The 51,517-nt window shown below is 71.4% G+C and carries 35 protein-coding genes and 2 pseudogenes; 14 read left to right on the top strand and 23 right to left on the bottom strand.

Going from position 1 to position 51,517, the window contains the following annotated elements; all coding sequences use genetic code 11:
- The 3 genes and pseudogenes from VFZ92_RS18525 to VFZ92_RS18535 all read right to left on the bottom strand — a co-directional run.
- Positions 1 to 2,133, bottom strand: a pseudogene (locus VFZ92_RS18525) (hypothetical protein); the annotation flags it as partial.
- A 10-nt stretch (positions 2,134 to 2,143) separates the two neighbouring features.
- Complete coding sequence (locus VFZ92_RS18530; RefSeq protein WP_330877208.1) at positions 2,144 to 2,455, bottom strand: WXG100 family type VII secretion target; 312 nt, start codon at positions 2,453 to 2,455, stop codon at positions 2,144 to 2,146.
- Positions 2,452 to 2,964, bottom strand: coding sequence for a YbaB/EbfC family nucleoid-associated protein (locus tag VFZ92_RS18535; RefSeq protein ID WP_330877209.1), 513 nt, complete (start codon positions 2,962 to 2,964; stop codon positions 2,452 to 2,454). The genes VFZ92_RS18530 and VFZ92_RS18535 overlap by 4 nt, the downstream gene beginning before the upstream one ends.
- Before the next feature lie 117 nt (positions 2,965 to 3,081).
- Here VFZ92_RS18535 and VFZ92_RS18540 point away from each other — a divergent pair, with 117 nt between their 5' ends.
- Genes VFZ92_RS18540 through VFZ92_RS18555 form a run of 4 tightly spaced genes read left to right on the top strand, consistent with a single transcriptional unit; the run spans position 3,082 to position 6,065 of the window.
- Positions 3,082 to 4,305, top strand: a complete 1,224-nt coding sequence (locus VFZ92_RS18540) for an MFS transporter (protein WP_330877210.1) — start codon at positions 3,082 to 3,084, stop codon at positions 4,303 to 4,305.
- A 16-nt stretch (positions 4,306 to 4,321) separates the two neighbouring features.
- Positions 4,322 to 5,179, top strand: coding sequence for a bifunctional methylenetetrahydrofolate dehydrogenase/methenyltetrahydrofolate cyclohydrolase (locus VFZ92_RS18545; protein WP_330877211.1), 858 nt, complete (start codon positions 4,322 to 4,324; stop codon positions 5,177 to 5,179).
- A 19-nt stretch (positions 5,180 to 5,198) separates the two neighbouring features.
- Complete coding sequence (locus VFZ92_RS18550; RefSeq protein ID WP_330877238.1) at positions 5,199 to 5,492, top strand: DUF3017 domain-containing protein; 294 nt, start codon at positions 5,199 to 5,201, stop codon at positions 5,490 to 5,492.
- Positions 5,493 to 5,498: 6 nt separating this feature from the next.
- On the top strand, positions 5,499 to 6,065 hold the full coding sequence (locus VFZ92_RS18555) for a dihydrofolate reductase family protein (RefSeq protein WP_330877212.1): 567 nt from the start codon (positions 5,499 to 5,501) through the stop codon (positions 6,063 to 6,065).
- On the opposite strand, the gene VFZ92_RS18560 is transcribed toward VFZ92_RS18555, so the two are convergent.
- Positions 6,044 to 6,949, bottom strand: a complete 906-nt coding sequence (locus VFZ92_RS18560) for a TetR/AcrR family transcriptional regulator C-terminal domain-containing protein (RefSeq protein ID WP_330877213.1) — start codon at positions 6,947 to 6,949, stop codon at positions 6,044 to 6,046. The genes VFZ92_RS18555 and VFZ92_RS18560 overlap by 22 nt on opposite strands.
- Positions 6,950 to 7,047: 98 nt before the next feature.
- On the opposite strand from VFZ92_RS18560, the gene VFZ92_RS18565 reads away from it, so the two are divergent.
- From VFZ92_RS18565 to VFZ92_RS18580, 4 genes are all read left to right on the top strand, one after another.
- A complete protein-coding gene (locus VFZ92_RS18565) occupies positions 7,048 to 8,151 on the top strand; it encodes an FAD-dependent monooxygenase (RefSeq protein ID WP_330877214.1) in 1,104 nt (367 codons plus the stop codon).
- 15 nt (positions 8,152 to 8,166) lie between these two features.
- Positions 8,167 to 9,852 (top strand): ABC transporter ATP-binding protein, encoded by a 1,686-nt coding sequence (locus tag VFZ92_RS18570; RefSeq protein WP_330877215.1) that lies wholly within the window; start codon positions 8,167 to 8,169, stop codon positions 9,850 to 9,852.
- Positions 9,849 to 11,567, top strand: coding sequence for an ABC transporter ATP-binding protein (locus tag VFZ92_RS18575; protein ID WP_330877216.1), 1,719 nt, complete (start codon positions 9,849 to 9,851; stop codon positions 11,565 to 11,567). The genes VFZ92_RS18570 and VFZ92_RS18575 overlap by 4 nt, the downstream gene beginning before the upstream one ends.
- A 123-nt stretch (positions 11,568 to 11,690) precedes the next feature.
- Entirely contained in the window at positions 11,691 to 11,993 is a 303-nt protein-coding gene (locus VFZ92_RS18580; protein ID WP_330877239.1) for a hypothetical protein, read from the top strand.
- A 490-nt stretch (positions 11,994 to 12,483) separates the two neighbouring features.
- On the opposite strand, the gene VFZ92_RS18585 is transcribed toward VFZ92_RS18580, so the two are convergent.
- Positions 12,484 to 15,717 (bottom strand): AfsR/SARP family transcriptional regulator, encoded by a 3,234-nt coding sequence (locus tag VFZ92_RS18585; RefSeq protein WP_330877217.1) that lies wholly within the window; start codon positions 15,715 to 15,717, stop codon positions 12,484 to 12,486.
- Between the two features lie 216 nt (positions 15,718 to 15,933).
- Here VFZ92_RS18585 and VFZ92_RS18590 point away from each other — a divergent pair, with 216 nt between their 5' ends.
- From VFZ92_RS18590 to VFZ92_RS18600, 3 genes and pseudogenes are all read left to right on the top strand, one after another.
- Entirely contained in the window at positions 15,934 to 16,449 is a 516-nt protein-coding gene (locus VFZ92_RS18590) for a hypothetical protein (protein WP_330877218.1), read from the top strand.
- A 618-nt stretch (positions 16,450 to 17,067) separates the two neighbouring features.
- Positions 17,068 to 19,656, top strand: coding sequence for an FxSxx-COOH system tetratricopeptide repeat protein (fxsT, locus tag VFZ92_RS18595; protein ID WP_330877219.1), 2,589 nt, complete (start codon positions 17,068 to 17,070; stop codon positions 19,654 to 19,656).
- Between the two features lie 940 nt (positions 19,657 to 20,596).
- Positions 20,597 to 20,940: pseudogene (locus VFZ92_RS18600) on the top strand (transposase); the annotation flags it as partial.
- On the opposite strand, the gene VFZ92_RS18605 reads toward VFZ92_RS18600, so the two are convergent.
- The 9 genes from VFZ92_RS18605 to VFZ92_RS18645 all read right to left on the bottom strand — a co-directional run bounded on the left by VFZ92_RS18605 (position 20,934) and on the right by VFZ92_RS18645 (position 35,868).
- Positions 20,934 to 22,496 (bottom strand): hypothetical protein, encoded by a 1,563-nt coding sequence (locus VFZ92_RS18605; protein ID WP_330877220.1) that lies wholly within the window; start codon positions 22,494 to 22,496, stop codon positions 20,934 to 20,936. The pseudogene VFZ92_RS18600 and the gene VFZ92_RS18605 sit on opposite strands and share 7 nt — an antisense overlap.
- A 151-nt stretch (positions 22,497 to 22,647) precedes the next feature.
- On the bottom strand, positions 22,648 to 25,278 hold the full coding sequence (locus VFZ92_RS18610; protein WP_330877221.1) for a TniQ family protein: 2,631 nt from the start codon (positions 25,276 to 25,278) through the stop codon (positions 22,648 to 22,650).
- Positions 25,275 to 26,189: an AAA family ATPase gene (locus VFZ92_RS18615; RefSeq protein WP_330877222.1), complete on the bottom strand. Its 915-nt coding sequence runs from the start codon at positions 26,187 to 26,189 to the stop codon at positions 25,275 to 25,277. The genes VFZ92_RS18610 and VFZ92_RS18615 overlap by 4 nt, the downstream gene beginning before the upstream one ends.
- A 203-nt stretch (positions 26,190 to 26,392) precedes the next feature.
- Positions 26,393 to 28,531, bottom strand: a complete 2,139-nt coding sequence (locus VFZ92_RS18620) for a helix-turn-helix domain-containing protein (protein ID WP_330877223.1) — start codon at positions 28,529 to 28,531, stop codon at positions 26,393 to 26,395.
- Entirely contained in the window at positions 28,528 to 29,331 is an 804-nt protein-coding gene (locus VFZ92_RS18625; protein WP_330877224.1) for a TnsA-like heteromeric transposase endonuclease subunit, read from the bottom strand. Before VFZ92_RS18625 ends, VFZ92_RS18620 begins: the two co-directional genes overlap by 4 nt.
- A 137-nt stretch (positions 29,332 to 29,468) precedes the next feature.
- The gene (locus VFZ92_RS18630) at positions 29,469 to 32,771 is read right to left on the bottom strand and encodes an error-prone DNA polymerase (protein WP_330877225.1); all 3,303 of its coding nucleotides are present in this window, start codon (positions 32,769 to 32,771) and stop codon (positions 29,469 to 29,471) included.
- Positions 32,771 to 32,935, bottom strand: a complete 165-nt coding sequence (locus VFZ92_RS18635) for a hypothetical protein (RefSeq protein WP_330877226.1) — start codon at positions 32,933 to 32,935, stop codon at positions 32,771 to 32,773. Before VFZ92_RS18635 ends, VFZ92_RS18630 begins: the two co-directional genes overlap by 1 nt.
- A complete protein-coding gene (locus VFZ92_RS18640; protein WP_414719939.1) occupies positions 32,935 to 34,521 on the bottom strand; it encodes a DNA polymerase Y family protein in 1,587 nt (528 codons plus the stop codon). The genes VFZ92_RS18635 and VFZ92_RS18640 overlap by 1 nt, the downstream gene beginning before the upstream one ends.
- 660 nt (positions 34,522 to 35,181) lie before the next feature.
- A complete protein-coding gene (locus VFZ92_RS18645; RefSeq protein ID WP_414719938.1) occupies positions 35,182 to 35,868 on the bottom strand; it encodes a hypothetical protein in 687 nt (228 codons plus the stop codon).
- A gap of 266 nt (positions 35,869 to 36,134) precedes the next feature.
- Here VFZ92_RS18645 and VFZ92_RS18650 point away from each other — a divergent pair, with 266 nt between their 5' ends.
- Positions 36,135 to 37,784, top strand: a complete 1,650-nt coding sequence (locus VFZ92_RS18650; protein ID WP_330877228.1) for a S8 family serine peptidase — start codon at positions 36,135 to 36,137, stop codon at positions 37,782 to 37,784.
- Positions 37,785 to 37,831: 47 nt separating this feature from the next.
- Here VFZ92_RS18650 and purH read toward each other — a convergent pair whose 3' ends face one another.
- From purH to VFZ92_RS18690, 8 genes are all read right to left on the bottom strand, one after another.
- On the bottom strand, positions 37,832 to 39,415 hold the full coding sequence (gene purH, locus VFZ92_RS18655) for a bifunctional phosphoribosylaminoimidazolecarboxamide formyltransferase/IMP cyclohydrolase (RefSeq protein ID WP_330877229.1): 1,584 nt from the start codon (positions 39,413 to 39,415) through the stop codon (positions 37,832 to 37,834).
- Positions 39,412 to 40,017 (bottom strand): phosphoribosylglycinamide formyltransferase, encoded by a 606-nt coding sequence (gene purN / locus VFZ92_RS18660; RefSeq protein ID WP_330877230.1) that lies wholly within the window; start codon positions 40,015 to 40,017, stop codon positions 39,412 to 39,414. The genes purH and purN overlap by 4 nt, the downstream gene beginning before the upstream one ends.
- 123 nt (positions 40,018 to 40,140) lie before the next feature.
- Positions 40,141 to 41,751 carry a DUF6350 family protein gene (locus VFZ92_RS18665; protein ID WP_330877231.1) on the bottom strand — a complete coding sequence of 537 codons (1,611 nt, stop codon included), beginning with the start codon at positions 41,749 to 41,751 and terminating at the stop codon, positions 40,141 to 40,143.
- Between the two features lie 113 nt (positions 41,752 to 41,864).
- The gene (locus tag VFZ92_RS18670) at positions 41,865 to 42,560 is read right to left on the bottom strand and encodes a DUF5336 domain-containing protein (RefSeq protein ID WP_330877232.1); all 696 of its coding nucleotides are present in this window, start codon (positions 42,558 to 42,560) and stop codon (positions 41,865 to 41,867) included.
- Positions 42,561 to 42,913: 353 nt separating this feature from the next.
- Positions 42,914 to 43,804: a succinate--CoA ligase subunit alpha gene (sucD, locus tag VFZ92_RS18675; protein WP_259627726.1), complete on the bottom strand. Its 891-nt coding sequence runs from the start codon at positions 43,802 to 43,804 to the stop codon at positions 42,914 to 42,916.
- Between the two features lie 3 nt (positions 43,805 to 43,807).
- Positions 43,808 to 44,977 (bottom strand): ADP-forming succinate--CoA ligase subunit beta, encoded by a 1,170-nt coding sequence (gene sucC / locus VFZ92_RS18680; protein ID WP_330877233.1) that lies wholly within the window; start codon positions 44,975 to 44,977, stop codon positions 43,808 to 43,810.
- A gap of 303 nt (positions 44,978 to 45,280) precedes the next feature.
- Complete coding sequence (locus tag VFZ92_RS18685; protein WP_330877234.1) at positions 45,281 to 45,682, bottom strand: cobalamin B12-binding domain-containing protein; 402 nt, start codon at positions 45,680 to 45,682, stop codon at positions 45,281 to 45,283.
- Positions 45,683 to 45,740: 58 nt separating this feature from the next.
- Positions 45,741 to 47,423, bottom strand: coding sequence for a hypothetical protein (locus tag VFZ92_RS18690; protein ID WP_330877235.1), 1,683 nt, complete (start codon positions 47,421 to 47,423; stop codon positions 45,741 to 45,743).
- Between the two features lie 839 nt (positions 47,424 to 48,262).
- Between VFZ92_RS18690 and VFZ92_RS18695 the strand changes: the two genes are divergently transcribed.
- Complete coding sequence (locus VFZ92_RS18695) at positions 48,263 to 49,288, top strand: esterase/lipase family protein (protein ID WP_330877236.1); 1,026 nt, start codon at positions 48,263 to 48,265, stop codon at positions 49,286 to 49,288.
- 270 nt (positions 49,289 to 49,558) lie between these two features.
- Positions 49,559 to 50,272 (top strand): M23 family metallopeptidase, encoded by a 714-nt coding sequence (locus tag VFZ92_RS18700; RefSeq protein WP_330877241.1) that lies wholly within the window; start codon positions 49,559 to 49,561, stop codon positions 50,270 to 50,272.
- A gap of 43 nt (positions 50,273 to 50,315) precedes the next feature.
- Here the strand turns inward: VFZ92_RS18700 and VFZ92_RS18705 are convergent, their stop codons facing one another.
- The gene (locus tag VFZ92_RS18705; protein WP_330877237.1) at positions 50,316 to 50,591 is read right to left on the bottom strand and encodes a hypothetical protein; all 276 of its coding nucleotides are present in this window, start codon (positions 50,589 to 50,591) and stop codon (positions 50,316 to 50,318) included.
- Positions 50,592 to 51,517: the final 926 nt, after the last annotated feature.

The raw sequence follows: 51,517 nt of genomic DNA on the forward strand, positions 1-51,517 counted from the left end.
TGCCGAGTGGGCACCACCACCGGGGGCGGGCGTGAACCCGCCCGGAGCCGGACCGGAGCCCACGGGAGCCGGACCGGAACCGATCGGAGCCGCGTGCGAGCCACCCGGAACCGGGCCGGAGCCGATCGGAGCGGCGTGCGAGCCACCCGGAACCGGGCCGGAGCCGATCGGGGCGGCGTGCGAGCCACCGGGAACGGGAGCGTGCGAACCGCCCGGAGCCGGACCGGAGCCGATCGGCGAGCCGCCGGGGACAGGGCCTGCCGGGGCGGCGTGCGAGCCACCGGGAGTGGGGCCTGCCGGAGCCGCGTGGAAGCCGCCGGGAGCGGGGCCGGTGCCGGCAGGGGAACCGCCGGGAGCCGGGCCGGTGCCTGCCGGGGAACCGCCGGGAGCGGGGCCGGTGCCTGCCGGGGAACCGCCGGGAGCTGGACCGGTGCTGCCGGGGGTCGGGCCGCTCGGAGCGGCGTGCGAGCCGCCCGGAGCAGGGCCACCGGGGGCAGGCGAACCACCAGGTGCGTGGGAACCGCCGGGCGTGGAGCCGCCGGGAGCGGGACCGCTGGCAGCGGGTGCGTGCGAACCGCCGGGAGCGGGGCCACCGGCACCGGGAGCGTGCGAGCCACCGGGAGTCGAGCCACCCGGAGCCGAGCCACCAGGGGTGGAGCCGCCACCGGACGTGGGCGAGCCGCCGGGAGTCGAGCCCGAGCCGGGGGTGTGCGAGCCGCCGGACGTCGAACCACCAGGGGTGGAGCCGCTGGGGGTCGAGCTGGGGCCGGGGGTGTGTGACGCGCCGGTGCTGGAGCCGCCCGGTGTGCCGCCGCCGAAGCCCGGTGCGGTCGGGGCGCCCAGCCTGCTGCTGACCGAGGACGGCGACGAGCCGCCCGCGGCCGACGGGGCCGGACCGCCCGCTGGAGCGCCGCCCGCCGGGGCGAAGGTCGGGGTCGGGTTGCCCGCGGGAGCGCGGTCGGGGCTGTTGCCGCCCGCCGTGCCGGGGGTCGGGGCGGGCACGGTCGGCGCGGGTGGTGCGGCGACCGTCGAGGCGTTGGTGGTGTCGGCGGTGGGGCGGGGCGCGGGAGGGGCGTCGGGGGAGCCGCCGCCCGTGGGGGCCGAGCCGGGGCCACCGGGAGGAGCGCCACCCGGCGCACCACCGGGAGAACCACCCGGCGCACCGCCAGGCGCGCCACCCGGCGGACCACCAGGAGCACCGGACGGGTTCGGACCGAGGTCGGGTTGGCCGCCGTTGGGACCGCCGGGGCTGGGCGGGCCGCCGTTGGGGCCGCCGGGGTTGACGTGCGGGGCGTCGACGGTGATGCCGTCCTTCGTGCCGCCGATGCCGCCGGACACCGCGCCGGACGTCGCACCGAGCAGCACGTCCTTCGCGCTGATGTCCTGGCCCATCGCCACGGACGTGCCGACGGTGCTGACCGCGCCCTCGACCGCGCCGCGGGTCGCGCCCACGGCGGCCTGGCCCGCCAGCCCGCCGCCCTCGAACTTCAGGCCGCCGGACACGCCGCCGACCAGACCCGAGACGGCACCGGACACGGCGGCCTCGCCGGTCTTGCCCCAGTCCCAGTCCTTGCGCTCGCCGGACAGCATCTGGATGCCCTGGATGGCCGCGTCGATGCCCACCGAGATCGCGACCTCCTTGAGGATCGCGATGATCAGCTGCCGGAACGTGAACTGCACGATGAGCCGCGTGGCCTGCTGGGCGATCGGGATGCCGGCGGAGGCCGTGCCGAAGGTGGCGAACGCGGCGGCGACGAGCGCGGCGATCTCGATGGCCAGCGCGATCAGCGAAGCGATGATCGACAGCTTCGTGTACTCGACCTCGAGCGCCGTGGCGTCGCAGCTCTCGCCCAGCTGCTCGCAGATCTTCTTCAGCTTGGGCAGGTAGGACTCGTCGCCGTCGGAGAACTTCTTCCAGTAGTCCTGGAAGGCGACGGCGGCCTCGCCGATCTGGCTGGCGACGACCGTGCTCGCGGCGCCGTTGCCCTGGTCGATCACGCCCTGCACGCCTTCGGCGGCGGTGCGGTACGCGTCGGCCATGCGACGCAGAGCGGTCTCGTCGCCTTCCGGCCAGCTCTGCCCGACCACGATCGGGAAGAGCCAGGTGACCTCGCTCGGGATCTCGATACCCACCAGGTGCCCCTCAGTACGTCTTGGAAATGCCCGCGGAGTTGCCCTGGTCAGAGCCCTCGTAGGTGTCGGCGGACTGGTCTACGCCCTTGCGGATGTCGCCGAGCGCCGTCGTCAGGTTCTTGAAGGCGTCGGCCGTGGCCTTGGCGTTCGGCACGTACTCCTTGGCGAACGCCTGGCCGGACTCGTCGCCGCCCCAGCAGTCGCCCTCGCCGCTCAGCGCCGAGTCCAGTGCCTTGAACACGCCGTCGAGCGCGTCGGCGGCCGAGCTGAACTGGGTACCGCCCCGGCGCATGCCCTGGACGTCCACCTCGAAGCCGGTCACCAGCTGCTCCTCTCCATCACGCTGCCGCCCTCGTCGTCGTCATCGCTCGGGCGCCTGCGCGGCGGCGGCGGGGTCGACGACGGCGGGGTGGGCACGGGTGGGGCGGGCGGGATCAGGTCGGCCAGCGACGGGACGCCCGGCAGCATCTCGGAGAGGTCGATGCTCGGCCCCTCCTGCGCGGTCGCGAGGACCTCGTTCAGCTCCGTGCGGGACTTCGCGATGGCCGCGATGACCGTCTCGGTGGCGACGCGCGCCAGCTTGTCCGGCGTGGTGCGCTCGAACGCGTTCGGCGAGAACTCCAGCGACGTCAGCGCGCCCGCCGAGTCGACGCTCGCCGTGACGCTGCCGTCCTTCGACGTGGCGGTCGCGGTGATGGCCAACGCCCTGGCCTGCGCCTCGCGCACCTCGGCGGTCTTGCGGTGCAGCTCCGACATGAGCGAGTCGACCTGCTCGCGCATGGCGGCGTTGCGCGCCTCCAGCTCAGCCCTACGTCCACCCGGTGCGGTCACGGCCGTCCCCTCGCTCAGGTCGTCTTTGGGTCCTGACGCTAAACGAGGGCTCCGGGTTCCCGTCCCGAGGTGGAAAATCGCGACCACTTCGCCGGGGGTCGGCGGCACAGTGGAGGGGTGCTGCGCCCCTACCGCCAACTCGCCGGTGTCCCCCACCTCGTCTCGCTGCTGCTGTGGTCGATGGTGGGGAGGGTGCACCTGACCGGCACACCGCTCGCGCTGTCGTTCCTGGTGGCGGGCTGGACGGGCTCGTACGCGCTGGCCGGTGTGGTCGGCGGGGCGCTCACGCTGGGGCTCGGGGTGGCGGGTCCGCTGCGCGGGCGGGCGGCGGACCGGGCACCGGCGAGCGGGTTGCTGCTGGTCACGGGCGGGTTGTACGCGACGGGCATCGGCGTGCTGGGGCTGCTGCCGTCGGTCCTGCCCGCGGGCGCGTGGCCGCTGGCCGTGCTGACGGCGTTCCTGACGGGCCTGTGCACGCCGCCGGTGACGCAGCTGACCAGGGCGAGCTACCCGCGGGTGGCGAAGGGCGCCGCGCAGCGGGCGCTGTACACGGTGGAGGCGTCGCTCCAGGAGTTCATGTACATCGTCGGGCCGATGCTGGCGGCCGTGCTGGTCGCGTTCGCGAGCCCGCGCACGGCGATCTGGGTGTGCGGGCTGCTCGCGCTGGCGGGCACGCTGGGGTTCCTGTTCGCGCTGCGCCGGGCGGGCCTGGACGAGCCGGTGCCGAGGTCGGTGGCGCCCGGCGGCCGGTCGCTGCTGGCGACCTCGGGCCTGGTGTCGGCGCTGGTCGTGGCGACGGCGTCGGTGATGTCGCTGGTCACCATCGACATGGTGATCATCGCCTGGGCGCGCGACCTCGGCCGTCCGGCCATGGCGGGCGTGCTGACGGCGGTCTGGGGCGTCGGGTCGGTGCTGGGCGGGCTGGTCGTGGGCGGGCTGCGCGGCGAACCCCGGTTCGCGCTGCGGGTCGGGCTGATGGCGGCGGGCGTGGCCGCGCTGGTCCCGGTGCTGCCGCCGGTCACGACGCCGTCGTCGCCGTGGCTGATCGGCGGGGTGCTGCTCGTCGGCGGGCTGGCCATCGCCCCGGCCATCGCGGCGAACAACGCCCGGATCGGCGGTCTGGCACCGGACGGCCGCAAGGCGGAGGCGTTCGGCTGGATGTCGATGGCGACGACGGCGGGCGCCGCGCTGGCGCTGCCCACGGCGGGGTGGCTGCTCGACCACGTCGGGCCCGCCGCGGCGGCCGGGTCGGCGGCCCTGGCGGGCGTGATCGGCACGGTCCTGGCCCTGCGCGTGCCCGCGGGCGCGTCCGAGGTCGCCGAGGCCGAGACCAGCGCGTGATGCGAGGATGGAGCCCGTGACGGCGACGATCCTCAATGGCAGGGCCACCCGAGACGCGATCTTCGAAGACCTGCGCGAGCGGGTCTCGGCGCTGGTCGAACGGGGTGTGACCCCCGGTCTGGCGACGGTTCTGGTCGGCGACGACCCCGGTTCGCACTCGTACGTGAAGGGCAAGCACACGGCGTGCGCGAAGGTCGGCGTCACGTCGATCCGCCGCGACCTGCCCGCCGGGACGACGCAGGCCGAGCTGGAGGCCGTCATCGACGAGCTGAACGCCGACCCGGCGTGCACCGCCTACATCGTGCAGCTGCCGCTGCCAGGGCACCTGGACGCGAACGCGATCCTGGCGCGGATCGACCCGGCCAAGGACGGCGACGGCCTGCACCCGACGAACCTGGGCAAGCTGGTGCTGGGCGAGGCCGCTCCCCTGCCCGCGACCCCGCGCGGCGTCGTGGAGCTGCTGCGCCGCTTCGACGTGCCGATCGCGGGCGCGAACGTGACCGTGGTCGGCCGCGGCGTCACCGTGGGCCGCCCGATCGGCCTGCTGCTGACCCGCCGCAGCGAGAACGCGACCGTGACCCTGTGCCACACGGGCACGAAGGACCTGGCCACCGAGGTGCGCCGCGCGGACATCGTGATCGCGGGCGCGGGCAGCCCCGGCCTCATCACGGCGGACATGGTCAAGCCCGGCGCGGCCGTGGTCGACGTCGGCATCACCCGCACCGAGGCCGGTCTGGTGGGCGACGTTCACCCGGACGTGGCCGAGATGGCGGGCTTCCTGGCCCCGATCCCCGGTGGCGCGGGCCCCATGACCATTGCGATGCTGCTCACCAACACGGTCGAAGCCGCCGAGCGCTCGCTCACGACGGCGTAGGGCGGGAGCGGTGGAACTGATGCCGGAGCAGCGCTGGCGGTCGGCGGCGGGTCAGCACCTGCCGTTCGCGCTGGTGCTGGGTGTGACGCTGCTGGGCCTGGTGCGGATCGCGCAGTACCACTGGCGGCAGGGCGTGGTGCTGATCGGCATCGCGCTGCTGCTCGCGGCGCTGCTGCGGGTGCTGGTGACCGATGAGCAGGCGGGCCTGATCGCGATCCGCGGCCGGGGTGTCGACGCGCTGCTCTACTCAGGACTGGGCGTGGCCGTGATCGTGGTGGCGATGACCATCACCGGTGGCCCCTTCAGCAGGTAGAGGACCATGAGGAACCTGACCTACTACGTGGCCACGACCCTGGACGGGTTCATCGCGGCCTCCGACGGCACGTTCGACGTCTTCCCCGTCGAGGGCGACCACATCGAGATGATCTTCAAGGAGTACCCGGACACGCTGCCCGGCGTGGGCAGGCGGATGCTCGGCATCGACCCGCCCAACACGAACTTCGACACGGTCCTCATGGGCAGGGCCACCTACGAGGTGCCGGGTGCTGGGCCCAGTCCGTACCCGCACCTCCGGCAGTACGTGGTGTCGAGCACCGTGCGGGACACGCCGCCGGACGTCGAGGTCGTCGCCGACGACGTGCTGGGGAAGGTCCGCGAGCTGAAGGCCGAGGACGGCCTGGGCATCTGGCTGTGCGGCGGCGGGAAGCTGGCCGCCTCGCTGCTGCCGGAGATCGACGAGCTGGTCTTGAAGGTCAACCCCGTCGTGCTGGGCCGCGGGATCCCGCTGTTCGACGGCGAGTTCCCGGCCGCGCGGTTCACGCTGGAGGGCACGCGGGTGTTCGAGAGCGGCGTGGCCGTGATGACCTACCGGAACAGCGCCGCGTAGCCGTCCAGCAGGCGCTGGAGGCCGAACTCGAACACGTCGTCGAGGTCGAAGTCGAACGGCCTGCTGACGACGCGGGCGAACGCCGGGAACGCGCCGGAGTCGATGGCGGGCCCGAACACCTGGTCGTTCTCGTCGACCCACTGGTCGGCGGACAGGCCCGTGTCGGCTTCGGCCTGCGCCTCCGGCTCGATGCTCAGCGCCGTGCCCCGCACGTAGCCGAACAGCGTGATGTGCGCGTGGAACACGACGGTCGGGCTCTGACCGTGGCCCTCCAGTGCGCGCATCACCCACTCGGCGTGGTGCAGCAGGTTCGGCATGGGCTGCGGGCGGGTCAGCGAGAGCAGCTTCGGCAGCCACGGGTGCGCGCGGTAGGCGGCCCACTGCGTCCGGGCCACCAGTTCCAGCTGCGCCCGCCAGGTCGGCGGCGGCACGGCGGGCAGCCGGTGCTGGGCGAACACCGCGTCGGCCATCAGCAGCGCCAACTCGTCGCGGCCTCGCACGTGCTTGTAGAGCGACATCGTCGGCACGCCCACCTCGGCGGCGACCGACCGCATCGACAACCCGTCGAAGCCCTGCTCGTCGGCGATGTCGATGGCCGCGTCCACCACCCGTGCGCGGGTCGGCCGGGCGGTCGAGTCGCGACGCGGGACCGAGCGCCTGCTCGGCGCGGGCGTGGCGACGACCGTGCCGACCCTCGGGACCGCGCGGACCAGGCCCTCGTCGCTCAACGCCGCCACGACCCTCGTGGCCGTGGCCATGGCGACGCCGAACTCGGCGGCGATGCCGCGCACCGACGGCACCCGGCTGCCCGGCGGCAGTTCCCCCTCCTGGATCCGGCGCTTCAGCTCGGCGGCGATCCTGAGGTACGGCGGATCCTCGGCCACGACTCCCCCTGCACTAGTGCAGAATCCCGGATTTCCCCGTGAGAACGGCATGTCTGCGACTTTGTACATCGTACTCAGCGAGCGACGTGGGGGTTTCGATGAAGGTGCTGATCTCGGGGGCGGGCATTGCGGGACCGGTGCTGGCCCACTGGCTGCGGCGCGGCGGCTCCACCCCGACCGTCGTGGAACGGGCGCCCGCGCCGCGCGTCGGCGGGCAGGCGATCGACGTGCGCGGTGTCGCGCTGGAGGTCGTGGACCGGATGGGGCTGCTGGACGACCTCCGCGCGGCGGCCACGGGCATGCGCGGCACGTCGTTCGTCGACGACGACGGCGTGGAGGTCGTGCGCAGCACCGAGGAGACGCTGACCGGCGGCGTGATCGACAGCCCCGACGTGGAGGTCCTGCGCGACGACCTGAGCGCACTCCTGTCGCGCGGCAACGAGGACAGCGTGGTGTTCGGCGAGTGGATCACCGCGCTGGACGAGCACGAGGACGGCGTGCGGGTCGCGTTCCGCAGCGGTCGCGTCGAGGACTTCGACCTCGTCGTCGGCGCGGACGGGCTGCACTCGTCGGTGCGGGCGCTGGTGTTCGGCGAGGAGTCCCGCCACCTGCACCACCTCGGCGTCTACCTGTCGGTGTTCACCACGCCGAACTTCCTCGACCTCGACCACTGGCAGGTGTTCCACCGCACCGAGGGCCGGATGTCCGGCGTCTACAGCGCGCGCGGCGGCACCGAGGCCCGTTCGATGCTCGGGTTCGAGTCGCCACCGCTGGACTTCGACCACCGCGACCTCGACCGGCAGCGGGAGCTGGTCGCCGAGCGGTACGAGGGCGTCGGCTGGGAGACGGAGCGGCTGCTGGCGTTCATGGACGAGGCGCCGGACTTCTACTTCGACTCGATGAGCCAGGTGCGGATGGAGCGCTGGTGGCACGGGCGGGTCGTGCTGGTCGGCGACGCGGGCTACTGCGGGTCACCGCTGTCCGGGCAGAGCACGAGCGCCGCGATCGTCGGCGCGTACGTGCTGGCGGCCGAGCTGAAGGCCGCGGGCGGCGACCACCGGACGGCGTTCCCGCGCTACCAGGAGGTGCTGCGGGAGTACGTGGCGCGCAACCAGGCGCTGGCCACGGACGCCCCCGGCGGGCAGGCGACGGCGGAGGCGCTGGCGTCCGCCGCGAACGCCCTGGTGCTGCCGGAGTGCTGACCTAGGCTGTGGATCATGCGTCCGCACCTGCCGCACGACGATCCGGGAACACCCGACGTGCGCGGGCCCGGCCGGTTCCTGTGGTGGCTGGTGGAGGCGCAGCGCGGACGGGTCGCGGTGGCGGTCGTGGTCAGCAGCACGTGGATGGCGCTGCTGACGCTGCCGCCGCTGATCATCTCGCGGGCCGTCGACGAGGGGCTCCAGCGCGGGGACGCGGGAACGGTGGCGCGGTGGGCGGTGGCGCTGCTGGGGATCGGGGCGGTCACGGCGGTGTGCGGGATGCTGCGGCACCGGCTGATGACGTTCATCCGGATCGACGCCCACTACCGGACCACGCAGCTCGTGCTGCGGCAGGTCGTGCGGCTGGGGGCGTCGCTGCCGCGCCGGGTGTCGGCGGGCGAGGTGGTGAACATCGGCAGCACGGACCTCCAGCAGATCACCCGCGTGATGACGATCAGCGGGCCCGGTGTCGGCTCGGTGGTCGCGTTCGCCCTGGTCGGCACGCTGCTGCTGCGGGTGTCGCCGCTGCTGGCGGCGGTGGTGCTGGTCGGGGTGCCGCTGCTGGTGGGGGTGCTCGTGCCGCTGCTGAACCGGTTGCAGGCCACCGAGACGGGCTACCGCGTCGAGCAGGCGGCGGTGACGGCCCGCGCGGGCGACATCGTGGCCGGGCTGCGGGTGCTGTGCGGGATCGGCGGCAAGGAGGTGTTCGCGGACCGGTACCGGACGGCGTCGCGGGCGTTGCAGGAGCAGGGGTACCGGGTCGGCGCGGTGACGAGCTGGATCCAGGGGCTGGGCGTCGGGTTGCCGTCGCTGTTCGTCGCGGGGGTCACGTGGCTCTCCGCGCGGATGGCCGCGGCCGGGACGATCACGGTCGGCGAGGTGGTCGCCGTGTACGGGTACGCGACGGCGCTGATCGTGCCGGTGTTCTTCATGATGGAGGGCTCCGAGGACCTCGTCCGAGGCCTGGTCGGCGCCCGGCGGGTGGTGCGGCTGCTGGCGCTGGAGCCGGAGGTCTCCGCCGACGGGCCGGGGGTTCCGGGGCCGGACGGGCCCGCCGACCTGCACGACCCGGATTCGGGGCTGGTGGTGCCGGGCGGGCGGATGCTGGCCGTGGCCGCGGCTCGGCCCGCCGACGCGGTGGAGGTGGTGGACCGGCTCGGCCGGTACGCCGACTCGGCCGCCACCTGGGGCGGGGTGCCGTTGACGGCGATGGCGATCGACGAGGTGCGCCGCCGGATCCTGGTGGCGGACAACGACTCCCACCTGTTCGCGGGTGCGCTGCGGGAAGCCGTCGCCGGTCGGGAGGCCCCCTCCGACGAGGCCATCACCGCCGCCGTGCGCACGGCCGTCGCCGCGGACGCCGTGCCGGACGGGCTGGAGTCCGTGGTGGAGGAGCAGGGGCGGACGCTGTCCGGCGGCCAGCGCCAGCGGCTGCGGCTCGTGCGCGCGCTGCTGGCCGACCCCGACGTGCTGCTGCTGGTCGAGCCGACGTCGGCCGTGGACGCGCACACCGAAGCCCTGGTCGCGGCCCGCGTGCACGAGGCCAGGCTGGGGCGGACGACCGTCGTGGCCAGCACGTCCCCACTGCTGCTCGACCAGGCCGACGAGGTGGCGTACGTCGTGGACGGCAGGGTCGTGGCGACCGGCGCGCACCCGGACCTGCTGGAGCACCCCGGCTACCACGCGCTGGTGTTCCGGTGAGCGCGCGGCTGCCGGTCGCGGACGCGGCCAGTACGCGCCGCGCGGTGTGGCGGCTGATCCGGGCCGACGGCCGGGCGATGACCGTCGTGCTGCTGCTGAACGGGCTCGCCGCCGCGGCCGGGCTCGGCGGGCCGTGGCTGCTCGGGGAGATCGTCAACGAGGTCCGCGACGGCGCGCCGGTGTCCACTGTGGACAATCTGGCGCTGGGGATCGTCGGTTTCGGCGTGGCGCAGGTGCTGCTGATCCGGTTCGCCCGCTGCGCGGGGCACCGGTTCGGCGAGCGCGCGCTGTCGTCGTTGCGGGAGCAGGTCGTCGACCGGGCGCTGGCGCTGCCGACGGCGGTGGTCGAGCGGGCGGGCACCGGCGACCTGATGACCCGCGGCACGGCGGACGTCGCCGCGGTCGGCACCACGGTCCGCGACGGCGCCCCCGAGGTGTTCATCTCCTTGGTGCAGACCGCTTTCCTGTTCGGCGCGGTGTTCTTCCTGCACCCGCTGCTCGGCCTGTGCGGACTGGTCGGCGCGCCGGTCCTGTGGCTGTCCACCCGCTGGTACCTGCGGCGCGCGCGGGACGCCTACCTCGCCGAGGCGCGGACCAACGCCGAGCTGGCCGAACACCTCTCCGCCACCTCGCTCGGCGCGCGGACCGTGGAGGCCCTGGGCCTGGAGCGCAGGCGGATCGAGGGCGGCGACGAGCGGATCACGGTCGGCTTCGCGGCCAAGCGGCGCACGCTGTGGCTGCGCAACGCGTGGTTCCCGACCCTGGAGTTCACGCACGCGCTGCCGGTCGCGGCGATGCTGGTCGTGGGCGGCTACCTGCACGGGTCGGACGTGGTCAGCCTGGGCGCCGTGATCACCGCGACGCTGTACGCGTGGCGGCTGACCGTGCCGCTGGACACGATCTTCCAGTGGGCCGACCAGCTCCAGACCGGCAGCGCCGCGCTGGCGCGGATCGAGGGCGTCGGCGAGGCCGTCGTCCCCATCCCGACCAGCGAGGACGTGCCGGTGGACGACCGGCTGGTCGTGTCCGGCGTGCACTACGCGTACCGCGAGGGCCACGACGTGCTGGTCGACGTCGACCTCACCGTGCGGCCCGGTGAACGCCTGGCGATCGTCGGGCCTTCCGGGGCGGGGAAGTCCACGCTCGGGAGGCTGCTGGCGGGTGTGGACCTCCCCCGGACGGGGCGGGTGACGGTCGGCGGGGTGCCGGTGGCGGAACTCCCGGCGGAGGAGCTCCGTCGTCGCGTCCTGCTCGTGACGCAGGAGCACCACGTCTTCATCGGAACCCTGCGGGACAACCTGGCGATGGCCGCGCCTGACGCGGACGACGGCGCCATGCTCGCCGCTCTGTCCACCGTGGATGCTCGCTGGGCGGTGGATCTGGATGTGGAACTCGACAACACCGCGCTCGATCCCGCCCAGGCCCAGCAGGTGGCGCTCGCGCGAGTCGTGCTCGCCGATCCGCACACCGTGGTGTTGGACGAGGCGACGGCGCTGCTGGATCCGACCACGGCTCGGCACGCCGAGCGGGCGATGGCGGCGGTTCTGGAAGGGCGCACGGTGATCGCCATCGCGCACCGGCTGCGGACGGCGCATGACGCCGATCGGGTGGCGGTGATCGACGGCGGTCGCATCATCGAACTGGGTGGTCATGAGGAACTCGTTGCGGCGCGGGGTGTTTATGCGTCGCTCTGGCGGTCGTGGCAGGGCGTTTAGGCCTGGGCGGTCAGGAAGAGGGCGAACGCGGCCACCGCTGCCGCGGTGCGGACCGTGTCGAGCCGTTCCCATGCGGTGATCACGGTGCGCCAGTCGGCGGGTGGGGTTTCGGGGTTCCATGCCGTGCGGGTGGCTGAGATCGCGTCGGCCTGCGGGGTGTCGGAGAAGACCGTCTTCGACTACTTCCCCACCGAGCAATCCCTGGTGCTGGATCTCGGGGAGGCGACGTCGGGGGCGTTGAGCGGGCTGGGGGTGGTGAGGTTTCGCCCGTGTCTGCGGCGGTGCGGATCCTGGGTGAGCACTTGGAGGCGATCACCGCCTGGCTGTCGGCGCAGGAGGACGCCGGGGAGGCCGTCGGGCGGTTCCGGTGGTTCGGGGCGCTGGTTGCGCAGGCGTCGGCGCTTCAGGCTCATCAGCGGGAGATGACTGATCGGTTGGTCGCGGTTGCGGCGGAGGTGTCGGCTGAGCGGTTCGGAGGGGGAGTGACACCGGCCATGCTTCTCAAGCCCTGTCTTCCTGCGGTTCGTGGTGGGCCGGCACTTCTTGCTCGTGGTGTTCGATGAGCGGATTTCGCAGGTGGCGTCGTCTTCTTCATGGCTGCAACCTGGACGTCTTCTCGATCACCGGGAGTCGGTTCGGAGGATGGTTGTAGGGTCTCACCGCTTGTGACATGTCGATGTCCGCAGACCTACAGGTATCTGGTCTGTCTCACGGTGATGTCACCATGATCAGTCTCATAGATCGTGGCACTTCCTCAATGCCCTGTCCTCCGAGGAGAACGCCGCGCCCGTTCAGCGCATCCGATAGGCGCTGGCGAGGCCGCCGAGAACAGCGTCGGTTGGGGCTGGCGCGGCTCGCCCGCGTTCTTTTACGACGTGTCGTGCCGTCTGATCGGCCGGTGGTGTTTCCCGCGCACTCAGCCGAAGTCCTCCAGCAGTCGCTCGGCGCGGCTCGTCTGGTGCTCGTCGCCCGCCTGGCGGGCGTGGCGCAGGCCTTCCTCGATGCGGACGCGAGCTGCGCTGCGGTCTCCTGCCGCTCGGAGCGCCTCTCCCAGATCCACCAGGACGATGCCGGTCATCGTCGGGTCGTCCACGCGCCGGCTGATCTCCAGCGAGGTCTCGAGCAGCGCGACGGCCGTCCGGTGGTCTCCCCGGTGACTGTAGACGGTCGCGATCTCCTGAAGCACCAAGCCTTCGTCGCTGTCGTCACCGCTTCGGCGGGCTGTGTCCAGCGCCGATTCGAGACAGCGCAGTGACGCCGTGAGATCACCCAGTTCTCTGTGTGCGATGCCCATGATCCGGGTCGCGTGCGTCTGGGCGCCGAGGTCGTTCGACTTCTGTGCGAGTGCCAGTGCCCGGGATCCGGTCGTGAGAGCGGCGTCGTGGCGACCCACCATGTTGTGCACCGCGGCGAGGTTGGCCACGACGATCGACTCGTTGCGTTCGTCGCCCACCGTGGCAAGGATCCGCTCTGCTGCCTCGTAGTGGTCGGCGGCCTCGGTGAGGGCGCCCATCCGGTGGTGGACGGTGCCAAGGTTCGCGAGCGCCACCGCCTCGCCGTGCGTGCTTCCGACGAGGCGGTGCAGTTCCAGCGCGCGTTCGTGGTGGACGATGGCCTCAGGCAGCCGCGCGGTGTTCGCGTATGCACTGGCGAGGTGGGTGTGCGTCTCGGCCTCGGCGACCGGATCGGCCAGCCGGATGGCGCAGGACAGCGCGGCTGTGCCGGTGGTGATCCAGTCGTCGATGTGGCGGGCCCGCAGGAAGTAGCGGTTGAGGGTGTGCGGCAGGTACCAGCCCTCCGGCAGGTCGCGAGCCGCGGCGTAGCGACACACCGCGACCAGGTTCGCGCGCTCGGTCTCGAGCCATGCCAGTGCCTCGTCCTGGGTGGTAGGGATGGGATAGCGCTCGGTGTTCCCGCCAGCGGGGGGTTCGGCCTTGCGGCGATGGGGGTCCACGAGGTTCATGCACGTGGTCGCGGTGGCGCAGTACCAGTCGACGGCACCTCGCACATCGGCGTCGCCTGCGAGCTCGGCGGCGTAGGAACGCAGCAGGTCGTGCAGTTGGTATCGGCCGGGGCGGTGTTCCTCGACGAGGTGGGCACGGACGAGCGTGTCCATTGTGCGGCGCGCCTCGCGGATCGATGTGCCCAGCAACGCCGCCGCGGTGCGGATGTCGGCGTCGGCGCCGGGACAGGCGCCGAGCAGCCGGAACGCCGACGCCGGGCCTGGTTCGAGCACGCGGTAGGACCAGGAGAACACGGCACGCACGGCGCTGTCGGGGTCGTCGCCGTCGAGCAGGTCCAGGGTTGTGTCGTCGAGCAACTCGTCCGGCGACCGCCTGGTCAGCCGCTCGGCGGCGACGCGGAGTGCGAGCGGCAGGTGCGCGCAGCGCCGCGAGAGCTCCTCGAACAGCGTCAGGTCCTCCTCTACCGTTTCCGTACCGAGGACCCTGCGGAAGAGTTCGATCGAGTGCTCGGGGATGAAGCGGCCGACGACGATCCTGCGCGCACCTTCGCGGGCGACCAGACCACCCAGGTCGTGCCGGCTCGTCACCACGACCAAGCCGCGCGGTGACCCTGGGAGCAACTGCCGGACCGCGGCGGGTTCTCGCACGTTGTCAAGCACGACCAGCACCTGCTTGTCCGCCAGCAGAGACCGGTACAGCGCCGAGGCCTCTTCGACGGAAGCCGGAACGCCGTCTGCCGGCACGCCCAGAGCGCGCATGAACCGGCCGAGCACCCCGATGACCGGTTCCGGTTCCTCGCGGCTGTAGCCGCGGAGGTTGGCGTACAGCACGCCGTCGGGGAAGTGATCGGCCAGCTCGTGGCTCCATCGCACCGCCAGCGCGGTCTTGCCGACCCCTGCCGACCCGGTGAGCAGGACCACGGCAGTCGCCGAGCGGCCGCGTGATCTCCATTCGTCGAGCACCGCCGCCAACTGCTTGCCTTCGGCGTCGCGGCCGACGAAGTCGGCGATGCCAGGTGGCAGCTGAGCGGGCACCGGAGGTCCGGCCTGCCGCTCGGACGCAAGCGCGGAGACCAGCCGCTCGAGCTCCGGCCCGCCTGTCACATCGGCGAACGGGCGTCCGCGCCACAGCCCAGGCTCCGCCGTGTCGCGGAACAGGTGCAGGTCGACGAGCTCGTGCGGCAGATCGAGGCGATAACCCGACGCGGTGGTGGTGATCGTGACGCCGGGCTCGTCGCGCAGCAGCTTGCGCAGTCGCGACACGTACACCTGCACGGTGCCGCGTACGTTCGACGGCGCCGCGTCGCCCCACAGGTACTCGACCAGCCGCTCGGTCGGCACGACGGTGCCCGCGTGCACAGCCAGCAGCCCGAGCAGGGCGCGCTGTTGCGGGCCGCCCGCCCGGTGCCCGCGCACCTCGACAGGTCCCAGGACCCGGATCAGCACGTCGCGGCGGGTGGTGGCGGGCGCGTCGAGGTCCGGATCCGCCGCCAGTACGGCACGATGCAGGTCCCGCAGCGCTGGCGTCACGTCCAGTCCCAGCTCGTCGCGGCGCACCCGGCGCGCGTCGTCGAAGACCCTCAGCGCCTCGGCCTGCCGGCCACAGCGGTGCAACGCGAGCACCAGCCGGTGCGGGAACCGGTCGTCCATCGGGTGCTCAGCTGTGAGCACCCGCAACTCCGGCAGTAGTTCCTCGTGATGTCCCAGGCGAAGTTCGGCGTCGATCCACGAGCACAGAGCCGACAGACGCCGTTCGATCAGACCGGGAACCACCGCGTCGCGGAGCTCGTCGGTAACCCCGCCCAGCACGGGGTCGGACCACAGGTCCAGTGCCGCGCGCAACTGTCTCGCCGCGTGCCCGTCGTCGCCCGTACCGGCCGAACGGACCCGTTCGTCGAACTCTGCCAAATCCAGTTCACCGGGCCCCACGTCGATCCGGTAGCCATGCGCTCCGCCCTGGACACCCGGTACGCACCCGCGCAGCGCGGACACGTGGTTGTGCAGCTGGGCACGGACGGATGCGGGCGGCCTCGGTCCCCACAACAGGTGCAGCAGGCGGTCGACGGGCACCAGCCGCCCCGGTGACAGCAGGAGCGCGGCGAGGAGGGTGCGCCGCTTGCGACCTGTGACTGGTATCAGGACGCCTGCGCGCCGCACCTCGACAGGACCCAGCAACCGGTATCGCACTCGCCCCCCTGAGCCACCGATGCTAGGACGCCCTCAGGGACGCGCCAATCGGCTGTTCGGGCACCGTTCAGGATCCGTTCAGCAGCGGATGTTCCCGCAGGTCAACAGAAGTAGCGAAGACAAGAGCGCCATGTTGGTGGCGTGGTGGAGATTTGACCTGTCTCAAAGCATTCATGGGGCCAGAGGGGAAATCCGCACACAACTGAGAGGGATCCGATGAGACGCACGATCGCCGCTGCGCTGGGGGCCGTCGCAGCACTGGTCATCAGCCTCGCCGGGGCGTCCGCCGCCTACGCCTACCCGGTCGACCACTGCGCCGCCGACCAGTCCAAGCAGTTCGCGCTGCCGAACAAGACCGACGTGATCGCAACGGTCATGATCTGCATCCAGACCGACTCGGACGGCACGGTGCGAAGCAGGTTCAACATGCATTGGCGGTACAACGGCCCGCCGCTCGGCGCGAACTACAAGTTCGACCGATGGGATGCCACGATCAGGACCGAGCGCCGTCAACCTCCGTCGACCACCGACTCGATCGTGAACAGCGCGACGTGCAGCTTCATGGACGACTTCAACGACGGCTACATCGACTACAACCTGGAGTGCTACACCGGTTGGGTGGTCCGCAGCAACGCCTACTACTACTCGGGTGACGCGACAGTGGTCTTCGACATCGATGGCGACGGCAAGGGTTCGTCCACGTGGAACCTGACGGGCTCGCCGCTCGTCTAGATCCGTTTCCGCACATGGGGTGTGAATGACCTGGTCAGGCGGCCCAACGGCTGCCTGACCAGGGGATTCCGCCAGGGTGTCCGGTCGTGGATCAACGGTGGGTGGCGTTCATCGGCACGGTGTTGATGTCGCCTCCCGCCGTCGCGGCAGGCGGACCTTCGGACTTCGCCGCGCAGACGCAGTCCGCTGGGTTGTCAGCAGACCAAGCCAAAGGTCGTCGAGACAACGTCGACGGGTATCCGGCGAAGCTCGACAGGTTGCACCGAACCTGATCAAGTTACGGCGGACGGTGCTCACCGTCGCCGACAAGCCAGATGTAGGTTCTTGCCCCTTTGGACATGTCGATCTTGGTCGACTTGTGGTTTCTCTGTTGTCTCACGGCGGTGTCACCAAGATCAGTCTCAGTTCCCGTGGCACTTCCTCGGGCCGGTTGAAGGCGTCGGCGTACGGGAGCGGTCCGGCGCTCGCAGGCCGAGAACCCCCCTTCCCCGCCCCCGCGGGAGCACCATCTGCCGGTGATGGGGGTGCGGTCCGCCATCGTGCGGTGTGCGCGAGTGTGCGGGACGCCAAGGTTGTTCTGGAGGGGTCCGAGATCCGGTCGAACTGGAGTGCGCGCACGTGACGACCGACGGTGACGGGCACAGGGTGGACCTGGACGCGACCGCGTCCGGATACGCCGTGGTCGTTCAAGCCGGTCGCGACGCGACGGTCGCGGTCCACCAGGGCGACCGCCCGCGGGTGGCATGGCCGGTACGGGTCGGCGTTCCGCCGTCCCCAGCCGACCACCACCAGGACCGCCGGGCGTACGCGCTGCTGGTCGACGCGTTGGCCTCGGGACGCGCGGCGATGGTGGTCGGCGCGCCGCAGCGCGCAGGCGTGGTCGTGTCGGGAATGGGCGGGGTGGGCAAGTCGCAGTTGGCCGCCCGTCACGCGTGGTCGGTCTGGGCCGACCCGGTGGTGGACATGGCGGTATGGGTGTCGGCGCTCTCTCGCGACGCGATCGTGACCACCTACGCCGACGCTGCCACGCGGGTGCTGGTCCAACAGGACCCGCAGATCGCCGACCGGCCACCCGAGCAGGCGGCGATCCGGTTTCGGGAGTGGCTGGCCTCCACCTCGCGCCGCTGGCTGATCGTGTTGGACGACGTGCAGGACCCGGCGCACCTGCGCGGCCTGGACCCACCACCCAGTGCCAGTGGGCAGGTCGTGGTCACCAGCCGGCGACGCGACACGGCGGCCGGGCGCGGTGGTCACCGGGTGATCGAACTGGACGTGTTCACCCGCGACGAAGCCGTGACCTACCTCGCGCAGGCCCTGGCCGACACCACCGACGGCGGTGATCAGGACAGGCTTGCCGACCTGGCGGAAGAGTTGGGGTGGCTGCCGTTAGCGTTGAGCCAGGCCTCCGCCTACCTGGGAGACCAGCCCCTGCTCACCATCACCGCCTACCGGTCGATGCTGGCCGACCGGCGCCGCACCCTGGCCGAACTCACCCCACCCGAACACGCCCTACCCGAACACCAACGCACCATTGCGGCGACCTGGTCGCTGTCCATCGACCGCGCCGACCACGTCGAAATCCCGAACCGGCCGCGTGGCGCAGGCCTGGCCCGCCCGCTACTGGAGGTCGCCGCCCTGCTTGACCCCAACGGCGTCCCCGTCGACCTGTTCACCGCCCAACCCGTCCTCGATCACCTCACCACCCTTGCGCGCAGGCGAGTCGATCACGACGACGTCAACGACGGACTCACACGACTACACCGGTTCAACCTCATTACCCTCACCCCCGACCGCCCAGCCAAGGCGGTGGCGGTGCACGCCTTGGTCCAACGCGCCGTCCGTGACTCCCTTAGCCCCGACCACCTCCACACCCTCGCCCACACCACCGCCGACACCCTCCTGGCGATCTGGCCGGATGTCGACACCGTCCACCCCGACCTCGGCCAAGCCTTACGCTCCAACACCACCACACTCCACACCCACACAACCCCCGCACTGCTCACCCCCGCACTCCACGACGTACTCGAACGCGCGGGGAAGTCTCTGGGCGGCAGCGGCCAAGTCCACGCCGCCATCACCTACTGGCACAACCTTTACGGCCACATCAACTCACAACTGGGGCCCGACCACCCCGACACCCTGATCACCCGCAGCAAGCTCGCCTACTGGCGGGGTGCAGCGGGTGACCAGGCTGGCGCGGTCGCCGTGCTGGAGGCGCTGCTGGCCGACCGGCTCCGAGTCTTCGGGCCCGACCACCCCGACACCCTGATCACCCGTGGCAAGCTCGCCTACTGGCGGGGTGCAGCGGGTGACCCGGGCAGTGCGGTGGCCGGGTTCGAGGCGCTGCTGACCGACCACCTCCGGGTGATGGGGCCCGACCACCCCGACACCTTGGACACCCGCAGCAAGCTCGCCTCTTGGCGGGGCTCAGCGGGTGACCAGGCTGGCGCGGTGGCCGGGTTCGAGGCGCTGCTGGCCGACCGGCTCCGAGTCTTCGGGCCCGACCACCCCGACACTCTGAACACCCGCGGGAGCCTCGCCTACTGGCGGGGTGAGGAGGGTGACCCGGGCAGTGCGGTGGCCGGATTAGAAGCGCTGGTGACCGACCAACTGCGCGTGTTGGGGCCCGACCACCCCGACACCCTGAACACCCGAGTCAGCCTCGCCTACAGGCGGGGCGAAGCGGATGACCCGGGCAGTGCGGTGGCCGAGTTGGAGGCGCTGCTGAGCGACCGACTTCGGGTCCTCGGGCCCGACCACCCCGACAGCCTTCACACCCGCATCGACCTTGCCTACTGGCGGGTTAAGGCGGGTGACCCGGGCAGTGCGGTGGCCGAGTTGGAGGCGCTGCTGGCCGACCGACTTCGGGTCCTCGGGCCCGACCACCCCGACACCCTGATCACCCGTGGCATCCTCGCCCACTCGCGGGGTGAAGCGGGTGACCCAGTTGGCGCTGTGGCCGGGTTCAAGGCGCTGTTGCCAGATCATCTCCGGGTGATGGGGCCCGACCACCCCATCACCTTAAGCACCCGTGCCAACCTCGCCCGCTGGCGGGGTGAGGCGGGTGACCCAGGCAGTGCGGTGGCCGGGTTAGAAGCGCTGCTAGCCGACCATCTCCGGGTCCTCGGGCCCGACCACCCCAGTACTATGATCACCCGCAACAAGCTCACTCACTGGCAAGACATGGTGAAGCGGAACTTCAACTGACGCGCTGACAATGAAGTGGGAATTAGGCAATTTCCATCAGCGGGCAAACTCACAGACACCGATCCGACTAACGGTTCGCCCATCAACGCGTCGCCATCAGTACGAGCGGGCGGTGTGTAAACCACAACTCCACCATCGGCAACAGCAATACCGCGCATAACCCCACGATTGAAGTCCTACCCGAAGAGCCCAGTCTCAGTCCGCTGCCAAGTGGCAGCATGGTGGCAGACCCCGATGAGAACTGGCAGCCGGTTTCGAGACCCTAAACCACCATGTAGGTTCTCGCCCCTTGGGACATGTCGATCTTAGTCGACCTGTGGTTTCGCTGTTGTCTCACGGCGGTGTCACCAAGATCAGTCTCACTTCCGTGGCACTTCCTCGGCCATTTGAAGGCGTCGGCGTACGGGAGCGGTCCGGCGCTCGCAGGCTCAGAACCCCACTTCCCCGCCCCTGCGGGAGCACCATCTGCCGGTGGTGGGGTGCGGTCCGCCATCGTGCGGTGTGCGCGAGTGTGCGGGACGCCAAGGTTGTTCTGGAGGGGTGCGAGATCCGGTCGAACTGGAGTGCGCGCACGTGACGACCGACGGTGCCACGGATGGCGGTGACGGGCACAGGGTGGACTTGGGAGCGACCGCGTCCGGATACGCCGTGGTCGTCCAAGCCGGTCGCGACGCGACGGTCGCGGTCCACCAGGGCGACCGCGCGCGGGTGGCATGGCCGGTACACCGCGACCTTCACGCGACGTAGAGGTATGACCGTTGCTGGACCCAAGCCCCGCCCACATCTGCGCCGCCTGCCGGACTGGGCGCGCTCAGCCCGTGCTCGGCCGCGGGCCGACAAGCAGTTCGTGCCCGTGCTGGGCTTGATCGCCCTCGTGCTCGTGGCGGGCGGGGTTTTGTGGCTGACGCTGGCCTGGCTGGAGCGGGTCGCCACCGTACAAGAGGACCTGGCCGAGCGGTGGGGACGCAAGTACGGGGCGATGATTCGCTTGTGGCGCAACGCCTAGGACGAATTCGTGCCGTTCCTGGACTACGACGTGGAGATCCGGCGGATGATCTGTTCCACCAACGCGATCGAGTTGCTCAACGCCCGCTACCGTCGGGCGGTCCGCGCCCGCGGGCGTTTTCCGACCGAGCAGTCGGCGATGAAGTGTCTGTACCTTGTCACCCGCAGCCTGGACCCGACCGGGACGGGCCGCGCGAGGTGGACGATGCGCTGGAAGCCCGTGCTCAACGCCTTCGCCATCACGTCGGTGACCGCTGGCCGAACGCCGAGACCTACTGATCAACAACGCCGGACACACCGGTCACGGGATGGACCCGTGGTGTTGCTGGTGCAGTCCAGTCAAGCTTTCCGATGATCCACGCAGGTATGGACCACAGTGGACTTTCGGGGAGGAGTTCTCCATTCTCAACGGTCATATAGTATGGAGCACGCATCAGGTATCCGTCTTTTCCGCCCGCCCAGGCTGTGGCGTCGTATTGGCACGATATCTCGACGGAATCAAAATCGTGACCCGCCCTGCTGAGGTCGAGGGTGAAGCGCCCGTAGTCGGACGGTACCCAGGATAAGGTAAGGTCGACGTCGTGGCCTTCGATCGTCAGTCGATGTATACCGTTTCGTGTGTTCAATCCAAAGTCGTCGGGGATAATCAGTCCGGGTACGCACTCCAATGCCTCGCGTAGTTCGTCGACTGCGTCTGTCTCGCGGTCGTAGAAGTTGTCGGGGAGCGACACCTGGGCATCATCCTCCGCAGACACTTCCGTGATTACGCCGTCGACGAGGTGGAACAAGAGTTCGGTTCGGATAAACACGCCAGCGATCTCGTCGGTCATGGTTTCCGGGTCGCCGCCGAGGTAAAGGCGGTTGACTGTGGCCTCGGCGTCGCCCAAGAAGTAGACCGTCGCGGAGACCTGATCGTGTCGAGCTTCGCCGAGATGACCTGGGTAGCTCGGCTCATCGTCGCCGGTGGTGTCGATGGCGACGTTGTCCACGCCGACCAATACCGTCAGCCTTGTGATATCGGCACCGTAGACGCGAGTGTCGTCCAGGTCGTCGGCGGCCTCGATCGCCCGATCCAGGCCTGAGGTGCTGCCGATGTCAAAGCCATCGGTTTCCCCACTCCATCCGCTGTTGAGATCGATCGGCAGTCGTTCCAGGAGATAGCGCACCACGGCGCGAGTCGCGCGTTCATCATCAACAGTGACATCGAACAACGTCGATCGCAACTGGAGCCGCGTCCGCGTCCTTGGCGTGGGCATGCCCCATGCCTCGCAGGCGCGGGTGATATCCCTGTCCTCGGTGAGGAACAGCAAGCGATCTACCGCTCCGTTGGCGGCCAAGATGACATCGCGAAGCCAAGCAGCATCGCTACCGCCGGTTTTCACCTTCTCTTTCCGTTTTCCCGGCGGACGCTGCAAGACCTGGTCCTTCAAACCTTCTAAGGCACTGTGGGGTGTCACGCTGATTACTCGGACATGATCGATGGCTTGGATAGCCGTCATGAAAGCGTCGATTACTCCTGCCTCGTCCTCATATAGCGGCTCAGTCATGGGTACCCGGCCACGTCGGAGATTCTTGCGAAGGTCGGACTGGGCTGTCATGAGGGTGCGCCAGTCGGTGCCGAGGTGCTCAGCCCATTCCCAGGCCACCGGCTCGGGAACCCAGGTTTGCTTGCCGATCCCATGCAACCGACGTGCCATGTGCTCGAGGTCGTCTAGGTTCGGCTTGGCGCGACCGTAGGCGTTAGCGTCAACCACCACGGCCAGCAACTCCGCGCGAGAGCCCTCATCCAGCCGTAGAGACGTATCGAAAGTCGCGACGTGCTCGGCATCGACCATAGTGAATGTTAACGCCAACAGACGAAACGCGTCGAGTGGGCGGAGGCCGCGGTCGCGAACTCGACCTCGTCGGACACCGTCGCGTCCCAACGCCGCTTCCGGTCGGCGACCCAGGACTGGGCAGGTACAGTTCCTCGGTCTGCGACCCACTTCAGTCGGTTTTGCGGATGGCGAGCGCGGCAGGCGCAAGTTCGGGTTGCCGGTTGAGCTGGGCTGCGATCGTCTGGGCGAAGGTGTTCCCCTCGATGGTGAGCGTGGTGTGGGTGCGGAGGTCTGTGCCGTCGCGGTGAACGAGCTGGTGGCCGAGTTCGTTCTCGAGTCGCCGGACGTAGCGGTCGAGGGTCTTTCGATCGAGGCCGAGGGCTGCGGCCGCGTCCTGAAGTGTCGCGTGGTTGCGCGTTTCGGCGAACGCGGCCAGGCGTTTCCACGGGCGGGTGCCGGTGAGCGCCGGGTGCAGCTCGGGCGGGACGGTGTCGGTGGAGTGGCGGGCGCTGCGGTGGCCGTGTGCTCCGGCCGGGCGGACGGCCAGGTCGTGGCGTCGGCACCAGCGCAGCACGGTGTTGGGGTGCAGGCCGAGTTCGGCGGCGAGTTCCTCGGCTGACCGGCCGCCGTCGACGTAGTGCTCGGTGAGCCACTCGCGGGTGATGCCGGCAGGTGGCCGGTGTGGGTCGCGCAGGGGGATGTCGTAGGCGGTGGCGAGCCGCGTGATCCGGCGGCGGTTGACCCGGTAGTGGGCGGCGAGCGTGGAAAGCGACCGGCCCTGGTTCTCGTAGAGGTCGCGGAACAGGTCCGAGGGGAGCCGACGCTGGAGGTGTTCCTGGACGGGGTCGGCGGCTGTGCCGGGTGGGGATTGCGTCAGCAGGTAGCGGGCGGCGGCCGGCGACATGCCCGATTGCGCGGCGGCCCGGCCGAGCGGGATCCCGGCGGCGAGCAGGGGATGCAGCGGTTCGGTGGCGAGGGTGTCTGGGTCGGGTCCGGGTAGGTGGAGGCCCTCGGCGAGGGTTCGGGGTGGTTGCCAGGTGACGGGTTCGTCGATGCCGTGGGCTGCGAGAAATTCCCTGGCCGCGAGATCGAGTTCGTGGGCGAGGTGGGTGGTGAGCAGGGTCGGGTGGTCGGCGACGGCGTCCCGCTGCTCTTTGGTGCCGGGTGCGAACGCCGCGGGCGCGAGCGCGGCGGGCAGTCCGCTGAGGGTTTCGAACAGCACGCAGCGCAGGGTGCGCAGCGTGCCGTGGCTGCGCCGGATGCCGGTGCGGGCGACGAGCGTGCGCCATCGGGGTTCGGGTAGCAGGGTGGTGTAGTCGAGGGTGCGGCGGCGGGCGTAGTCGATGGGGCTGCCGTGGGTGTCGAGATGGTGGGCGATGCGGCGCAGCGCGGTGCGTTGTGCGTTCCAGGCGGGGTCGTCGGTGAGGCGCCGCAGCGTGGCGGCCACGTAGTCGGCGGAGACGCCGGGGCCGAGCAGGGCGGTGGCCCGGGTGATCGACAGCGCGGTGCCGGCGGCGAGGGTCAGGCAGGCCAGTGCGCCGCGGAACAGGCGTTGCACGCCCCAGTGCGGTGCCAGGCGCAGAGTCCACCAGGGCCAGAACACCACCGGCAGCTGTGCCGACCGGTCACGGTCGGGGCAGGTCTGAGGTCCGCCGAGCAGGTCGCCGGACCATCCCGGCCTCGAACGAGGTCGAGCAGAACCGGGCAGGCAGGCCCGTGGGGATGGTGGGAACACGGTGCGGCGGGCGTGGCGCAGGACGCCGGTGAGTGTCGGCGTGAGGGTTTTCGTGTGCACGGGTTCGTGGTGGGCGGCCAGCAGGCGGCGGGTGGCATCGCCCGGGGTGCCCATCGTGGCCAGCATCGTGGCCGCGGTGTGCTCGTCGGTGCTGGACAGCACCGCCAGGACGCGGGTGGTGACGACCGCGGTGAGCGGGGCGCTGGTCGGTGTGGTCGCCCGCCCGCGCGCGCCGGGTGTTGCCGATGCCGACGGGTCGGTCAGGGCTGCCCGGTAGGCATCGGCCAGGCCGGCGAGAACGGGGTCGTCGACCGGTGTCGCCGTGGTGCGCAGGATCCGTGGCGCCAGCACCGCCAGGTCCGTGAGCAGCCGCGCGGCCGGGATGCCGGTGTAGAGGCCGAAGCCCGCCGTACCGGTGGTGAGCATCGTGTCGACGAGGTCTTGGGCGTGCAGCACCGGATGGTCTGCGGCGAGGGCGACCACTGGTGCGGTGGTGAGGTCGGTGTCGCAGCGGAGGTTCCGGCGCCCCGCCGAGGCGGGATGCTCCAGGCAGCGTGACGCCTGCGGTACGCGCAGCCACATGGTGCGCCGCTGTGGGACCTGCCCGCAGCTCGGACAGCGGTCGGCGAGCAGGCAGCGGTGGCGGGTGCAGGCGAACGACCAACCGAGTCGCCACCGCAGCAGCCATCGGCCGCCGTTGTCGGCCAGGCACCGCGGACAGAACCACGTGCCGCGTCGACGGGCCCACACGTACTGCGCCACCACCCGCCGCGCGGTGTGGTCGACCCGCAGCGCCACCGCGTCGTAGCGGGCCAGCGTCATCGCCCGCACCGCCGCGGGCGCGATCCCGGTCGCCGCCGCGACCCGCGACGACTCCCGTGCCCGCAGGCACACCGCGAACGCGGGCAGCCTTGCGCCGCGCCGCCGCGCCTGCCCCAACCCGAGCACGGGCAGCAGTTCCGACACCGGCGTCGCGAGCCGCCGCGACAACGCCTCCAACCAGGAATCCAGCCCCTCACCGGGCACCGGGTCCACCACGATCGGCAGCCGCCGCAGGCCGGTCACGGCGCGCCCGCGACCGAGCGGGATCTGCCGGGGGTGACGCGGCTGGTGATGCGCCGCCGGTCCAGCGCCGCGGCGAGTTCACGGCGGGCGTTCTCCGCGGCGGCGTCGTTCTTCACCCGGTCCAGCACCTCCCGATCCAGGCGCTCGGCCCCAGTGCGCACGGCGCGCTGGCAGCCACGGTTGATCAGCGTCATCAGCGAGCCGATGTGGCCGGTGGAGCGCGCGAACAGGTAATCGGGCAGCTCGTCGGCCAGCATCCCCCGCCGGGCGTCGGCCAGCACCAGACGCTGCTCGATCGCCAACAGCACACCACGCCACTGCCGCCGACGCTCCTGGGTGTCGATCAGGAACGGCTCCATCCCCAGCGGCGTGGTGCGCCGGCCGGACTGGGCCAGCACCGGGTTGCCCAGCGCGTCGACCTCGTCGAGCAGACCCCGTTCGGCCAGGCCGACGCCGACGAACACCAGGGTGACCGGGTACTCGTTGGCGATGTACTTGAAGTGGTTGCTGATCTCCACACCCGAGGTGTTGCGCCACCGCAGGAAGTGCAGGTCGTCCACGATCAGCAGCCGCACGTGACAGCTGATCATGCAGTCCAGCGCGCGGGAGGCGAACTGGGCGGCGGTGCCGCGGATGTTGCCCGGATGGGCGAAGAACTCCAGCATCGCGCGGTTGAAGTCCTTCAACCCGGTGTTGCCGGTCAGCCCGACCCGGCACACCGGTAACCGCTGGTGCCCCTCCGGCGTCCGGTCGCCGTGCTCGGCGATCTCGCGCAGGTGGAACTGCTTGGCGAACGCCAACACCGAGGTGGTCTTGCCCAAACCCGGGAACGCGTCGATCGCCACCGCGCCCTTGGCCTTGTCCCCGTCGTGGGCGTTGCTGTCCACGATGTCCCACAAGTCCTCGTGCAAGCCCGCCAGCTGAGGTGTCCGCAACGGGCCCAGGTTCGCGTGCCATTCCCGCCGCCGCCGGTCGTAATCGGCCCGCGCACCCTCCCCGAGCCCACCGATCCGCCCGCGGGTCAACGGCTCCGGCCGCACCCGGGCGGTCGCTTGAACGAAACGCTGCCAGCCTTCCTTGCGCGCCAGCGTGAGGTTGTCCAACCCGGCCGTGCTCACACGTCCTCCAACGCGTCGGCATAGAAGTCGTCCTCGTGCGCCAGCGCCTGCAGGTCCTCCGCGTCCTCGTCCCCCGTCTCCGCCACCGGCTCGTCCTGCGGCTCCGCCGCCCCGTCGTCCGTGCCGGCGGTCAGGACACGGGCCACCGAGGGCAACACCGACACCGGCGCCTCGCCCTGTGGCTCGGGCAGGTCGAGCGCCGACTGCTCGCGCGACAGCCTCAACGCCATCCGCCGCTCGGCCGGCGTCGTGCCCAGCCCGAGACTCCAGCGTTGGAACAGATCGGCGACCGCGACCTTGTCGTCCGGGTAGGTGTACCTAGCCGCGGCCAGTGTGCGGGCGAAGTCCAGCGCGTCCTCGCTCAGCGGCATCTCCAACGCCGGCGCGTGCTCCCAGAGCAGGGTGTGCCACCGGCGGGTGTGTGGATCGCGGAAGTAGGCGCGGGTCACGTCGTCCGGGTCGAGCTGGAACGGCCACCGCCCCTTGGCCTTGCCGGTGTAGGGGCTGGTCGTGTTCACCAACGTCGCCAGCGCCCCGGCCCGGTAGCGGCGGCCGGCGATCTCCACGCCGTAGTGCTGGATCGTGCGCCACTCGGTCTTGAGGAACTCGTAGGCGAGGTCCCGGTCGCGGGGGACCTCGATCCAGCCGGCCCGCGCGATGCCGTGCTCGAACATCTGAGCCGGCGACATCCGCAGACCCGGCACACGGGGATCGACCAGTCCGCTGTGCGGCCGCTGGTGATAGACGACCGCGACCCACTCCCTGATCACCGCTTCGAGCTCGTCGAGGAAGAAGAACGCCTCCGCCTCGGGATGCGACCCCCGCGAGTGGACATCCGGCCCCTTGTAGCCCGGCAACGCCTGGAGGAGATCCTCCCGAAGCGTGCGGAAGAACCTCTCCACCGGGCCCTTGTCCCGGCCCGTGCGCAGCCTCGCCGGTTGGATCGAGATCCCCATCCGACGGCACACGCTGGTCAGGTGCTCGGACACGAACACCTTGCCGTGGTCGACCACGATCGTCTCCGGCGCCACCGCCGGCGACGCCGCACCCGGCCGCTCCAGGGCGGCGGTGTCCACCAGCACCGATCGGGGAACGCCGTGCTCGGGCCACACCGCATGCACCGGCCAGTCGCGCCCGGCCGGGCGTGGCCGGTAGCACTGGTAGAGCACGGACGCCACGTCCACCGACTTGGTGGAGACCGGCGTGATCCTGATCCCGGTGATGCAGCGGGTGTACCAGTCCATGGCCACCGTCAACTCCGCCTGCACCCACCGCAGCGTCATCGGGTCCAGCGCGAACACGTCCAGCCGCGTGGTGTCCATCAACACGTACTCGCCGGGACGGGTCGGCCGCAGCTTCCCGTGGACCTCGGTGGGCCGATCGGCGATGTCCCGGTTCCGCTTGGCGCTGAGCCGGAACGTCGGATGCCGCCGCTCCAACTCCCCCAGCATCCGAAACGCCGTCGCCCTGCTGGGCGGCTTGACGACACCAGCACCGAAACGGGCCAGGACCCGCGCGTTCGCGCGGTCGATCACCATCGTCCGGGACGGCTTGGACTCGCCGGTGTGCTCGACCATGACTTCCAAGGCGATCTCCACCCACCGCCCGTCCACCCGTCCACCCGGCCCGCGGCGGGCGCTCTTGGACACCAGCCCGGCCACGCCGTCACGCCCGAAGTCCGACACCCACTGCCTGACCGTGCGCACGCTCACGCCCAACTCGGACGCCTTCGCCTTGTATCGGACCATCAACGGTAGTCCCGGCTCGAACTGCGCACGCGGCTCCCCGGCCTCCGCCAGGTCACCACTGCCGCAGCGATAACCCGTGAGCACTTCCCGCACGTGTGCGGCCAGTTCCAGGACCTGCCGTTTCTCCCGCTCGCTCAGCGCCGACAGCACCACGCTCGCGATCTCGCCCGCATCATCGGAGGACGGCCCCGGCCGGTCCGGGATCACCCGGACGCGATCCGAGGTCAGCAACTCTTTCACCGCGACACGAACGATCCGCGCGGCACGGACGACATTGAGCACCACCTCGTTGTTCGAGGCGGTGCAGAGCAACTCCACCACCTCGGCGACCTCACCGTCGTAGAGCAGACGGGTCCCGACTCCGAGCCGGACCACGGCGTCGCTCACGTCGGCCGCCTCAACACGCTGGCCAGGCTCAACGGACGATCGAAGTCGACGACGAAGTGCTGACACCACAGCAGGTGCAACACCGCCGAGCGCACCCTCGACCGCAGATGGCCGGTCGGGAACCGGTAAGCCTGCGCGAGCGTGGCCCCGTCGAGATCCGCCGCCCTCAGCAACGCCAGCAATGACGGGTCGAACAGCCAATCGCGGCGGAAGCCCGCCAAGAACCGCACGTTCTCCAACTCCATCGGCGGCGGCTCGTTCCACACCTCATAACGCCAGCCCTTCGACTCCACTGTCCGCCGCGTCCACCCGAAGGTGAAGACAGTGCTCTGCCCGAGCATCCGATGTCGGGGCTTCACGTCCACCACGACCGGTCCCCGGTCTGTGAGCAGGAGGTAGTCCGGGATGTGCCTGCGCACCGCACCGGAGACCTCGGCCTTCAACAAGAACGGCTGGGCGACGATGTGACGCACCGACCGGTCGTGATCGGCGTACAGAAGCCGTGTCAGCTCAAGCCTGGACTCGTAGATCACGAGATCGCGTACGGTGGCGGACCAGTAGGAGCCGGGATAGTGCCTCTGTCCGTGGTGCCACCGGAAAGTCCGCCAGGGCAACGCCATCCCCAACGCATCCGCGTCGACCCGGTCCCATGGACAGACGACCTTCATGGCCTCGCCCGGACGACGAAAACCCACAGACACCGATCCGACTGCGGACCCGTCCACCGATGCGTCGCCATCAGGGTGAGCGGACCGTGTGTGAGCCACACATCCACCATCGGCACCAGCAACACGACGCATGACCCCACGGCCGGAGTCCTACCCGAACAGCCCAGTCTCACGCGCGCTGCCAAGTGGCAGCATGGTGGCATTCTCGAATGAGAATTGGCAGTCGGTTTTGAGATCCTACAATGGTCCACTGCTTGAGCTGACGTCCCTCACCTGAAGTCGCGGGATCTGGACGGGATTCGCAGGTCCAGGTGTTGCAAGCGGTCCGCTAGGACGCTGACCACGCCTTCGGCGATTTCCACTGTTCCCCGTACCAGCAGGGCTGGGCTGTTCAGGGCCACCCGGCGGTACTTCGCCCACAGGCCGGTGGTGCAGACGACGTTGACCATGCCCGTTTCGTCTTCGACGTTCAGGAATGTGACGCCGCCTGCCGTGGCCGGTCGCTGGCGGTGGGTCACCGCGCCGCCTATGAGGACCCTGGTGCCGGGGTGGAGGTTCGCCAGGTTGTTCGTTGGCAGTGCTCCCAGTGCGGTGAGGCGGTCGCGGACGAATTGGGTTGGGAAGCTGTCCGGGGACAGGCCGGTGGCCCAGACGTCGGCCACTGCCAGTTCGATCTCGTCCATTCCCGGCAACGACGGGGCGGTCGTGCCCACCACTGTTCCCGGTAGGCGGTCCGGGCGCGTGTTCGCCACCGCTCCGGCCGCCCACAGGGCTTCCCTTCTCGCCACGCCGAAGCCGCCGAACGCGCCCGCCGTCGCCAGCGCCTCCACCTGCGGGGTGGTCAGTCGCAGTCTTGCCCCGACGTCCACCAGGTCGCGGAACGGACCGCCGCGGTCGCGTTCCGCCACCAGCGCCTCGGCCGCGGACTGCCCGATGGTGCGAACGGACGCCAACCCGATCCGCACCGCCTGCTTCCCCTCGAAGAGTTCCAGGCCCGCGTGGGGAAGGCTCGCGTTGACGTCCGGGCCGAAGACCCGGACGCCGTGCCTGCGGGCGTCTGCCACGAGTGACTGCGGCGAGTAGAAGCCCATCGGCTGGGCGCGCAGCAGGGCCGCGCAGAACGCCGCCGGGTAGTACAGCTTGAACCAGGCGCTGACGAAGACCAGGTGGGCGAAGCTCAGCGCGTGGCTCTCGGGGAACCCGAAGTTGGCGAACGCCAACAGCTTCGCGTAGATCCGGCCTGCCAGGTCCTCCTCGATGCCGTGCCGGGCGCACCCGGCGTAGAACCGGTCGCGCAACCTCTCCATCCGGAAGGTGGACCTCTTGGCCCCCATGGCCCGCCGCAGCTCGTCCGCCTCGGCGGGCGTGAAGTCGGCGACGTCCACGGCGATCTGCATCAGCTGCTCCTGGAACAGCGGCACCCCGTAGGTCCGGTCCAGCGCCTTCTTCAACCGGGGGTGGTCGTGCTCCCACTTCTCCTTCCCGTTGCGCCGCCGGATGTACGGGTGCACCGAGCCGCCCTGGATGGGGCCCGGCCGGATCAGGGCGACCTCCACCACCAGGTCGTAGAACTCCCTGGGCTTGAGCCGGGGCAGCGTCGCCATCTGGGCCCGGCTCTCCACCTGGAAGACGCCGACGGAATCCGCGCGGCACAGCATGTCGTAGACCGCGCCGTCGGCCAGGTCGATGCGCCCGAGGTCGACCTCGACCCCGTGGTGCTCCCGCACCAGGTCGATCGCGTAGTGCAGCGCGGACAGCATCCCCAGGCCGAGCAGGTCGAACTTGACCAGGTTGATCGACGCGCAGTCGTCCTTGTCCCACTGGAGCACGGTCCGGTTCGCCATCCGCGCGGGCTCCACCGGGCACACCTCGCTGACCGGCCGGTCGCAGATGACCATGCCACCGGAGTGGATTCCCAGGTGGCGCGGGAAGTTCTCCAGCTGCGCCGCCAACTCCACCACGGGCAACGGGATCCCGCTGTCCGCCGCGGTCTCGCGCAACGGCCCCCAGCGGTCGATCTCCCGGCTCCACGCGTCCTGCTGCCCCGCCGAGTAGCCGAGAGCCCGCGCCACGTCCCGGATCGCGGACTTCGCGCGGTAGCTGATCACGTTCGCCACCTGCGCCGCGTGCCTGCGGCCGTACTTCTCGTAGACGTACTGGATCACCTCCTCGCGGCGGTCCGACTCGATGTCCAGGTCGATGTCCGGCGGTCCGTCGCGCGCCGGGGCGAGGAACCGCTCGAACAGCAGCTCGAAGCGCACCGCGTCGACGTTCGTGATGCCGAGCGCGAAGCAGACGGCGGAGTTCGCCGCCGACCCCCGGCCCTGGCAGAGGATGCCGCGCTCGCGGCAGAACCGGACGATGTCGTGCACGACGAGGAAGTAGCCGGGGAACCCCAGGTCCTCGATGATCCGCAGCTCGTGCTCGACCTGCTGGAACGCCTTGGGGTTCTCCCCGACGGAGAAGTACCGCCGGGCAGCCCCCTCACGGGTCAGGTTCCGCAGGTGGCTGATCTCCGTCTCACCGGCGGGCACGTCGAACGGCGGCAGCTTCGGCGCCACCAGCCTGAGGTCGAACACGCACTGCAACCCCAGCACCGCGGCCCGGTGCACGGCTCCGGGGTAGCGCGCGAACCGCCGGGCCATCTCCTCACCGGACCGCATGCACGCCCCGGCGGCGGGCGGCAGCCACCCGGCCATCTCGTCCAGGCTGCGCCGCGCCCGCACGGCCGCCATCGCCGCGGCCAGCCGAGCCCGCGACTGGGTGGCGTAGTGCACGGCGTTGGTGGCGACCGTGGGCAACCCGAGATCGGTCGCCATGCCCGCGAGGAGGTCGTTCCTGGTGCTGTCACCGGGGAACCCGTGGTCGGTCAGCTCCACGAACACGCGTTCCGCGCTGTACAGCTCGACCAGCTTCCGCAGCTGCGCGAACGCCGCCTCCGGCCCCTCGCGGTCGAGCGCCCGCCGCACCGCCCCCTTGCGGCACCCCGTGAGCACGACGCAGTTCTCGCGGGTGTCGGCCACCACCTGCTCCAGGTCGTAGACCGGCCGCCCCTTCTCCGCCCCCTCGGCCAACTGCCCGTTGGTGATCGTGCGGCACAGCTCGTAGTAGCCGGTCTCGCGGAGGGCGAGCAGCAGCAGGTGCTCGCCCTCCGGGTCCGGGACCCCGTTCTGCGGCTGGGAGAGCCCGACGCTCAGCTCGGAGCCGAACACCGTGCGCACGCCCAGTTCCTTCGCCGCCTCGGCGAACCGCACCACGCCGTACACGCCGTCGTGGTCGGTCAGCGCGACGCCGTCGAGACCGAGCTGCTGCGCCGCCTCCACCAGTTCCTCCGGGTGGCTCGCGCCGTCCAGGAAGCTGAAGTTGGAGTGCGCGTGCAGCTCCACGTACGGCGTGCGGGTCTGGAGCATCCCCAGCTCGTCGACCCGCAGCCCCTGCTCCGGTGACGCCGTGTACCGCTCGCGGTGGTGCGTCCAGGCCGGGCTGTCACCGCCGTCGCCCTTCTCGTACGGCTTGCCGGACAGCGCGCGCTCCAGGTCGGACCAGCGCACCGGCGGGTTGTTCCACCCCATCAGAACAGCTCGTCGGGGGCCCGCCTCGGCAACGGCACCAGCACCGGCCTCGGTGTCCAGCCGAACCAGGCCAGGTACGCGGGCGCTTCCTGCCGTTCGCCGTCCTGGTCGATCTCGCCCGCCTCCCGCAACCAGTCCACGATGCCCTGGTAGTCGTCAGCCATCAGTCGTACACCCCTTCCACCGCCCACCGGCCGCCCGTGCGCACCAGCAGGAACGCTTGCTCCGCCCCGTTCTCCCCCGCGGTCAGCACCTGGAGGCGCGCCGCCCGGTGGGCCGCCCCGGGGTCCCACCACCGTTCGTCGACCGGCCACGGCCCTGCCCAGCCCCGCACCTCCTGGGACCTGCCGCCGAGCAGCACCCGGTGCGGCGGCGCGGTCAGCTCGTAGCGGCCGGTCACGCCGACGTCCGCGCCCGCGGCGTCCACCAGCCCGACCGGCACCGGTTCCACCGGCACCGTCGCGGGTGACGGCGCGGGCAGCCGCGCGGGCCACGGCTGGTCCGGGTCCGAGGCGGGCACGCGCTCGTCACCCCACGGCACGAGCCGCACCCGTTCGGCGGGCCCCCGGCCGCCGCCCAGCACCGGCGTCACCACCGCTCCGGGCCCGAGCAGGCCCTGGACGTGCACCAGCGCCCGTGCTGCCCGGTCCGCCACGTCGCCCTGGCTCTGGTCCAGCAGCCCCAGTTGCAGCGCGGCCGCACCCACCACCTCCTCGGGGTCGAGCCGCAGCACGGTGACGCCCGAGGTGAGCCGGGTGGTCGTCAGCCAGCCGTCGAGCTGCCACCGCACCCGGTCCGAGATCCCCTGCGGGGTCAGCGGTTCCGCGCACCGCCACACCCGTGACAGCTCCTCGCCGTTCTCGGTGGTCGCCCGGATCCCCAGCCGGGTGCACGCCAAGCCCCTGGCCACGAGCCCGACGTGCAGCAGCTCGGCCAGTCCCTTCGCGACGAACGCGGCGGCGTCCACCCGGTCCACCGGCGGGTCGAGGCGCTGCTCGACGGACAGCTCCGGTGGTGGCGTGCGCCGGTCGTGCGCCCGTTCCTCCAGCCCGCGGGCCAGCCGGTGGGCGAGCACCGCCTCCCCGCCGAACCGCGACGCCACGTCCCGCTCCGGGATCTCCGCGAACGCCCCCAGCGTCCGCAAACCCAGTCGCCGCAGCAGGTCCACCAGTTCGGGTCGGCCCCCGCGGCGTTCGGCGGGCTGGTCGAGCTCGGCGATCCCCAGCGGCGCCAGGAACTCCGCTGCCCGGCCTTCCGGCACGACCAGCCCGCGGTGGGCCGCGAGCGTGGCCGCGAACAGGCCGTCCGCGACCCCCACCTGCGCCTCGACCCCGGTCGTGTCCGCGATGTGGTCGATCACCGCCTCCGCGGCCTTCTCCGCGCTCCCGAAGTACCCGACCGGGCCTCGGGCGGGCACCGCGACCAGACCGGGCCGCACGACCTCGATCCCCGGCGCGAGGTGCTCGACGGCGGCGGCCACCGGCTCGAACACCCGCGCGTCCCGCTCCGGGTCGTCCTCGAACAGCACCACCTCCGGGCACCGGGCTTGGGCGGCCCGCTTCCGCTGCCCGCGCCGCACGCCCTCCGCGCGGGCCGTGGCCGAGCAGTGGACGACCTCGTTGCCGAGCACCACGGCGGCGGGCACCTGCGCGGGCGACCCGGCCGCCGCCGAAGCCGCGACCACCGGCCAGTCCTGGCACCAGACGGTCAGCGTCCGCACCACGACCACCCCGCCCTCCGCACGCACCACAGCCACGCCCGGACGAGCGGGAACCGGCTCGACCGACCGCCTCCGCAGGCCCTTCCCCGCCGCGGGACCTCCGCCAGCCGATCCCCCCGACGCCCTGGACCGAGACGGACCTCGTAGCGGCCGGGCAGCGCGGCGATCTCCTCCTCCACGCACGTCGGCCCCGGAACCCACCGGGCCTTGGCAGGACGACCGGCACCGGGCACGGCCCCCGCCCGCGATACCCGGACCGAGCACTCCACGACCAGCGGCACCACCCACGCCACACCGCGAACCGGCCCGAGCAGCACCCCCCGCCCACCGCCCGTCACCCCGCCACCGCCCCGCACAGTCGCCCACGAATCGAGCCGCGGCGGGGAAACCCCGCCGAACCGGGGGCCCTCAACACCGACGGCGCGACCACTCCCACGACCGACCGCGAACCAGACCTCCGCACCGCGCACCCGGCCCGACCGACAGCCCCCAGCCGCAACACCCGCGCCCCAGCCACCCCCGCGACCACCCGCGCCCCAGCCATCCCGCCACGGCCGGCAGCCCCCGCGACGACCGGCCACCCGGAACCGAAGTCACCGCTCGACGCGCCCCACCCGCGGCCCACCACCCGGCCACCACCGGCCGCACGACAGGCCCGCTCGAACCGACGCCACCACCCGACGCACCCCATCACCCGGCCACCGCCACCACCGGCCGAACGACAGGCCTGCTCGGACCGACGCCACCACCGGGAGCGGGCAGCAGGAAACCGGCGCGCACCGGACGTGACGCGGCACCGCGACCACCCGCGTGCACGACCACCTCGCGTTCCGCGAGCACGCCGTGGCCCGCGCCGAGACCGCTCCAGCGGCCCTCCCCGACGCGCAGTTCCACGTCCGCCCCCGGCCACGCGCCGAACGGGACCAGCACCGCCTTGCGCTGGCGGGCACGCGCGGAGAGCCTGCGGGCCGTGTGCGGGGTGACGGGGACGGCGACCGAGACGAGGTCGATGCCGTCGAGCAGGGCCGCGACCGTGCGTTCGACCACCACCGGGTCGGTGCCCGGCTCGGGCACGAGAGCCAGGCGGCGCACGGCGACCCCCAGTTCCGCCGCCGCGAGCACGCCCAGGCTCGGCAGACCGACGACCGCTGCCCAGCAGCCCTCGGCCGTCGCCGTGGAGAGCAGCGCGAGCAGCAACGATGTCGATCCGCGCACCGACACCGTGCTGCCGCGCCTCAAGCCGCCCCACGGGAGCAGGTCCGCGAGTTCCCCGCGAACCGGCAGGACCCGCCCCGTGATCTCGGTGGCTGGAATGGTCAGCCCGCCGGTCGCGTCTACCCCGAGCGCGACCGACATCGCCGTTGCCGACCTGGACACCCAGCCTCCTCCCACCGTCCGTGAGCACCCCTGAACACGGACCGCCGTGGGAAGTCGGCGGCTTGCAGTCTATCGAACACGTGTTCGAACGACGTGGTCGATCTTATCGGGTTCGGCCTGCCCGGTGTCAATGCCCGTGGGCCGTTCGGGTGTCGACGACCCGTGCCCGATCTTCGGGGTTGTTTGACAACCCACCGGGTCCCGACCGTGAACATCCGGACCCGGGTAGGTCTTCGACCTCGAAGGACCGGACCGGAGGGGGAACCATGAGGAACAGGTGGGTTCCAGCGGTGTTGTTGGCACCGCTGTTGCTGTCGGGTGTCGCGGTGGCGGGGGCGCAGGTGTTGAGCGGGTACACCGTGCTCGTCGAAGCGGGGGCGAGCCGCGACGCGGCCATCGCCGCCATCCGCTCGGCGGGCGGCACCGTGATCAAGGAGAACACCGCTGTCGGCACCGTGAGCGCGCGGGCGCCGAAGACGGGGTTCATCCAGCAGGTCTCGGCGTCGGACGCGGTGTTCGGCGCGGCCCGCGACTTCACGATCGAGGAGACCACCGGAGCGACGGCCGCCGAGCCGGGCCCGGTGGCCGACCCGCCGCCCGCGCCCGAGCGGGCGACCGACCCGCTGGAGGAGCAGCAGTGGGGGCTGCGGATGGTGCGCGCGGACCTGGCCAGGGATCGGCAGCTCGGTGACCCGCGGGTGCACGTCGGCGTGCTGGACAGCGGCATCGACGGCAGCCACCCGGACCTGACGACCCGCCTGAACCGGGGGCTGTCCCGCAACTTCACCCGCGACGTCCCGGTCGTCGACGGGCCGTGCGAGGTCGCGAGCTGCGTCGACCCCGTGGACGTCGACGACGACGGGCACGGCACGCACGTCGCGGGCATCATCGCCGCCGCCACCAACGGGTTCGGCACGGCGGGCGTCGCGCCCGGCATCACGCTCGTCAACCTCCGCGCGACCCAGGACAGCGGGTTCGCGTTCCTCCAGCCGGTCGTCGACGGGTTGACCTACGGCGCCGACATCGGCCTCGACGTGATCAACATGTCGTTCTACGTCGACCCCTGGCGGTACAACTGCGCCTCGAACCCCAACGACGCACCGGAGTTCCAGACCGAGCAGCGCACGATCGTCGCCGCCTTCCAGCGCGCGCTGGACTACGCGCACGGCAAGGGCGTGACGCTGGTCAGCTCAGCGGGCAACAACTACGACGACCTCGGCAAGCCGCGCCCCGACACGTCGAGCCCGAACTTCCCGGAGGGCGGGACGTACCCGCGGCCGATCGACAACGCCACCTGCCTCAAGATGCCCGCGGAGGGCGGGCACGTGCTGGGCGTCTCGGCGCTGGGGCCGTCGCAGGCGAAGTCCGACCGCTCCGACTACGGGGTCGAGCGGATCGACCTGTCCGCGCCGGGCGGGTACTTCAAGGACTACTTCGGCACGCCCTGGTACGAGACCAGGGAGAACCGGATCCTGTCCACGTACCCCCGCGGCGCCTCGCTGGCCAAGGGCTTCATCGACGCGGACGGCAACATCACCCCGGACGGCGTGAAGAACCACGTGGTGAAGCACTGCTCGGGCACCAGGTGCGCGTTCTACACCTTCCTGGACGGCACCTCGATGGCGGCGCCCCACGTCTCCGCGACGGCCGCGCTGACGGTCAGCCAGTACGGCGAGGCGGACCCGGCCCACCCCGGCACGCTCACGCTGGCGCCGGACGAGGTGGAGAGGGTGCTCAAGGGCACGGCCGACAAGGTCCCGTGCCCCACACCGAGGACGGTGTCCTACGAGCACACGGGTCGTGGACCCGAGTACACCGCGACCTGCGAAGGGGACTTGGCGTTCAACGGGTTCTACGGCCACGGCGTCGTGAACGCCTTCGCCGCCGTCACCCGCGGTGCCGAGTTCCTCGGCTGAGCGAACGCCGGAGGCCGGTGGGTGGGGCCCACCGGCCTCCGAGCGCCCTAGTGCGCGAAGTGGCGCGTGCCCGTGAGGTACATCGTGACGCCCGCGGCCTCGGCGGCGGCGATGACCTCGGGGTCGCGCACGGAGCCACCGGGCTGCACGACGGCGCGGACACCGGCGTCGAGCAGCACCTGGAGGCCGTCCGGGAACGGGAAGAACGCGTCGGAGGCCGCCATCGAGCCCCGCACGCGCTCACCCGCGCGGGTCACCGCGAGCTTCGCGGAGTCGACCCGGTTGACCTGGCCCATGCCGACGCCGACGGTGGCGCCGTCCTTGGCCAGCAGGATCGCGTTGGACTTGACCGCGCGGCACGAGCGCCACGCGAACGCCAGGTCCGACAGCTCGGCGTCGGACAGCGGCGCGCCGCAGGCGAGGGTCCACTTGCTCGGGTCGTCGCCCTCGGCGTCGATGACGTCCTTGCCCTGGAGCAGCAGGCCGCCGGAGACCGGGCGCAGCTCCACGCCCTGCCGCACGGGCGGCTCGGCGATCAGGATGCGGACGTTCTTCTTGCGGGACAGCACGTCCACCGCGCCGTCGGCGTACGACGGGGCGATCACGACCTCGGTGAAGATCTCCGCGACCTGCTCGGCCATGTCCACGGTGACCTCGCGGTTCGCCGCGATGATCCCGCCGAACGCGCTGGTCGGGTCGCACGCGTGCGCCTTGCGGTGGGCCTCGGCGATGGCCGCCGGACCCTCCACGGTGGACACCGCGATGCCGCACGGGTTGGCGTGCTTGATGATCGCGACGCACGGCAGCTCGTGGTCCCACGCGGCGCGCCAGGCGGCGTCACCGTCGAGGTAGTTGTTGTACGACATCTCCTTGCCGTGCAGCTGCCGCGCGGTCGCGAGCCCGGTGCGGCCGTCGCCCTGCGTGTACAGCGCGGCCTTCTGGTGCGGGTTCTCGCCGTAGCGCAGCACGTTCGAGCGGTTCCAGGTCGCGCCGACCCAGCCGGGGAAGCCGGTGCCCTCGTCGTCCGAGGTGAGCGCGGAGCCCAGCCAGGACGCGACGGCGACGTCGTAGGAAGCGGTGTGGCGGAACGCGCCCAGCGCCAGCAGCTGCCGGTCCGCGAGCGTGAAACCACCCGCGGCGACCTGCTCCAGCACCCACCCGTAGCGGGTCGGGTCGACCACGACGGCGACGCTGGCGTGGTTCTTCGCCGACGCGCGGACCATCGCGGGGCCGCCGATGTCGATCTGCTCGACGCACTCGTCGACCGACGCGCCGGACGCGACGGTCTGGGCGAACGGGTACAGGTTCACCACGAGCAGGTCGAACGCCTTGATGCCCAGCTCGTCGAGCTGCGCCAGGTGCTCCGGCCGCCGCGTGTCCGCGAGCAGACCCGCGTGCACGCCGGGGTGCAGCGTCTTGACGCGGCCGTCCAGGCTCTCCGGGAACCCGGTCACCTGCTCGACCGGGACGACGGGGATGCCCGCGTCCGCCAACGCCTTCGCGGTGCCGCCGGTCGACACGATCTCGACTCCGGCCGCGTGCAGGCCGGAGGCCAGTTCCAGCAGCCCCGACTTGTCGGACACCCCGATCAGTGCCCGACGAACCGGTCGCCTCTCGGCAGGAGTGGTCACGGAATGCTCACCTTTCGTCCGGTCACGGTGCAGCCCTCGCGGGCCAGGCTGGCGACCACGTCGACGAGCAGTCGCCGCTCCACCACCTTGATGCGCTCGTGCAAGCTGTCGGCGTCGTCGCCGGGTTCGACCGCCACCGCCTCCTGGGCCAGGATCGGCCCGGTGTCCACGCCCGCGTCGACCAGGTGCACGGTCGCGCCGGTGACGTGGACGCCGTAGTCCACCGCGTCGCGCACGGGGTGCGCGCCGGGGAAGGCGGGGAGCAGCGCGGGGTGGGTGTTCAGCATCCGGCCGCCGAAGCGGGCCAGGAAGCCGTCACCGATGATCTTCATGAACCCGGCGGAGACCACCAGGTCGGGTTCGTGCTCGGCGACCGCCTTCGTGAGCGCGACGTCCCACGCGGCGCGGTCGGCGTGGTCGCGCAGCTTCACCGAGAACGCGGGCACACCCGCGCGCTCGGCACGGGCCAGGCCCTCGATGCCGTCGCGGTCGGCGCCGACGGCGACCACCTCGACGGGGTAGGCGGGATCCTCCGCGGCGTCCAGCAGTGCCTGGAGGAGGGTGCCGGAGCCCGAGACGAGCACGACCACCCTCGCGGGCACTGGAAGCCTGAGGGTGCTGGGTTCTGCGGCGTTCAGCGTGGTCTCCTGGCGGGCCGGTGCGGGAACGTCAGCCGGGCGAGGGCAAGACCATCGCCGCAGCTCAGCACCAAGCGTAGGCGTTGCCTAGCGGGCCTTGCCGGTCAGGTCCGGTTCCGGGGACCCGTCGTCCGGGTCGTCCTCGGGTCCACCACCGGGCTCATCACCGGGTTCGTCGTCCGCGGGCGCCTCGTCGACGGCGTCCTCCGAGTCGTCCGGGTCCTCGTCGGGGTCGTCGACATCGTCGTCGATGTCGTCGTGGTCGATGCCGTCGTCGGCGTCCGCTCCCGGATCGTCGTCGTAGTCGTCCAGCTCGTCCTCGGCGGCGTCGTCCAGCGGCTCGTCGTCGTAGTCGTCCTCCGACTCCTCGAACTCCTCCGCCAGCTCGTCCTCGAGGGCCAGCTCCTCGTCGACGTCCTCGTAGTCCTCGTCCTCGACGTCGAAGTCCTCCTCGCCGTCCTCGGCGACGGCCTCCGCCTCGTCCGGGATCCGCTCGACCTCGGGGGCCTCCGCGGCGCGCACGCGCTTGGGCCGCGGGCCCGCGAACCAGGCGACGAACGACCCCGGCAGCACGATCCAGCCCAGCACGAGCACCGTGAGCAGGCCCGCGGGCACGGTGACCGGGTTGAAGGGGCCGTCACCCAGGTTGCCGCCCGCCGTCGCGGCGAGCACGAGCGACACCACGGCGACCGTCACGCCCGCGACGAGGACCGCGCGCAGGCGGGTCGACGGCCGTTCGGAGATCTTGCGGCAGTACCAGCCCACCACACCGCCGAGCAGCAGCGGCAGCAGGAGCAGGCCGGGCAGGAAGCCGAGCTGCCGCTCGGGCAGTGCGGCCAGCAGCGGTACCGCGGGCAGGTCGCCGCCGACGAAGCGCATCGGCGTCATCACGACCGGACCGATCGAGAAGCCCGCGCCGACCACGTACGACAGCGCGGCGACGACGGCGTTCGGCAGGTAGCCGAGGCACAGCAGGAAGAGACCGAGGCCGACGCCGAACGTGGAGTCCGCGCCCGCGAACAGGCCGCTCGTCGTCGACCAGGAGAACGCCAGACCCAGCGCCACCAGCAGCGCGCCCAGCCCGCCGAGCACGAACAGCGCCAGCAGGCCCGCGCGCATCCCGCGGCGCGCGACCGGGTCGATGCGGTCGATCAGCACCTCGACCAGCCCGCAGCGCTGGGCGACCCCGATCGTGGCGGCGACACCGGACACCGCGGCGCAGCCGAAGAACGCCACCGCGGGTGTCGCCCGCACCGGCCCGTCCCCCATCAGCAGCGCGATCGTGCCGCCCGTGATGGCGTGCGCACCGGCGATGCACAGCACCACACCGCGGGCCTGGAGCGGCTCGTACAGCCCGAGCCGGTCGGCGGCGCCCGCGGCCGCTCGGCCCGCCAGCAGCATCAGCAGCGCGGTCGGCAGCAGCGGCAGCACACCCAGTTGGGCGGCGCCCTCGAAGCGCAGCGGCACGTGGTGCGCCACCAGCCAGCCGGGCGCGGCGGCCGTGAGCACACCGGTCGTGGAGAACGCGGCGTTCGTGGCCGTCGCGGCGATCAGGGCGAGCAGGGCGGCGACGGCCGCGTAGCCGATCACGACGGAGCCCGCCGCGGTCATCACCAGGACCCGGACGCGTTCCGGACGGGAGAACTCGGGTGGGCGCACGTCGGTTCCGCCGTGCGTGGAGGGTTGCAGCACCGGCACCGGTCCACTCTGTCAGTCGCGCTCGGCCATCCAGGTGAGGCACGCCGGACGCGGAAGAGGGGTGACCCCGGATGATTCCGGTGCCACCCCTCCGCCGCGCGAGCTGTTCCGGCTCAGCCCTGCTGCTGCGGCGGACCGCCGAAGCCGCCGGGCGGCGTGCCGGGGTTCTGCTGGCCGAACTGGCCGGGCTGCGACAGGTACGACGTCGGACCGGGAGCCTGCGGCTGCTGCTGCTGCGGCTGGACCGGAGCGCCGAAGCCACCGGTCGGGGGCTGCTGCGGCTGCTGGGGCTGCTGCTGGCCGTACTGCTGCTGCGGCTGCTGCTGGGGCGGGAAACCGCCGGTCTGCGGGTTCCAGGTGCCGGGCTGCGGCTGCTGGCCGCCGAACGGGTTGGCGGGCTTGGGCTCCAGCTTGAGGATGCCCGCGTCCACGAGGATGCCGCCGACGACCGCCGCGGTCTGGAGCAGCGAGACGATGAACAGGACGATCTGCATGCCCTGGATCTCGGCGGAACTCTTGATCATCCCCTGGAGGATGACCAGCGTCGACACGATCGTGAGGGGTGCGGCCGCGTAGAGCAGCCGAGGCGCCTTCGGCAGCACCGACAGCCCCGCCAGCACACCGGTCGCGTAGATGTACTCGACCGCGCTGAACAGCGGGACGTCGTCGGCGAAGGCGAGCAGGAACGAGATCAGCGCGAGACCGGCCGCGGCGAGCGGAAGGACGAAGCCCAGGTTCAGGCCCATCGCCGGCTGCGCCGGGCCGGGTGCCCCCGGCTGTTGCTGAGGGGCGCCGTACGGGACGGACATGGTGAGGTTCCTCCTCCAGCGAGGGACGACGAGCGGCAGCAAAACGCTAGCCGATCCGGCTAGTCAGACGATGACCGGATCGGATTGGTTCCGCCACTTGAGGGTGCCAGTAGATCACGGAACGTGGCCAACCAGGGGTCTGAACGCCCGATTGGGGATAGGTCGAGCGGGGTTGTCCACAGGAGTTGGAGTTGTCCACAGGGTGTGGGCAACTTTCTGGGGATGAGTGCTCACTCACCGTAGGTCGGGCTCGACCACCACACCCGGATGGCGCAGTCCCACCTCTGCCGAGAGCGCGAAAAGCCGGACCCCCGTACCGGGGCCCGGCCAGTGCGTCAGCTCCAGCGGCTCGATCAGCCGATGGACTGCATGATCTCCCGCATCAGGGCGGCGGTCTCGGACGGCGTCTTGCCGACCTTGACGCCGGCGGCCTCTAGGGCCTCCTTCTTCGCCTGCGCGGTGCCCGCGGAGCCGGAGACGATGGCGCCCGCGTGGCCCATCGTCTTGCCCTCGGGCGCGGTGAAGCCCGCCACGTAGCCCACGACGGGCTTGGTGACGTTGTCCTTGATGAACGCCGCCGCGCGCTCCTCGGCGTCGCCGCCGATCTCGCCGATCATCACGATGGCGACGGTCTCCGGGTCGGCCTCGAAGGCCTCCAGGGCGTCGATGTGCGTGGTGCCGATGATCGGGTCGCCGCCGATGCCGATGGCGGTGGAGAAGCCGAAGTCACGCAGCTCGTACATCATCTGGTAGGTCAGGGTGCCGGACTTCGACACCAGGCCGACCTTGCCCGCGCCGCTGATGTTCGCGGGGATGATGCCCGCGTTCGACAGGCCGGGGCTGATGAGGCCGGGGCAGTTCGGGCCGATGATGCGGGTCTTGTTGCCGGTCGCGACGGCGTGGGCCCAGAACTTCGCGGTGTCGTGCACCGGGATGCCCTCGGTGATCACGACGGCGAGGCCGATGCCCGAGTCGATCGCCTCGATGACGGCGTCCTTGGCGAACTTCGGCGGGACGAAGATCACGGTGACGTTCGCGCCGGTCGCCTCGATGGCCTCGGCCACGGTCGCGAAGACCGGGAGCACGTTGCCGTCGAAGTCGACCTTCTCGCCCGCCTTGCGGGGGTTCACGCCGCCGACGATGTTCGTGCCGGACGCGAGCATCCGCTTGGTGTGCTTCGTGCCCTCGGCACCGGTCATGCCCTGGACGATGACCTTGCTGTCCTGGTTGATGAAGATGGCCATCGGTCAGACCCCCGCTGCTGCGAGCTCGGCGGCCTTGTCGGCCGCGTTGTCCATGGTGTCGACGACGGTGACGAGCGGGTGGTTGGCGTCGGCGAGGATCCGCCTGCCCTCCTCCACGTTGTTGCCGTCGAGGCGGACGACGAGCGGCTTGGTCGCCGCGTCGCCGATGATCTCCAGCGCCTGCACGATGCCGTTCGCGACCGCGTCGCAGGCGGTGATGCCGCCGAACACGTTCACGAAGACGCTGCGCACGTCCGGGTCGTTCAGGATGATGTCGAGGCCGTTCGACATCACCTCGGCGGACGCGCCGCCGCCGATGTCGAGGAAGTTCGCGGGCTTGACGCCCTTGTGCTTCTCACCGGCGTACGCGACGACGTCGAGCGTGGACATCACGAGACCGGCGCCGTTGCCGATGATGCCGACCTGGCCGTCGAGCTTCACGTAGTTGAGGCCCTTGGCCTTGGCCTTCGCCTCGAGCGGGTCCTCGGTCTTCTCGTCGACCAGCGCGGCGTGCTCCGGGTGCCGGAACGCGGCGTTCTCGTCGATGGTGACCTTGCCGTCGAGGGCGACGATCTTGCCCTCGGGGTCGCGCACGAGCGGGTTGACCTCGACCAGCGTGGCGTCCTCGGAGACGAACGTCTCCCAGAGCTTCACGATGACGTCGGCGACCTGGTCGGCGACCTCGGCCGGGAACTTGGCGGCCGCGACGATCTCCTGGGCCTTCGCCAGGTCGACGCCCTTGATGGCGTCGATGGCGATCTTGGCCAGCGCGTCGGGGTTGGTGGCCGCGACCTCTTCGATCTCCATGCCGCCCTCGACCGACGCCATGGCCAGGAAGGTGCGGTTGGAGCGGTCGAGCAGGAAGGAGAAGTAGTACTCCTCCGCGATGTCGGACGCGGTCGTCACCAGAACGCGGTGGACGACGTGGCCCTTGATGTCCAGACCGAGGATCGCCTCGGCCTTCGACTCCGCCTCGGCCGGGGTCTCGGCGAGCTTGACGCCGCCCGCCTTGCCGCGGCCACCCGTCTTGACCTGGGCCTTCACGACCACGGTGGTGCCGTACTGCTCAGCGAGCGCCTTGGCCTCGGCTGGGGTGCTGGCCACATCGCCCGGAAGTACCGGAACGTTGTGGGCGGCGAAGAGATCCTTCGCCTGGTACTCGTACAGGTCCACTCGGGTCTCCTGCGACGTCGGTGTCGGACACCGCGTCCTGGGGGGTGGTCCTCGAAGGGTCCGGCGCTCCAGGTGGAACCCAGGGCACGGTCTTCAGGAGCTCACACGCACCAGGTACCACCTGGAACGCCGGCTGAGCAGTGATCGAGGACCGGCTGGACGCGGCTGCGCAAGAGATTATCGACCTGCGTGGACCGTCCGCACGCCATACCCGGTGAGGTCCGTCATAACCACGGTGAGGTCGATCACGACAACGTGGTCACCACGCCCGGAGGGGTCGGTCGAGGGGACCGCCCGCCGTGCTCAGACGGGTTGCGAGACGTGTTCGCGGACCCAGTCGACGATCTCCGTCGTGGTCGCTCCCGGCGTGAAGATCTTGGCGACGCCCATCTCCGCGAGCCTCGGCACGTCCTCCTCCGGGACGATCCCGCCGCCGAAGACGACCACGTCCTCGGCACCCTTCTCCTTGAGCAGCTCGATGACCCGCGCGAACAGGGTCATGTGGGCGCCGGACAGCACGGACAGGCCGACGGCGTCCGCGTCCTCCTGGAGGGCGGTCTCCACCACCTGTTCGGGTGTCTGGTGCAGTCCGGTGTAGACGACCTCCATGCCCGCGTCGCGCAGCGCGCGCGCCACGACCTTGGCACCGCGGTCGTGGCCGTCCAGTCCTGGTTTGGCCACCACCACGCGGATCCGACCACTCATGGCTGTCTCCTGTTCGTCTGCGCGGGGATCGCCCGCGTCCGCAGAGTAGGCCGGCGGTTCAGCGGCGGGAAGCCGACAGGGCCGAGCCCGCGAGGAACGCCACCACGGCGGCGACCGCCAGCCACAGCCCCGGGCCGGGGGCGGCGTCGGCGGCGCGGGCCGACGTGAGCGGGTGTTCCAGCGCCCGCACGGCCGTCACCAGGGCCGCGCCGAGCAGCAGCGCGGCGGCGTGCGGCGGTCGTGACACCAGTGCGAGGCCCGCGGCGGCCACGACGGCCAGCAGACCGGCGAGCAGGCCCCAGGAGCCGACGCGGAGGTCGAGCAGGCCGACCGGGTTGAAGTCCGGGGCGCTCAGGACCGGGAGGGCGAACGCGCCGAGCGCGAGCAGCGCGCCGATCAGGACCAGCGCGACCGTCGGCAGCGGCGTCGGCGACCTGGTCGGCGGCTCGGTCTCCTCCCGCTCCAGTGCGCCCGCCAGCGCGGCCGTGACCGCGGCGGCGACCGCCAGGACCACGGACAGGACGGTGAACCAGATGCCGTTGCCCGGTGTGACCGAGCCGATCTGGGTGGCGGCGAAGACGGCGTCCAGCGCGCTGCCCGCGGCCAGCGGCAGCGCGGCCAGCGCGACGGTGAAGGCGGGGCGGGCCCTGCCCGCGATCACGGCGGCCGACAGCACCGCGACGGCGACCAGCGCGGGCCAGAGGAGGCGCTCGGCGTAGCCGACCGGGAGCGGCAGGCCGTCCGGGACCACCAGCTGGGGGCTCAGCGCTCCACCGAGGGCCGCCGCGGCGGCGAGGAGGCCGAGGACGCCCGCGATGAGGTGCAGGCGGCGCAGGCCGGGGAGTTCCACGGCCTTCTGCTCGGTGGGGTCGGCGGCTTCGGCACCGCGGCCGAGGACGTTGGCCAGGACGGCGTGCGCCACGGCCGCCAGCAGCAGGAGGACCGAGCCGACGGACACACCGAGCCCGTCCGCGACCAGGCCCGCCACCAGCGGGGGCAGAGCCAGGGCGGCCAGCGCCGCCGCCACCGCGAGGAGTCCGCCGCGGCGGTTCTCCGGGTCGGGGTTGCTCGCGGCCAGCACACCGGCCGCCGGGGCCGCCGCGGCCAGCAGGAGGCCGCCGATCATGGCCAGCGCGGGCGCGTCGAAGGGACCGCCGGTGGGGACCAGGGGGTCGGTGGAGGTGATCGGGGCCATGAACAGGCCGATCGCCGCCAGCGCTCCCGCCGTGACCACCAGGCCGAGGAACTTGCGCGTGCCCGCCTGGTCGGCGTCGCCGTCGTCCGACGGCGTGCTGGTGGCCGCCACCGCGCCCGCCGCCAGGACCAGCAGGTGACCCGCCACGAGCAGCCAGAGGCCCGTGCTCGGGGTCAACGGCGTCAGGCTCGTGGGGCGGAACAGCTCCGGGCGGGTCGTGTAGGTGGTGTCGACCGTGATCTGGAGGTCCACCAGCAGACGACCGGGGGCGAAGAAGGCCGTCACGGCCAGGACACCCGCCGCCACGGTGGGGTGGTTCCGCAGGAACGTCGCCGCCAGCGCCACCGGCAGCAGCGCGAGCAGCAGGAGGAGGGGCCAGGCGGTGAACGCCGGGGCGGTGCCCTCGCCGACCACACCGACCAGCGGGGCCGCGGCGGAGAGCAGCGCGCCCACGACGGCCAGCCCGAAGGCCACTCGGAGCCGGACGGACGCCGGAGACGCCGGATCAGCGCCGGCCACGACGGTGTCACGGGTGGTTCGGGTCATCGGCTCGACGCTAGCAAGTCCGGTGATCGAGTGTGCGGGCACGTGCGCCGCGCGGGCCCTCGCTGGGCTGAACGGGGCAACGGGGTGGGGGCCGGTTCGTGGTTGTGCTGGGTGCGTGCGGGGTTTAGCCGGCGTCTAGTGGAGGACGAGCCGGGCCGGGCACGCTGGAGTGGGGAGTGCGGGTGCGGGGAGTGCTGCGGGGGCGGTGACCTGGGGTGTCGGCGAGAGCGTCGGTCGGTGGGGTGGCGGCTGGGCTGGATCGGGTCTGGTCGGGGGATCTGGTCGGTGGGTTGCGGGACGCGGCTGGCGGGTCGGGGGGACGGGCTGGCGGGTTGGGGGAGCTGGCCGATGAGCAGCGACAACCGGTCGGTGGGTCGCAGGAACGAGCCGGTGGGCCTCGGGGGTCGGTCAGCGGGGCGCGAGAACCAACCAGCGGGCAGCGACAACCGGTCGATGAGCCGCAGGAACGAACCAGCGGGCCACGAGGGCCGGTCAGCGGGGCGCGAGAAACAGCCGATGGGGCGCGAGAAACCGCTGGCGGGCTGCGAACACGGGCTGGTGGAGCGCGGGCTGATCGGCCAGACCTGCCGGCCCGTCCGGATCAGGAGGTGGCTCGGTCTGCCGGGTCGGTGAGCGGTTCCGGGGCCGTCCGGTCCGGGCGTCGAGATGGAGCGGGAGCGTCGGCGGAGGGCGGGTCCGCAGACGTCGAGCTGGCAGAGGGCGGGCCGGCGGGCAGCGGGTCGGCGGGCAGCGGGTCGGCTGAGCGGGGTCGGGCGGGTCCTGGTGCGGTTGGGGCTTTCGCGGGTGGTGATCGGTCGGTCGGCCGTGGAACACCCGAAGTGGGCGCTCGTTCGATGTCGGTGGGATGTCCTACCTTCACCCTTATGGGGACTCTCGGGCTGCGACGGGTGACGGATGCGCTGTTGCGACGTGCCGATTCCGGTCTGCACGTGGTCCGCGACGTGTCCGACCAGACGTTCACCGCCCTGAAAGCAGCGGTCACCGTCGGCGGGGTGCGCGGAGTCGCCGTCGAAGCCGCCTGGATGGCGACGCACGCCCTGCTCTACCCGTGGGGCGTCGTGGCGCAGCAGCTGCGGCCCGAAGGACACCTCCGGCACTACCGGACGGACCTGCTCCCACCCCGGCAGCGCGGCCTGGTGGTTTCAGCGATGGACGCAGCGGGCACCCCCATCGTGCTGGTCCACGGGATCGGGGACAACAGGTCCGCCTTCGCAGTGCTGTCGGGGGCGCTGCGAAGGCGCGGCTTCGGCGTCGTGCACGCGGTGAACTACAGCGTGCTGACGGCGTTGACCGGCGACGTCCGCCGCTCCGCCGCGCTGCTGGGCGCGCACATCGAACGCATCTGCGAGCAGACCGGGTCCGATCGGGTCCACGTCGTCGGCCACTCCCTCGGCGGCCTGATCGCGCGGTACTACGTGCAGCGGCTGCACGGCGACGCGCGGGTGCGCACCCTGGTGACCTTGGGCACACCCCACAACGGCACGCTGGCCGCCTACCTCCTCCCCACCCCCCTGATCCGGCAGCTGCGGCCGGGCTCGGACCTGCTCACCGAACTCGCGGAGCCCGGCAAGCCCTGCCGCACGCGGTTCGTCGTCGTGTGGAGCGAGATGGACCAGGTCATCGTGCCGCAGCGGAACGCCCGGTTGACCCATCCGGGGTTGCTCGTCGAAGAGCACCAGATACGTGATTCAGGTCACCTGTCCCTGCCCGTCGATCCGCGCACTCTGCACACGGTGGTGGCGGCTATCACCCGTTCGGATGACGCCCCTCAACACCGCATCACGCCTGGACGCGCCGGGTTTGCGGGCTCGGGTGTGACAGAGCGTCACGGCTCATGCCCCTAACCCCCGCGCTAACCGCTATTCGGTAGACATCGACGACGGGGATTGCCGACGGGACACCCATCCCGTTATGTTCCCCCGGTCCGTTGTCACGGTCTGGTCACATGCAAGGACACAGAGTCGGAACCCCGACCGACTCTCCGGGATCCCCCGCCCGGGTCCGACTGGACTCCCCGGAACACGGAAGGCCCGGCTTTGTCTCAACACCGCTCCCCCGGCGGCCAAGCAGGTACCGATGTGCTCGACGAGGCAGTCTCCCGCGCCTCGACCCGAGTGGTGAGCACTCACCGCCTGCCGCCGCCACCGTCCGCCCTGCGTGGACGGATCGTCGTCGCCGCTGTCGCGGTCGGTGCTTTCGCCGCCGCAGGTGCAGGTCAGACCCTGCAAGCAGTCGGCGCAGGCTCGTCCGACGAGGTGACGCCGCTGGCCCAGGCCAGTGACGGCGCGGCCGCGTTCGGCGTCGGTGGCACAGCCCCCGCCGCCGCCCCGCAGGTGCTGCCCGTCGCGAAGCTCGTCGACCCCTCCGCCGAGGCCAGCAAGCTCGCCAAGAGCCAGCGGATCACGGAGAAGCGCGAAGCCGACGAGATCGAGGCCAAGCGCCCCAAGGTCGTCCGCCCCGCCCCCGGCATCTTCACCTCCGGCTACGGCGGCCGCTGGGGCGAGATGCACTACGGCATCGACATCGCGGGCCCGATCGGCGACCCGATCTACTCCGTCGCGGATGGTGTCGTGATCGAGGCCGGTCCGGCAAGTGGATTTGGGCTCTGGGTCCGGATCGAGCACGCCGACGGCACCGTCACGGTGTACGGCCACATGAACAGCTTCTCGGTGCAGAAGGGCCAGAAGGTCCGCGCGGGCGAGCAGATCGCCGAAGTCGGCAACCGCGGCTTCTCCACCGGCCCGCACCTCCACTTCGAGGTGTGGAACGCCAGCGGCATGAAGATCAACCCGCTGCCCTGGCTGAACGAGCGCGGCGTCACCCTCTAGCAGCGGTACCGCTCCGCCGCGCACGACGCGCGGCGGAGCCACGTCACTCGCGGAACCGGAAGCGGCGGCGCTCCCACGGGAGCCGGTGCACGAAGTAGCCGCACGCCACCCGCCAGACCGAACACATGCGCGGACCCCTGGCGCACGCCTTGCAGCCGCTGCCGAGGCCGTGGAGGCCCAGGAGGGCCCGCCAGGCGGCGGCCAGCCTGCGGGCCTCGAAAGCGGTCGTGCGCGACTCCTCCAGCGCCGCCAGGCGGTCGACGGCGTCGAGATAGCCGACAACACGCTCGTGCAGCAACCGAGCCAAGACCTCATCCACACCGAGCACCCCCACTTCCGAACCTCGTTGGTCCGTGGTCGCGTGGGGTCATGTAAGCGGACGGCACCGACAATTTTTGGTCGTGTAGCCCTTGAGGTGCGGAAAGGCCGGGCCGCTTGCGCGACCCGGCCGGTTCCCCGACTGCACCTCTCCCCCTTGCGATGAGTGCTCCGCCCTGCGCGGTGCACCCCGATCCCCTTTTCGCCCTCCGCGGGTTCCCCCTGGTTCCCCCACCCCGAATGGGGGCCAGACCGCTTCCGACAACCACTAGGACGCGTGGGGGCGGGACAGGTTGCCGGGGGTCGGGGATGAATTTCGGGTGCGGTGTGGAATGGGTCGGGTGAGGGGAGAACGCCTGGTGGAAGGGGGGAGGGACGGGCCTGGTGGACGCGGAGGGGGACGGCCTGGTGGGCAGAGAGGGGGACGGCCTGGTGGGCGGTGGGAGATGGCCTGGTGCGTGATGGGGAAAGGCGGTCGGGTAGCGGGGAAAGGGCCGATGGGCGGCTTGGTGGGTGGCGGGAAAGGCCGGTGGTCGGCTGGGATCGCCGATGGGGAGTGGGGAGGGGTGGCGTTCGGATAAATGGAACTGGAGCGCGTCGGAAATTGAGGGTCCTCCTGTTGAGAAGGGCCCCCGAGTCACACGCTACGGGTGGGGTACGACATTTTTTCGGCGATGTGGGCGGTCGTGGGCCAACCCTCCCCCGCTCGCGCCATTGTCTTCACGGCCGTGCGTGCCGTGAGGGCGCTTCGGATCGGGGGCAGGGAGGGGGCTGGGCTTGGCCCGAGTCGGTTGGCCCCGCTCGGGACGCCGGTCGGTTGGGCGGTCGGCGGGGGTTGTTGGCGCCGTGTGGTGAGGTGCTGCGGCTTTCCGGCAGCGCAGAACGCCGCCTGCCCGTCGGAGAGGGCGGCGGCGTTCTGGGTGTCCG

Source organism: Umezawaea sp. (assembly GCF_036375055.1).
Lineage (GTDB): Bacteria > Actinomycetota > Actinomycetes > Mycobacteriales > Pseudonocardiaceae > Umezawaea.

Excerpts from the sequence above, each read along its gene's own strand:
- VFZ92_RS18670 (WP_330877232.1), bottom strand. The coding sequence starts at position 42,560 with ATGTCCGTCCCGTACGGCGCCCCTCAGCAACAGCCGGGGGCACCCGGC.
- VFZ92_RS18555 (WP_330877212.1), top strand. The coding sequence starts at position 5,499 with ATGAGGAACCTGACCTACTACGTGGCCACGACCCTGGACGGGTTCATC.
- VFZ92_RS18630 (WP_330877225.1), bottom strand. The coding sequence starts at position 32,771 with ATGGGGTGGAACAACCCGCCGGTGCGCTGGTCCGACCTGGAGCGCGCG.
- VFZ92_RS18625 (WP_330877224.1), bottom strand. The coding sequence starts at position 29,331 with ATGCGTCGTGTTGCTGGTGCCGATGGTGGATGTGTGGCTCACACACGG.
- VFZ92_RS18590 (WP_330877218.1), top strand. The coding sequence starts at position 15,934 with ATGAGACGCACGATCGCCGCTGCGCTGGGGGCCGTCGCAGCACTGGTC.
- sucD (WP_259627726.1), bottom strand. The coding sequence starts at position 43,804 with ATGGCCATCTTCATCAACCAGGACAGCAAGGTCATCGTCCAGGGCATG.
- VFZ92_RS18550 (WP_330877238.1), top strand. The coding sequence starts at position 5,199 with ATGCCGGAGCAGCGCTGGCGGTCGGCGGCGGGTCAGCACCTGCCGTTC.
- VFZ92_RS18650 (WP_330877228.1), top strand. The coding sequence starts at position 36,135 with ATGAGGAACAGGTGGGTTCCAGCGGTGTTGTTGGCACCGCTGTTGCTG.
- VFZ92_RS18570 (WP_330877215.1), top strand. The coding sequence starts at position 8,167 with ATGCGTCCGCACCTGCCGCACGACGATCCGGGAACACCCGACGTGCGC.
- VFZ92_RS18635 (WP_330877226.1), bottom strand. The coding sequence starts at position 32,935 with ATGGCTGACGACTACCAGGGCATCGTGGACTGGTTGCGGGAGGCGGGC.
- VFZ92_RS18690 (WP_330877235.1), bottom strand. The coding sequence starts at position 47,423 with ATGACCCGAACCACCCGTGACACCGTCGTGGCCGGCGCTGATCCGGCG.
- VFZ92_RS18565 (WP_330877214.1), top strand. The coding sequence starts at position 7,048 with ATGAAGGTGCTGATCTCGGGGGCGGGCATTGCGGGACCGGTGCTGGCC.
- VFZ92_RS18685 (WP_330877234.1), bottom strand. The coding sequence starts at position 45,682 with ATGAGTGGTCGGATCCGCGTGGTGGTGGCCAAACCAGGACTGGACGGC.
- VFZ92_RS18605 (WP_330877220.1), bottom strand. The coding sequence starts at position 22,496 with ATGGTCGATGCCGAGCACGTCGCGACTTTCGATACGTCTCTACGGCTG.